Below are 55,713 nucleotides of genomic sequence, written 5' to 3'. Positions count from 1 at the left end.
TTCCCCGGTCTTGGCATCGCTTTCCGTCTCAAAGGCCTTTGCAGCCGGGGCAGAGGCCTTTTCTTCCACAGGCGCCTGGACCGGGGCTGCAGGCGCAGCCGGGGATTGGACCGGGGAGGACACAGCCTCCTGGACCGGCATGGTCCGGGGATGATCACGGGTCTCTCCTTCGGTTGAAGGCCGGACCATATCTTCGGTTATTTGATGGATATATTGATCGTTCAGATCAAACAGGGTTTCCGCCATATCATGTTCAATAATGGAGGCAAACAGAACCTGGAAGGGGATCCTTGTGGGGCCGGTGTCGTCGTCAAGGGTTCCCACGGAATTGAAATCAATTCTGGAGTCGACGATGATACCGGTCTTCTGGAGGTTGGCCAGAACATCCATGGGCTTTTTGCCCTTACGGTGAATGTCCTGGAGCAGGTCGTATTCCACCAGAAAGATGTTCTTGCCATCGGTGAGGTGTTGTTCCAGTTCATAATGGGAAATCTCTTCAAAAATCCTGCCGTCCTTGAGGGTGATATCCACCATCTCCTTTACCATGCCCTGTTTTTCCTCGGGCAGGGAGGACTTGGTAATGTTTTCCAATGCCTCAACATGTTCGCTGATGTCCACATCATTGCTGGCTTCAATGTTGTTCAGCAGGTTTTCAAGCTTGTCAAAACCCTTTAGCAGGACGCTGATTTTGTTGGAATCCGGAACCAGTTCACTGTTTCTGACCAGGCCCAGAACATTTTCCAGGTTGTGGGCAAGATCTTTGATGGTTGTCAGCCCCATGAAACCGGCCCCGCCTTTGACGGAGTGGGCAGCCCTGAATACATTGTTGACCAGATCAAGATCAATGTTTTCTCCAGCTTCTTCAATTGCCAATAGGTCACTTTCGATATCACCAAGATGGTCAAGGGATTCTTCAATATACATCTGTAGGGTTTCATCATCTTCAAACATCATAAATCTCCTGAAGGCGTTTGTCTTTGAAAAGGAAAAAATACCTAATAATAGAACAATTTACAAAAAAGGAAATGGAAAGTCAAACTAAGAATGGTTATCCAATTTTTCGTATAATATCATTGGCATTAAATTGGTGTTCCAGTTCCATTAGGGCTTTTGTGTTTGGCTGGCCATAATCTATTGGATTCATGTCGGAATCCGTCAAAGACAGGATGTCAGACTCACGGGCCGGTCCTTTGGCCGAAAGAATCATCACCCGGTCTTTTACTCCGATTTTGTTTCTGATTTCTACCAGGCAGCGTCTGTTTTCATGGGTTTCCAGAATTTTTCCGATGAAACTATGAATTTTCCCCTGGTGGGTGTTGTCATAGTTGGGTAAGACTTCCCCGGGGTCCCCAAAATAGAATCCGGTGCAGAAGGGCCGGTGAAAGGTCTGGGTCAGTTCTTTGATCCATTCCTCTTTAAGAACATAGGCCTGGGGATCTTTGGCGTAGGCATCCAGGGCGCTTCGATAGGCTTTGACCACTGAAGCCAGGTAGTTGATGCCCTTCATCCTGCCTTCGATTTTCAAAGAAGAGATATTGGCCCGTACCAGTTCGGGGATATGCTCTATCATGCAGAGGTCTTTTGAGTTGAAAATATACGACCCCCTCTCGTCCTGGGCAAGGGGGTGAAATTCATGGGGCCTTAGCTCTTCCACCACAGAGTATTTCCAGCGGCATGGATGGCTGCACAGTCCCCGGTTGCTGTCCCGATGACTCAGAAAACTGCTGAGAAGGCAGCGGCCCGAGTAGGAAATGCACATGGCGCCGTGGATAAAGGTTTCTGTTTCAATGCCGGTCTGGTCAATGATTTCCCGGATCTCTTCCAGGGAGAGCTCCCTGGCCAGGTTGACCCGCTTGACCCCGATACTCTTCCAGAATCTGACAGAATTAAAATTGGTGGTATTGGCCTGGGTGCTCAGGTGTATGTCGATCTGGGGAATGAGTTCCCGGGCCAGCATCACTATGCCCGGATCCGAGATAATCACCCCGTCCGGTCTTATCTTTCCGACTTTTTTAAGAAAATCTTTTATCTGATCCTGTTCTGGATTTCTCGAGTAGATATTGCAGGCCAGATATACCTTTACATTACTCTTGTGGGCCAGTTCTATGGCTTGGACCAGTTCTGCGTCGCTGAAGTTGCCCGAAAAATTTCTTAGACTGAAATCCTTGCCTGCCAGGTAGACGGCATCGGCGCCATAGTGGATGGCGATTTCCAGCTTTTCAAAATTACCGGCAGGTGCCAGGAGTTCGGGTTTTTTGATCATAATCTGGTACCCCCGGCAGGAATCGAACCTGCGCACAAGGATTAGGAATCCTATGCTCTATCCACTGAGCTACGGGGGCAGAATTTTGTCAATAAAGGGTTTCCGGCCTTTGACAAAGGCTGTCCAGCATCCCTGAAATCAAGATCCTTGAACAAATACGGCCAGTTTTTATACACCAATCCCCCGGAGAAGACAAGCATAAAGTTTTGATATTCAAGGTTGAGTCGGTCTTTTACTCAATAATCAATTTCTGGCCCGGGTAGATTTTGCTCCATTTGTCAAGACGGTTCAGGGCCAGCAATCGGTTCAGGCTCATATGGTGCCTCTTGGCGATTAAAAACGGGCTGTCGCCTGATTTCACCCGGTATGTTCCCGAGCCTTGCCGTGCAATGCTTTGACTCTTGGAATGAATCAAAAGGGTCTGACCGATCCTCAGGTTGGTGTTTGTTAAATTGTTGGCCGCCATGAGCTGTTTGGTATTTGTGGAGAATTTTCTGGCAATGATCCACAGATTGTCCCCCCGTTTCACCGTGTAGGTTGCGGGCTTAGCAGTTGTGAGAGCAGCAGGTACTGCCCCGGCCCGTCTTCTGTTGGGAATTTTTAATACCTTGCCGGCAACAATGGTGTGGGTTCTTCCGATATTGTTTGCAAGGGAAATGGCCCTTACCGATGTCTTATAGCGTCGGGCAAGGCCGGAAAGGGTGTCTCCTCTTCTGACCCGATGGTAGACAAAAACCGGAGGCGGTGAATAGGTGGATTTGATGGTATCCAGTTTTGCCATGAACTGGGCCGCCTTATCCTCTGGAATTCTCAGGGCATAGGTTTCCGGCGGCAGCAGAGAGTATCTGAGTTCGGGGTTCAGCTCTTTTAATGTCGAAAGCTTGACGCCTGAACCCCTGGCAACATCTTTCAACCGGAGCTGCTTATTGATTTCAACGCTTTTGTACGGGATGGGAGACAATGGATTGTCAATGGAGATGTTATATTTTTCAAGGTTGTTGACGATGTGGACCGTTGCCAGAAACCGGGGGACATACCGGGCCGTTTCCCTGGGCAGGTTCTGATAAAGATCCCAGAAATTGTCAAGATAGTTGATTTTCTGGCCGCGGATAATTCTCAGCACTCTTCCTTCTCCACAGTTGTATGCGGCCAGGGCAGTTGTCCAGTCCCCGAAAAGATTGTGCAGTTCTTTTAGATAGGTGATGGCGGCCCGGGTGGCTTTCTCCGGATCCATCCGTTCATCGATGTAATAATTGCGGGTCAATCCGAATTTATATCCGGTGGAGGGAATGAACTGCCACAGCCCCAGGGCCCGGGCAGAGGAGAGAGCCCTGAGTTTGAATCCGCTTTCGATAAGAGGAAGCCATGAGATCTCTTCCGGGAGACCTGATTTTTTTAATTCCTGGACGATCAGGGGACGATACCTTGAAGAACGCTCAAGGGCCCTGATAAAATATTTTCTTTCAGGCCCTGTCAGTCTCTTGATTTCCCGTTGAACATGGGAGTTCATGGTCACCGGGATCTCGTCATGGGGTCCCGTGGCCACAATCTGACGGGATGCATATATTTCCAGAATCCGTTTGGAAATTAAAAATCGGATATCTTCTTTTTGCTGGTAAAGCTCGGGTGAAACCTCCGAATCCAACTCCAGAATCAGATAATAGGCATTGTCCAGATTTGAAATGGCCTCTTCCAGTTTCCCCTGTTCCCACATTTTTTGAGCATGGTTGCACAGGTCCAGGGCCTGGTCAATTTTTTCCTGGTCCGGGTTGCTTTGATCCTCTGAAACGGAAGCGACTGAGTCCTCAGTCGGGGGAGTATTGCCGTTTCCGGTTAAGGCCGGTGAAGCATTCTCATTGCCTTCCATGTCGGATATTGACGAAGATGTCCCGCCGGGTTGGCCTGAATCTGTATTGTCCAGGCAGGTCTGGGTAGTCCCGGGCTCGGTCTGGCTCAAAGGGGGAGGGGTGCATTTCACCGGGCGGGCATTTTGGGTATGGGTTTGCTGGCAACTGGAGGTTAGTAATAGTATGAGTGTAATAATGGCCAGATTCTTTGATATCATTGCTTCTCCTCAAAGCTAAATAAGCGTATTTTTAGGCATAATTAGTAAATTGGATTGAAATTGTCAATGATATTAAGAAAATTTTATGGGAAAAGAGATCTATGGAGAGCTTTGATTATGGATTTTGCGCCGTATTGAATTCTGGTGACTACAGGGGTGAAAATCATAAATCATGTCTTTCAGGGCCAAGACCTTTTCAAGATTTGCTTTATTGCTTGTAAAGAGAAACAAGATCATATATATAAGGTTTGGTTTGCGGGTTCGGGTTGGCTCGGAGGCGGTGGCCGAGGCCAAGGCCGTATCGGGTAAAGCCGAAAGAAATTAAGATTATCAGAGGAAACCCCAGGTTTTTTGATGTTTTATTCTGCCTATTACCGGTGGCGATCGAATCTGATCAAAAATAATGGTTGCTAAACATGGATTCTTCTGATATTATCTTCCGGTCTTTTTGCCGTGAAAAAAAGTTGCGGTGAAAGATGGGCCGATATAGCTCAGTTGGTAGAGCATCTCACTTGTAATGAGAATGTCCTCCGTTCGATTCGGGGTATCGGCTCCAAGAGATAGTTTTGGTGGGGTTCCCGAGTGGTCAAAGGGATCAGACTGTAAATCTGACGGCTCAGCCTTCGGAGGTTCAAATCCTCCCCCCACCACCAAATGTGTAGGAGATCTTAACACTGGTCGGTACTACAGGGCCGCTTTGATCGGTCGGCAAGAAAGTGTATGCGGGAGTAGCTCAGTTGGTAGAGCTTCAGCCTTCCAAGCTGAATGTCGCGAGTTCGAACCTCGTCTCCCGCTCCAGCCGAAAAGATTTCTATACTAGATAAGTTTTGGAAGTTAAGTTATCATTAATTTGGATTGCCTTTCGAAGCCCATGTAGCTCAGCCGGTAGAGCGCTTCCTTGGTAAGGAAGAGGTTCACCAGTTCGATTCTGGTCATGGGCTCCACAATAACGGCAGGAGGATTAAGAAAATGGCTAAGGAGAAATTCGAGCGGACCAAACCGCATGTAAACATCGGTACGATTGGTCATATTGATCATGGGAAGACGACGCTTACCGCAGCAATCACCAAGCTTGCCGGACTGAAGGGGAATGCCGAGTTTGTTCCCTTTGACGAGATTGACAAGGCTCCTGAGGAAAGAGAGCGCGGTATTACCATTGCAACGGCCCATGTGGAGTACGAGACGGAAAACCGTCACTACGCCCATGTGGACTGCCCGGGCCATGCCGACTATATCAAGAACATGATCACGGGAGCGGCTCAGATGGACGGAGCGGTTCTGGTGGTCAGTGCAGATGACGGTCCCATGCCCCAGACCCGGGAGCATATTCTCCTTGCCCGTCAGGTGGGTGTGCCCAAGATCGTCGTGTTTTTAAACAAATGTGACATGGTGGATGATGAAGAGCTCATCGAGCTGGTGGAAATGGAGCTCCAGGAACTTCTGGATACCTATGAGTTCCCCGGCGACGAGACACCAATCATCCGGGGTTCCGCCCTCAAGGCCCTTGAGAGTGATGACGTGGACAGCGATGAGGCCAAGCCGATTTTTGAGCTTCTGGACATCCTGGACAGCTACGTTCCGGAACCTGAAAGGGACACGGCCAAGCCTTTCCTCATGCCCATAGAGGATGTATTCTCCATTTCCGGCCGGGGCACGGTAGTCACCGGCAGGATTGAGAGGGGGATCATCAAAACCGGCGAGGAGATCGAGATTGTCGGGATCCGGGAGACGTCCAAGACCGTATGTACCGGAGTGGAGATGTTCAGAAAACTTCTTGACGAAGGTCAGGCCGGAGACAACGTAGGTCTTCTGCTCAGGGGAACCAAAAGGGATCAGGTGGAAAGAGGGCAGGTTGTATCCAAGCCCGGCACCATCACCCCCCATACCAAGTTCAAGGCGGAAATGTACGCCCTGAGCAAGGAAGAAGGCGGACGTCATACCCCGTTCTTTTCCGGATACCGGCCCCAGTTCTTTTTCAGGACTACGGATATTACAGGGGTGCTTACCCTTGAAGAGGGCGTTGAGATGATCATGCCCGGTGATAACGCAACCATCAATGTTGAGCTGATCAACCCCATTGCCATGGAAAAAGAACTCCGCTTCGCCATCAGAGAAGGCGGACGGACCGTTGGCGCCGGTGTTATCGGTGAAATTGTTGAATAGGCTCCAAGGAGTTTACAGTGGATAGAGTTCTTATTGCTCTTGCCTGCACAGAGTGCAAGAGAAGAAATTATACAACTACGAAGAACAAGCGGAAAACTCCGGATAAAATCGAGTTTAAGAAGTACTGCAAATTCTGTAATAAACATGTAGTTCATAAAGAGACGAAGATAAAATAGTTCAGTCCCTGCAGGTCAGTAGCTCCAATTGGTAGAGCTCCGGACTCCAAATCCGGCTGTTGGGGGTTCGACTCCCTCCTGACCTGCCATATTTTTAGTTGTCGGTTTCGGTTTTTTGATCGAAACCGACAACGAATCTGGGAGTTATATGTCACGAATACAGAAAAAAAAGTCTGTAAAAGACAAGAAAAAAAGGAATGCTGATCCTGAAAAAGTAGGGGATGCCGGTCTTTCAGGTCCAAAGCCGGCGGCTTCCTCGGTTTCTTCCGCGCCAAGGACGGATAAGGCAGCGGTGGAGGCAAGACCGGGTGAACCCAATTTTTTTCAAAGGGGAATGGAGTTTTTAAGGGAAGTAAAGGTTGAGCTGAAAAAGGTAACCTGGCCCACACGCAAACAGACCACCGGTACAACAATCGTTGTAATTATTTTTGTATTTGTTGTTGCAGCCTTTCTTGGGCTTTTTGATTACAGCCTTTCAAAGCTTGTTCAGGTTGTCCTTACATAGAATAAGGATGGTAACATGTCTCTAAAATGGTACGTGGTTCACGTTTATTCTGGCCATGAACAGAAGGTGAAAACAGCGCTTGAAGAAAAGATAGGCGGATCAAAACATCCGGAAAAATTCGGAGAGATCCTGATTCCCACGGAAAATGTCGTCGAGCTGGTGGGCGGAAAGAAGCGTGAGTCATCCAGAAAGTTTTATCCAGGTTATATCCTGGTCAGAATGTATCTGGACAACGAGACATGGCATATTGTCAGTTCCACCCCAAAGGTAACGGGATTCCTTGGGGGAAAGAACAAGCCCGCGCCCATCAGTGACAGAGAAGCCCAGGTCATTGTAGATAAAATGCAGGTAGGGAAAAACAAACCCCAGCCCAAGTATTTTTTCGAGCCGGGTGACGAGGTCAGGGTAATTGACGGGCCCTTTTCAAATTTTAACGGTACGGTAGAAGAGGTATCCCCGGATAAGGAAAAGATCAAAGTTCTGGTCAGTATTTTCGGACGTGCAACCCCGGTGGAGCTGAATTTTATTCAGGTCAGCAAGATTTAAATCCAAAAAACGGTTTAATATAGAGTTTCAGGAGTATTTTAAAATGGCAAAAAAAGTAATGACGCAAATAAAGCTTCAGGTTGAGGCAGGAAAAGCCAACCCTTCGCCACCCATTGGCCCGGCTCTGGGACAGCACGGGGTCAATATCATGGATTTCTGCAAGGCTTTTAATGCTAAAACCTCCAACGACGCAGGATCGATCATTCCAGTTGTCATCACCGTCTACCAGGACAGATCCTTCAGCTTTATTACCAAGACACCCCCGGCATCCAGGCTGCTGCTGGCCGCAGCCAAAATCTCAAAGGGCTCCGGAGAGCCCAACCGGGATAAGGTCGGTAAGGTGACCCGGGATCAGCTTGTCCAGATTGCTGAAACCAAAAAAGAAGATCTTAATGCCTCAGATATTGATGCGGCAGTGAAAATAATCGCCGGTACCGCAAGAAGTATGGGGATAGAAGTTGTTTAACTTTAAGTAGAAGAGTGATGAAAAATGCCTAAGCGGAGTAAAAAACATACAGAAGCACTGAATAAGGTAGACAGGACTGTGCAATACGATCCAAAGGAGGCTATGGATCTGACAGTTTCCTCAAGTTACGTAAAATTCGATGAAACCGTTGATGTGGCCGTAAGGCTGGGTGTTGATCCGCGGCATGCCGATCAGATGGTTCGCGGCACGGTTATTCTGCCCAACGGGCTTGGCAAGGAAGTCAAGATTCTGGTTTTTGCCAAAGGCGAAAAGGAAACGGAAGCCCTGGACGCCGGGGCAGACTTCATTGCCAATGATGAGATCATTGAAAAGATCAAGGACGGCTGGTTCGGATTTGACAAGGCCATTGCCACACCCGATATGATGGGTGCCGTGGGGAAACTGGGAAGAGTCCTGGGACCACGGGGGCTCATGCCCAATGCCAAAACCGGAACCGTCACCTTTGAACTGGGAAAGGCCATCAACGAGCTGAAAGCGGGTAAAATTGATTTCAGGGTGGAGAAAGCGGGAATTGTTCACGTTCCCGTTGGCAAGGTTTCCTTTGGGGCAGAAAAACTGACCGAGAATGTCAAGGCCTTTCTTGACAAGCTGGTTGCCCTGAAACCCGCCTCCAGTAAGGGAACTTACCTGAAAAACATCAGCATTTCGTCTACCATGGGGCCCGGCATTAAAGTCGATCCCCTGTTGATAAAATAGGTAGAAAATCTGTCCTAGACAGTAGGTGCACCCATGGGTGCATAATCGGATTTGCCGGCCTGCCGAGACACAAAAATATAAAATTTTGTTTTGGTTTAAGTTGGCACCTTCGTACAAGATTCAATAATGAAAGGAGGTGTGAATAAATTGCTAAATATTTCCCAGAAAAAAGAACTGGTTGAAAGACTGGCCAAACAGCTTGGTGAAGCAGAGATCTCAATCGTCATCGATTACATGGGACTTGACGTTTCCAAGATGACAGAGCTTCGCAGCAAGCTGCGCGAGGTCGGAGTTCAGATCGAGGTTGTTAAGAATACCCTTTTGAACCTGGCTTCAAAAGAAACCGACACAGCCCTGATGTCTGATTTTTTCAAAGGCCCCACCGCCATTGTTACATCTGTGGATGATCCGGTGTCTCCGGCAAAGGTTCTGGTTGACTTTGCCAAAGAGAATGAAAAACTGGAGATCAAGGCGGCCACCCTCGGCGGAAATCTTCTTGATTCCGAACAGATCAAGCAACTGGCCAAAATGCCCTCAAAAGAAGAATTGCTTACCAAGCTCGTCTATACCCTTAATGCGGTTCCGACTTCCTTGGTCAATGTTCTTTCAGGTGTGCCAAGATCTTTTGTCAACGTGCTCAGCGCCGTCAAAGATCAAAAAGAAGCAGCTTAAAACAATAGATTATACCAATTTAAAAAATAAATTTAGTACTTTAGGAGATAAAAAATGGCTGATATCACAAAAGATGATGTTATTGAATTCATATCGAGCATGAGCGTTCTTGAGCTCTCTGAACTGGTTAAGGAACTTGAAGAGAAATTTGGCGTCAGCGCCGCTGCCCCGGTTGCTTTTGCCGGAGGCCCCATGCCCGGTGCCGGTGACGCAGGCGGAGCCGCCGAAGAGGAAAAAACCGAGTTTGATGTTGTTCTTGAAGCCATTGGTGACAAGAAGATCAACGTAATTAAGGAAGTCAGAGCCATCACCGGCCTTGGCCTCAAGGAAGCCAAAGCCCTGGTTGAGGAAGCCCCCAAGGCGGTCAAGGAAGGCATCCCCAAGGAAGAAGCCGAGAAGATCAAGGAACAGCTTGAGGGAGCGGGCGCTCAGGTTTCTGTAAAATAGTTTTGCAGTGCTGAAATAGTTTTCGGCCAGATGCATAAAACTTTATGCGGGGGCAAGGCAATGGGCCATGTCTCCGCTTTTACGGTTGGAAAAACTCACATTGGGAGATATCATGACCGGAAGTCTTTTGACGAATAGGCGTTTCAGAAAAGAGTTTGGCAGTAAAAGAAAAATTATTGATATTCCCGACCTCATCGGGATGCAGCGGAATTCTTTTGAAAGTTTTCTTCAGATGGATGTGGAGCCCCAGCACAGGGAAGACAAGGGGCTGCATTCTGTTTTTAAATCCGTTTTTCCCATCAAGGATTTTACCGATACATCCTCCCTTGAGTATGTCTCCTATTCCTTCGGGGAGACCAAGCATTCTGTAAATGAATGCATCAGTAGGGGGATGACCTATGATATCCCGGTGAATATCCGGGTCCGCCTGGTGGTCTATGATCAGGATAAGGAAACCGAGACATCCACAATCAGGGACATCAAAGAACAGGAGATTTATTTCGGGACCATCCCCTTGATGACCCGGCAGGGAACTTTCATCATCAACGGAACCGAACGGGCTGTGGTCAGTCAGCTGCACAGGTCTTCGGGCGTGTTCTTCGACCATGACAAGGGAAAGAACTACTCCACCGGGAAAATTATCTACAACGCCAGGATCATCCCGGTACGCGGTTCCTGGATCGACATGGAAATCGATGCCAAGGATATTGTTAATATCCGTATCGACAGAAGAAGAAAATTTCCCGTGTCCATCCTTTTCAAGGCCTTTGGGTATAACAGCGAAGATATCCTGGATTTTTTCTATAGAAGAGAGCACATCATTAAAAAACAAGGCTCGTTTTTTAAAGAGTTTATTCCTGAAAATCTGATCCGGCAGAGGGCCGGTTTTGACGTAAAATCTCCTGAAACAGGGGAGGTGGTCGTAAAGCAGGGAAGAATTTTTACAAAACGAGCTTTAAAACAGCTCAAGGATGAAGGCCTGAACTATATCCCCATCACGGATACTGAACTCATCGGCAAGGCATTCTCCCACAATTGTTATGATAGAGAGACCGGCGAAATTCTGTATAAGGCCGGTGATCTGATTGCCGAAGACAGCTTTGAACAGATGGAGGAAAAAAATCTGAATGATTTTCATATCCTCTATGTAGATACCAGGAGCTCCGACTCCATGCGCAAGACCCTGGTATCGGACAAGACGGAAACCAAGGAAGAGGCCCTGATGGATATCTACCGGCGTCTTCGTCCGGGGAATCCCGCCACCATTGAGGTGGCCCAGGATTTCATCGACCATCTTTTCTTTAGACAGGCCTATTACGATCTGTCCAAGGTGGGCCGTCTGAAGATGAATCACAGGCTGGGAGTGAATACCAAGATAGACGTAAAAACCCTTCGCAAGGAAGACGTCCTTTTAACGGCCTCCACCCTCATTGAGTTAAAAGATACCCAGGGTCAGGTGGATGACATCGACCATCTGGGCAACAGGAGAGTAAGAGCGGTTGGAGAACTTTTGGAGAACCATTACCGGATCGGCCTGGTCAGAATGGAGCGTGCCATCAAGGAAAAGATGAGCATGCAGGAAGTGGATGCCATGATGCCCCACGACCTGATCAATCCCAAGCCGGTTTCTGCTGTTGTAAGGGAATTTTTCGGAACTTCCCAGCTTTCCCAGTTCATGGATCAGACCAATCCGTTGTCGGAAACCACTCACAAGAGAAGGCTTTCCGCATTGGGTCCCGGCGGCCTGACCCGGGAAAGAGCCGGGTTTGAGGTCAGGGACGTGCATCCCTCCCATTACGGGAGGATCTGTCCCATTGAAACCCCTGAAGGTCCCAATATCGGACTTATCGTCTCCCTTTGCACCTATGCCCGGGTCAATGATTTCGGGTTTATCGAGACGCCCTTCAGAATTGCAGATGAAGGGAATGCATCCAAGGAGATTATCCATCTGAGTGCTTTTGAGGAGAAATCCCATCCCATTGCCCAGGCAAATGCGCCCCTGGATTCCTCCGGCAACTTCATCAACCCCCTGGTTTCATCCCGGGTGGAAGGTGAATTTGAGATGATCGAGAACAAAGATGTCAAGTTCATGGACGTCTCTCCCAACCAGCTGGTTTCGGTTTCTGCGGCTCTGATTCCCTTTCTGGAGAACGATGATGCCAACCGGGCCCTCATGGGCTCCAACATGCAGCGCCAGGCGGTTCCCCTGATCAGGAGCGAAGCACCCCTTGTCGGAACCGGTATGGAAAGTGTGGTGGCCAGGGACTCCGGGGTTACCATCGTTGCAGACTATGACGGAGTCGTGGTGGATGTGGATTCAAAGCGTATTGTTGTCCGCAACGATGAAAAGGAAGACGGCACTTTTGAAAAAGCGGTCTCTATTTATAATTGCACCAAATTCGTCAGATCAAACCAGAACACCTGTTTTAACCACAGGCCCATTGTTGAGAGGGGGGACCGGGTTACAAAGGGTGAGGTGATTGCCGACGGACCGTCCACTGAAATGGGCGAACTGGCATTGGGGAAAAATGTCACCGTGGCCTTTATGCCCTGGGACGGATACAACTACGAGGACTCCATCCTTGTCAGCGAGCGGCTGGTAAAGGACGGGGTCTACACCTCGGTTCACGTGGAAGAGTTCGAAGTTCTGGCCCGGGATACCAAGCTGGGCAAGGAAGAGATTACCAGGGACATTCCCAATGTGGGGGAAGAGGCCCTGAAAAATCTGGATGACAGCGGGATCATCCGCCTGGGCGCCGAGGTCAATCCCGGTGATATCCTGGTGGGCAAGATTACGCCCAAGGGTGAAACCCAGCTCTCTCCGGAAGAGAAGCTTCTCCGGGCCATTTTCGGTGAAAAAGCCGGTGATGTAAAAGATACCTCCCTGTGCGTACCCCCGGGGGTTAAAGGCAAGGTGATTGATGCCAAAGTCTTCTCCAGAAGGGGATTGACCAAGGATGACCGGACCCGGCAGATCGAGGACGAGGAAATTGAACGCCTCGAAAAGGACAGGGACGATGAAATTAAAATCATCTCCCAGGTGGCCCGTGAAAAGGTGGAGAGTATTCTGGACGGCCAGGAAGTAGTGGCCGACCTGGAAAAAAATGGTAAGGCCGTTCTGACGAAGGGGGCCAAGATCCAACCGGCCGGCCTGGAAAATATTCCCGTCTCTGTACTGGTGGACATTGCAGTAAAAGATCCAATGGCCACGGAAAAGGCCCAGATCATTCTGGAACAGGCCCAGGATCAGATTAAAAAAGCCCGGGAACATTTTAACCGGCAGGTATCCCGCTTTGAAAAGGGGGACGACCTTCCGCCCGGTGTTCTCAAATTAATCAAGATCAGCGTGGCCATGGAAAGGGTTCTTTCCGTGGGGGATAAGATGGCCGGGCGCCATGGTAACAAGGGTGTTGTATCAAGGATTCTTAGGACGGAAGATCTGCCCTATTTTGCCGACGGCCGGCCCGTGGATATGGTACTCAACCCCCTGGGAGTTCCCTCCCGTATGAACGTGGGGCAGATTCTGGAGATCCATCTGGGCTCTGCAGCCTTTGGTCTGGGTCAGCAGATCGATGAACTGCTCTCGGAGATGAAGACGGATAAACTCAGGGAAAAAATGAAAAATATCTTCACCCTGACCCAAAAACAGAAGGCAGACGGCATCGAGGACACCCTTGGCCAGGCCATAGACAAGATGACCGAAGAGGAACTTATTGACTTTTCTTCCCTTTACAAGAGGGGGGTCCATACGGCCACCCCGGTATTTGACGGGGCCACGGAAGAGGAGATCAAGGATCTGATTGAAGAGTCGGGATATGACCGCTCCGGACAGTCCGTTCTTTTTGACGGAAGAACCGGTGAGCCCTTTGACATGCCCGTGACCGTGGGAACCATGTACATGCTTAAACTTCACCACCTGGTGGATGACAAGCTCCATGCCCGTTCCATCGGGCCCTATTCCCTGGTCACCCAGCAGCCCCTGGGCGGTAAGGCCCAGTTCGGCGGCCAGAGACTGGGAGAGATGGAGGTCTGGGCCATGGAGGCCTATGGCGCAGCCCATGCACTCCAGGAGTTTCTCACCGTAAAATCCGATGATATGACCGGAAGAACACGGATGTATGAAAAAATAGTCAAAGGCCAGAATGTTCTGGAACCTGGGATGCCTGAGTCATTCAGAGTACTGATGAAAGAGCTCAACAGTCTGGGCCTGGATATGAATCTTATTGAAGGCAGCAAATAAGGAGAAGACATTGGACAATATTTACGATTTCTTCGCAAAACCAAAAGATCCCAAGATTTATCAGGGGGTTCAGATCAGCCTCGCATCTTCAGACCAGATCCGGGAGTGGTCCCATGGCGAGATTAAAAAACCTGAAACCATAAATTACAGAACCTTTAAGCCGGAACGGGACGGCCTGTTTTGCGCAAAGGTGTTCGGCCCCACCAAAGATTATGAGTGCAACTGCGGGAAATACAAGCGCATGAAGCACCGGGGTGTGGTGTGTGAAAAGTGCGGGGTTGAGGTCATCCAGTCTAAAGTGAGAAGGGAGAGAATGGCCCATATCGAGCTGGCTTCTCCGGTATCCCATATCTGGTTTCTCAAGAGTCTTCCCTCCAAGATCGGAAACGTTCTCGATCTGACCCTGAAGAATCTTGAAAAAGTTCTTTATTTTGATTCCTATATCGTCATTGATCCCAAGGACACGGGGCTGAAAAAGATGCAGCTTCTGTCCGACGATCAATACTATGAAGCATTGGAGAGCTTTGGTGAGGAGGCCTTTGATGTGGGCATCGGAGCCGAAGCCATCTTAACCCTGCTCAATGAGATCAAACTCCAGGAAGTCCACGACGAGCTTAAAGAGGAAATCGGCATGACCAAATCTGTTGCCAAGCAGCAGAAAATGGCCAAGCGCCTCAAGGTCATCGATGCCTTTCTTAACTCTGGAATCGAACCGTCCCGGATGATTCTTACGGCCTGCCCCATTCTGCCGCCGGATTTAAGACCCCTGGTGCCCCTGGAGGGAGGCCGGTTTGCCACCTCGGATCTTAACGACCTCTACCGGAGGGTGCTCAACCGGAACAACCGCCTTAAACGGCTGGTGGATCTGGATGCCCCGGACATCATCGTCAGAAATGAAAAGAGGATGCTCCAGGAGTCCGTGGACGTCCTTTTCGATAACGGCCGTCACGGCCGGGTGGTCACAGGCACCAACAAACGGCCTTTGAAATCCCTCAGTGACACCCTCAAGGGAAAACAGGGAAGATTCCGCCAGAACCTTCTGGGAAAACGTGTGGATTATTCCGGCCGTACGGTTATTACGGTGGGATCGGAATTGAGACTCCACCAGTGCGGGATCCCCAAGAAAATGGCCTTGGAATTGTTCAAACCCTTTATTTACAACTATCTTGAGCAGAAAGGCCTGGTGTCAACGGTAAAATCCGCCAAAAAGATGGTGGAACGGGAAGAGACCGAGGTCTGGGATGCACTGGAGTATGTGGTCAAGGAGTATCCGGTCATGCTTAACCGGGCTCCCACCCTTCATCGTCTCGGGTTCCAGGCCTTTGAGCCGGTTCTCATCGAAGGAAAGGCCATCCAGCTTCATCCTCTGGTCTGTCCGGCCTTTAATGCCGATTTTGACGGTGACCAGATGGCGGTCCATGTTCCCCTTTCCCTGGAGTCCCAGCTGGAAGCCCGGATCATGATGCTGTCCACCAACAATATCCTCTCCCCTGCCAATGGTCAGCCCATTATTGTTCCCACCCAGGACATTGTCCTGGGGATCTACTATATGACCCGGGCGGTAGCCGGTCAGAGGGGGGAGGGAATTTCCTTTTCCAGCATTGAAGAGGTCAGATACGCCTTTGATGCAGGAGAGCTTGACCTCCATGCCAGGATCAAGGTCAGGATCGATGATGAGATCTATGAAACCACCACGGGCCGGATCCTTCTCTGGGAATCCATCCCCGGTGACACTCTTCTTTCCCTGAGCCGGATCCGGACCGAAACCCTTGAAGAGTGCGAGGAGGCCCTGGAGGAACTCAAGGCAGGCAAGGACTTTGAGGCGGTTTTGAAGAAATACTCTGATTCGGAGATCAAGAAGAGCCGGGGAGAAACCGGAATCCTGACCCGGAAAGAGTTTAAGAATATCTTTCAATTGTCAGATGTCGTGGTGGAACAGCTCTTCAGCCTCAAAGAAGACCAGTTCACCGACGTCAGGGCGGTGGGAGACAAGTTTACCATTTTCAAGGTGGATGAACGAAAGACAACTCTGCCGTTCACACTGGTCAACAAACTCATGGATAAATCCTCAACGGTCAAACTCATTGACTATGCCTATCGGAACATCGGACTCAAAGAGACCGTGATCCTGTCCGACCGGCTCAAGGATATCGGGTACAAGCACTCCACCCTGGGCGGGCTTTCCATTTGCGTGGATGACATGATCATTCCGGACCAGAAATGGGATCTGATCGCCAAGGCGGAAACAAACATTGAGGATATTAAAACCCAATACTCCGAAGGTCTGATCACCCAGGGTGAGAAGTACAACAAGGTGGTGGACATCTGGGCCCAGGCAACCGACGATATTGCCAATGCCATGATGGAAGTCATGAAAAATCCCATGGGTGTGGAAGATGCTGAATCTGCCGAGCAGATGAATGCCGTTTATGTTATGGCCGACTCCGGTGCCCGTGGATCCAAGGATCAGATGCGCCAGCTGGCCGGTATGCGGGGACTCATGGCCAAACCCTCGGGGGAGATTATCGAGAATCCCATTACCGCCTGTTTTCGTGAGGGATTGTCGGTTCTTCAGTACTTCATCTCCACCCATGGCGCCCGTAAAGGTCTTGCCGATACGGCCCTGAAGACCGCCAACTCAGGATACCTGACCCGGCGTCTGGCCGATGTGGGCCAGGACTGCACCATTATCGAGCACGATTGCGGCACCATTAACGGGATAGAGGTGGAAGCCCTGTATGAAGGGGGTGAAATCATCCAGACCCTGGGAGAGAGAATTTTGGGCAGGGTGACCCAGGAAGATATCAGGGATCCCTATTCAGACGAATTTATCGTCGCCTCAGACACCGAACTCAATGAAAGCCATGTGGCCGAAATCGAACGGGCCGGTGTTCAGAAGGTGAAGATCCGGTCCGTGTTGACCTGCAACTCAAAACATGGGGTCTGCTCCAGGTGCTACGGCCGCGACCTGGCCCACGGGGTGACCGTGGAGATCGGCCAGGCCATCGGAATCGTGGCGGCCCAGTCCATTGGTGAGCCGGGAACCCAGCTGACCATGAGAACCTTCCATATCGGCGGTACTGCCTCCCGGAAAGTAGAGGTTGCCGAGATCAAAGCCCGGGTTGGAGGGATTCTCAAGTACAACCAAGATATCCAGACCGTTACCTCCGCGGAAAATGAGGTCATCGTCATGAACCGTAAGGGCGGCGGCGTCACCATTGTCGGTGAAGAAGGCCGGGAAAGGTCCAAGGAGACCGTTATCTACGGTGCCACTCTCCATGTGCGTGACGGTCAGAATATAGACCCCGGAGACACCATTGCCACCTGGGATCCCTTTACCACCCCGATCATCACGGAGGTATCCGGCCGGGTGAAACTGGCCGACATTGAGGTGGGCAACACGGTTCAGGAGAAGATTGACCCGGTTACGGGCAAGGTCAGCCGTACCATCATCGAAGGAAAAGATACGGAAATCCGCCCCCGGGTTACATTGAGGGATAAAGAAGGAAAAGCCGTCAAGCTTCCGGGATCCAAAAATAATGCCCAGTACTTTCTCCCCGTGAATGCCATTCTCACAGTTGAGGAGGATGATGCCATCATGGCGGGGGATGTCGTTGCCAAGCTGCCCAGGGCCACCACCAAGACCAAGGATATCACCGGGGGTCTGCCCAGGGTTGCAGAGCTTTTTGAAGTCAGAAAGCCCAAGGACCCGGGCATGCTCACTGAAATTGACGGGTATATTTCCGTGGCAAAGGGGACCAAGGGGCGTCAGAAGGTCACGGTGACTCCCACGGATGTGGGGGACAAAAAAGAGTACTCTGTTCCAAAGGGCTCCCATGTTACCGTGTACGACGGAGATTACGTCAAGGCAGGAGATCCTCTTATTGCCGGCAGTGCCAATCCCCAGGATATTATGAATATCAAGGGAGAGGTGGCCCTGGCCAAGTATCTGGTGGATGAGGTGCAGGAAGTCTACCGCCTCCAGGGGGTCCGTATCAATGACAAGCACATCGAAGTGGTGATCCGCCAGATGATGCGGCGGGTTAAAGTCACCACTCCCGGGGATACCAATTTTATTCCGGACGAACAGGTTGACCGGGTGATGTTTGAAGAGAAAAACCGGGAAGTGGCCATGAGCGGCGGCGAGCCTGCCAAGGGTGAGCCTCTGATTCTTGGAATCACCAAGGCCTCCCTGTCCACGGACAGTTTTTTGTCTGCCGCGTCCTTCCAGGAGACCACCAAGGTCCTGACCCTGGCCGCCATTGAAGGCAAGTACGACAGCCTCAAAGGATTAAAGGAGAATGTGGTTATGGGCAGGCTGATTCCGGCGGGAACCGGATTCCCGGGATACCATAATGTTGAGGTGGCTGTCGGAGAGGTGGCAGAGGTATAAAATCAAAAAAAGCTTGACTTTGCGAAAAAGCGAGCGTAAAATTAAATATTTTGTCGTATATGACATTGTTTTATTTTGATAAGGAGCGTTGGGAAGATTATGCCGACCATAAATCAGTTGGTTCGAAAAGGTAGAAAAAAAGCAGAAAAAAAGGTTGGTACGCCTGCTTTGAAGGGTGGTCCCCAGAAACGGGGAGTCTGTACCCGGGTGTATACATCAACTCCGAAAAAACCGAACTCTGCTTTGAGAAAAGTGGCAAGGGTTCGTTTGACAACCGGTATGGAAGTCGCTGCATATATCCCCGGTATGGGACACAATCTTCAGGAGCACTCTGTTGTTCTGGTGAGGGGCGGAAGGGTAAAGGACCTTCCCGGTGTCCGCTATCACATTGTCAGAGGGGCTCTGGATACGCTGGGCGTTGACGACAGAAGGCAGGGACGTTCCAAATACGGAGCCAAGAGACCTAAATAAGGTAAAGATATATAATTCATACTATTTGGTGGACATGACAGATGGCAGATAAAGAGATCGTAATTGAAAATTTTACGCAGGACGCAAGCCCGCAGCAGAAGTTGGCTGCAAAGTTTATCAACTGTGTAATGAAAGACGGCAAGAAAAACGCAGCCCGTAAAGTTGTCACCAATGCCTTGTCGATGGCTGAAAGCAAAATCGGAGAGCCTGCTCTGGATGTTTTTAAAAAGGCGGTTGACAACATCCGACCCTCGGTGGAGGTGAAGTCCAGGAGAATCGGGGGGTCCACTTACCAGGTGCCGACGGATATCAAGCCGGCCCGGCAGACAGCCCTGGCCTTCAGGTGGTTGATCAGCTACAGCCGGGGTCGTTCCGAAAAAGGCTATGCCAACAAGCTTGCCGCAGAGTTGATGGACGCATACAACAACCGGGGCGGAGCCATAAAGAAAAAAGAGGATACACACAAAATGGCAGAGGCCAACAAGGCATTTGCCCATTTCAGGTGGTAAAATTTTTCAATATTGAGATTAAGATTCCACGGGAGGAATAATAGAAAATGGCTAAGGAGAAATTCGAGCGGACCAAACCGCATGTAAACATCGGTACGATTGGGCATATTGACCATGGGAAGACGACGCTTACCGCAGCAATCACCAAGCTTGCCGGACTGAAGGGGAATGCCGAGTTTGTTCCCTTTGACGAGATTGACAAGGCTCCTGAGGAAAGAGAGCGCGGTATCACCATTGCAACGGCCCATGTGGAGTACGAGACGGAAAACCGTCACTACGCCCATGTGGACTGCCCGGGCCATGCCGACTATATCAAGAACATGATCACGGGAGCGGCTCAGATGGACGGAGCGGTTCTGGTGGTCAGTGCAGATGACGGTCCCATGCCCCAGACCCGGGAGCATATTCTCCTTGCCCGTCAGGTGGGTGTGCCCAAGATCGTCGTGTTTTTAAACAAATGTGACATGGTGGATGATGAAGAGCTCATCGAGCTGGTGGAAATGGAGCTCCAGGAACTTCTGGATACCTATGAGTTCCCCGGCGACGAGACACCGATCATCCGGGGTTCCGCCCTCAAGGCCCTTGAGAGTGATGACGTAGACAGCGATGAGGCCAAGCCGATTTTTGAGCTTCTGGACATCCTGGACAGCTACGTTCCGGAACCTGAAAGGGACACGGCCAAGCCTTTCCTCATGCCCATAGAGGATGTATTCTCCATTTCCGGCCGGGGCACGGTAGTCACCGGCAGGATTGAGAGGGGGATCATCAAAACCGGCGAGGAGATCGAGATTGTCGGGATCCGGGAGACGTCCAAGACCGTATGTACCGGAGTGGAGATGTTCAGAAAACTTCTTGACGAAGGTCAGGCCGGAGACAACGTAGGTCTTCTGCTCAGGGGAACCAAAAGGGATCAGGTGGAAAGAGGGCAGGTTGTATCCAAGCCCGGCACCATCACCCCCCATACCAAATTCAAGGCGGAAATGTACGCCCTGAGCAAGGAAGAAGGCGGACGTCATACCCCGTTCTTTTCCGGATACCGGCCCCAGTTCTTTTTCAGGACTACGGATATTACAGGGGTGCTTACCCTTGAAGAGGGCGTTGAGATGATCATGCCCGGTGATAACGCAACCATCAATGTTGAGCTGATCAACCCCATTGCCATGGAAAAAGAACTCCGCTTCGCCATCAGAGAAGGCGGACGGACCGTTGGCGCCGGTGTTATCGGTGAAATTGTTGAATAAGGTCTTTTAGGAAAGAACAATATCATGTTGAAAACAAAAATTCGAATCAGGCTCAAGGCATACGATCACAAGCTGCTTGATCAGTCTTCAGTAGATATTGTTGATACGGCAAGGAAAACCGGCGCCAGAATCGTGGGGCCGGTTCCCCTTCCCACCCGTATCAATAAATTTACCGTGCTGCGGTCTCCCCATGTGAATAAAAAATCAAGGGAACAGTTCGAGATCCGGACCCATAAGAGAATGATGGACATTCTGGAGCCGACTCAGCAGACGGTTGATGCACTGATGAAGCTGGATCTTTCACCGGGCGTTGATGTGGAAATAAAATTATAGGTTGCGACAGGAACAGATTATGAGTGCAATACTTGGAAAAAAAATCGGGATGACCAACGTGTTTTCCCCGGACGGAAGACTCGTTCCTGTTACCGTTGTGCAGGTAGGGCCCTGTGTGGTCACCCAGGTGAAAACCATGGAAACCGACGGATATACAGCTCTCCAGCTCGGGTTTGACGAACGCCCGATGGAAAAACTGAACAAGCCCATTGCAGGCCATCTGAAAAAGGCCGGTGACAAGGGGTTCAGGGTTTTAAGGGAGTTCCGGACAGAGAATGTTGAAGAGATCGAGCCCGGCGCCGAAGTCAATATCGACATGTTCACCGTGGGCGAAAAAGTCACCGTATCCGGGATCAGCAAGGGACGGGGTTTCCAGGGAACCATAAAACGGCACGGTTTTAGCCGGGGTCCAGAAACCCATGGTAACAGGAACCATAGAAAGCCTGGATCCATCGGGAACAGCGCCTGGCCGGCAAAGGTCATCAAGGGGAAAAAACTTCCCGGGCACATGGGAACCGATCGAAAAACAACCAAAAATTTGACCATTGTGGATATAAAACCCGAGGAAAACCTGATTCTTTTAAAGGGTGCCGTTCCAGGACCCAAGACGGGAATTCTTGAGGTATATAAGACCAAGGGTAAATAGAGTATCACAACTGCTTCGTTCCCAGGGAACGAAGATGCAAAATAGATTAAACGCGGCTATGGGTATTGCACCAGCGTTCGCAGTGATGCATAGCTGATCAAAATTAAGAGGAAGAATATGGCTGCTGTCGATGTATTAAACAGTGCAGGTGAAAAAGTATCTGAAGCACAACTGCCTGAAGAAATATTCAGCATACCGGTTAAGACAAGTGTTCTTCATGAAGTGGTTCGATCCCAACTCGTGTCCAAACGAGGTGGGACTGCTGCGTCTAAGACAAGGGGTATGGTTACAGGTAGTACGAAAAAACTGTTCAGGCAAAAGGGAACCGGTAATGCACGTGCCGGTAGTGTTAAATCTCCGTTGCGAAAAGGAGGCGGGGTCATCTTTGGGCCTTCTCCCAGGTCTTTTGCCTATAAGGTGCCCAAAAAGGTGCGCCGGCTGGCATTGAAAATGGCCCTGAGCAGCAAGTTCGAGGACAAGAACTTATTTGTCATTGACGACTTGAAGCTGGAGGAAATCAAGACAAAGGTTCTTGCCCAGATTCTCACGACCCTGGATCTGAACGATCTGCTGATCGTGTCCGACGCTGAAGATATGAACCTTGCACTGTCTTCAAGAAATATTCCGGACGTAAAAGTGATCAAAACCGCAGGCCTGAATGTCTACGATATTTTGAAGTTCAAAAACCTTCTGCTGGTCGAATCGACCATTAAGAGTATCGAGGGGAGGTTAAGTTAAATGAGAGAGTACGATATCATCAGGGGACCTGTTGTTACAGAAAAAACAACCCTTCAAAAAGAATTAAACAACCAGGTGACCTTTAAGGTGGACAAACGGGCCAACCGGGTTGAGATTAAGGATGCTGTTGAAAAGGCTTTCAACGCCAAAGTCAAAGAGGTCAGAACTGTCCAGGTCAAGGGCAAGGTCAAACAGCGCGGTAGAATTGTCGGCAAAAGAAATGACTGGAAAAAAGCCATTGTCACACTGATGCCGGGACAACGAATCGATTTTTTTGAAGGTGTTTAAAGAGGTATATATATGTCAACGATAATCAAGGCTAAACCGACATCTCCCGGAAGACGAGCTCAGGAATACCTTTCTTTTGAAGAAATTACCAAGACCAAGCCTGAACGGCGCCTTACCAAGAAATTGAATAAAAAGGCCGGCCGGAATTCCTACGGAAGAATAACCAGCATGCACCGGGGTGGCGGAGCAAAGAAGAAATACCGGATCATTGATTTTAAACGGGATAAGGACGGGATTCCTGCCAAGGTCTCCGCCATTGAATACGATCCCAACAGAAGCGCCAGGATCGCCCTCCTGGTATATGCCGATGGTGAAAAAAGATATATTTTGGCTCCATTGGACGTGAAGGTGGGTGACATCCTTGAAACCGGTCCGGATGCAGATATCAAGCCGGGCAATTGCATGCCCCTTGAGAACATTCCCACGGGTACCCGAATTCATAACATCGAACTGAAGCAGAACAAGGGCGGCCAGATCGTCAGAAGCGCAGGCGCCTATGCCCGGCTCATGGCCAAGGAGGGCAACTATGCCCAGATCCTTCTGCCTTCCGGGGAGGTGCGTATGATTCATTTGAAGTGCAAGGCTACCGTGGGCAGGGTCGGGAATGAGAAGCACGGTGATGTCAGTATCGGAAAGGCCGGCCGGACAAGATGGATGGGTAGAAGGCCCTCTGTCCGTGGTGTTGCCATGAACCCGGTAGACCATCCCATGGGTGGTGGAGAAGGTCGTTCGTCAGGCGGGCGCCAGCCCTGTACCCCCTGGGGGGTTCCCACCAAGGGGAAGAGAACCCGGAAAAATGCCAGGACAGATCAGTATATCGTAAAAAGAAGAGCTAAGAGAAGGTAATAGGTGACTAAATCATGCCAAGATCATTAAAAAAGGGACCATATATCGCGCCCGAGCTTTTGAAAAAAGTTTTAGCGGCAAGTCAGTCCAGCAGCAACAAGGTTATCAAGACCTGGTCAAGAAGATCGACCATCTTTCCTGAAATGGTGGGAATCACCCTTGCCGTTCATAACGGTAAAAAGTTCATTCCCGTTTTTGTAACGGAAAACATGGTCGGTCATAAGCTTGGTGAATTTTCACCCACAAGAACCTTTTGGGGTCATGCCGGGGATAAAAGGGCCAAACGCTAATCTCATAGGCAAAAGGAAATTTTGATATGGAAGTTAAAGCAACTACAAGATATGCAAGGATTTCTCCTTTCAAGCTCAGGCTGCCCATCAGCGAAGTAAAGGGGAAAAATGCGGAACAGGCTCTGGCGCTGCTGAAGTTCATGCCCCTCAAAGCTGCCGGGATAATTCATAAAGCCCTCCAGTCAGCAGTTGCCAATGCCGAGCACAATAACGAGCTGGATGTGGACAAGCTGATTGTGAAAAACATCATCGTCGATCATGGCCCGTCCATGAAGCGGTTCCGGCCAAGGGCAAGGGGCAGGGCAACCAGGATAATAAAACGAACCAGTCATTTAACAGTAATAGTCGAGCAAGTCGACTAAATAGGAGGAGCTAGCTTGGGCCAGAAAGTACATCCTACTGGATTAAGATTAGGCATCATCAGGACATGGGACTCCAGATGGTATGCAGACAAAGACTATGCCGGTTTTGTTGAAGAAGATTTTAAAGTCCGGAAGTTTTTGAAAAAGAAACTCTACCATGCAGGCATTTCAAAGATTGAGATCGAACGGTTTTCAAAGCAGATCCGTCTCAGGGTTTTTGCTGCCAGACCCGGGATCATTATCGGGAAAAAAGGGTCGGAAATTGCTCTGCTGAAAAAAGAACTGGAAAAACTGCTTAACCCTGATGTCCTCATCGACATTAAAGAGGTCAGACGTCCGGAAATTGACGCGCAGTTGGTTGCTGAGAATATTGCCCAGCAGCTGGAAAGAAGAATCGCCTTTAGACGGGCCATGAAAAGAAGCGTCTCGTCTGCCATGAGGTTCGGGGCCAAGGGGATTAAGATTATCTGCTCCGGTCGTCTGGGCGGCGCTGAAATGGCCAGAACCGAGTGGTATAAAGAGGGAAGGATCCCTCTGCATACCCTGAGGGCGGATGTGGACTACGGCTTTATCGAAGCGAAAACAACATACGGAACCATCGGCATTAAGACCTTTATTTTCAAAGGTGAGGTATTAAGCCCGGGTGAACAGGCCCTGGCGTCAAAATAAGGTCGTCAAAGTAGAGGCAATGAGGAGAAAAGCAAATGCTTAGTCCAAAAAATGTAAAATTCCGCAAGCAGTTCCGGGGAAGAACCAAAGGAACTCCGACCAGGGGCAACACCCTGAGTTTCGGTGATTTTGGGCTCCAGGCGGTTGAATGCGGTTATATAAATGCAAGACAGATTGAAGCAGCAAGGGTCGCGCTGACCAGACACGCAAAAAGGGCAGGAAAAAGCTGGATCCGTTTTTTTCCGGACAAGCCCGTCACCAAAAAACCCGCGGAAGTCAGGATGGGTAAAGGTAAAGGTGCAACCGATGCCTGGGTAGCCCGGGTTAAACCTGGGAAAATTCTTTACGAGATGGAAGGAATCCCAAGGGAAGTAGCCAAAGAGGCGCTTCGACTTGCCGCGAGAAAACTTTCCGTGAAAACCCGTTTTGTGGAAAGGAGTTAAGTCATGTTAAAGGCAAGCGAAATCAGGGAAATGGGTGAAGACCAGGTCAAGGAAAAACTGGTTGAACTGAAAAAAGAACTTTTTAATCTTCGTTTCCAGAATGATGTTGGACAGCTTGAGAATACTTCAACACTTTCAAATGTCAGAAAAGATATTGCCAGGCTCTATACAATATCCCGAGAAAAGGATTTTAACATTAGCTAAGAGTTATAGATATGGAAACTATTAGAAAAAAGAAAAGAGAGCTGATCGGACTGATCGTATCCGATAAAATGGATAAATCAGTGGTAGTCCGGGTTGAAAGATTTGTGCAGCACAAGGTGTATAAGAAATTTATCAAACGGTACAAAAAATACCACGCCCATGATGCCACCAACGAGTGTCGGCTCGGTGATGAGGTTAAAATCATCGAAACCAGACCCTTGAGCAAGCTGAAACGGTTCAGAGTGGCACAAATCCTTAAAAAGGCCGTTTAATTAAAGGAGTTACAAATGATTCAGAGCGAAACGAGACTGACGGTCGCAGACAACTCCGGGGCAAAGGAACTTTATTGTATCAAGGTTTTGGGCGGTTCCAAAAGAAGATACGCAGGTATCGGCGATATCATTATTACATCCGTAAAGGAAGCCATTCCCAATTCCAAGGTCAGCAAAGGAGATATTGTGCCTGCTGTCATCGTCCGGACCAAAAAAGAGATTTCCAGACCGGATGGATCGTCCATCAGATTTGATGACAACTCAGCCGTGGTTTTGACCAAAAACAATGAACCTGTGGGGACCCGTATTTTCGGTCCGGTGGCCAGGGAGTTAAGGGCGAAAAGATTCATGAAAATAATCTCTCTGGCCCCTGACGTATTATAACAGCCGGGGTATTGGAGAAAATTCAAATGCAAGCTTTAAAATTGAAAATCAAAAAAGATGACAAGGTAAAGGTACTCACCGGTAAGGATAAAGGTAAGATCGGTAAGGTATTAAAGGTCGTTAAAAAGACCAACCGGGTCGTTGTGGAAAATATTAACGTTGTCAAGGTTCATCAGAGACCCACCCAGGCAAATCCCCAGGGCGGAATCGTTGAAAAATCAATGCCCATTGATATTTCCAATCTGATGATCATGTGCAACTCCTGTGTAAAGCCGACCCGGGTCGGCATGAAACAGCTGGAAGGCGGAAAGCGAGTCAGAGTCTGTAAAAAATGCAACGAGCAGATTGATTCCTAAGGATCTTCAGGCGGAGAAAATAGATGACCACTCTTAAAGAAAAATACAATAACGAAGTTGTCCCCAAGCTTAAGGAAACCTATAACTATGCCAATGAGTTTCAGGTGCCCAAGTTTGAAAAGATCGTATTGAACATGGGATTGGGTGAAGCGGTCAGGAATCCGAAAATAATCGAATCAGCCGCTCAGGAGCTGGCGCTTATCGCCGGACAGAAACCCGTTGTTACAAGAGCCAAAAAACCCATTGCAAATTTTAAACTGCGCGAGGACCTTCCCATAGGATGCAAGGTTACCCTGCGCCGTGAAAAGATGTATGAGTTTTTTGAACGGCTTGTAAACATTGCCCTGCCTCGTGTCAGGGACTTCAGAGGTGTTTCCGGGAAGGGCTTTGACGGCCGTGGCAATTACTCCATGGGCATTACAGAGCATATTATTTTTCCTGAAATCGATTATGACAAGACCGACAGTATCAAAGGTCTGAATATCACGGTTGTGACCACAGCCAAAACGGATGAAGAAGGTAAAACTTTCCTGAAACACATGGGAATGCCCTTCAAAAACTAAGGATCTTAAGGAGGAAAGCTTGGCTAGAAAAGCTTTAATCGCGAAGGCCAATAGAAAACCTAAGTTTTCTGTACGTTCGTACAACAGGTGCCCTTTATGCGGTAGACCAAGAGGATTTATACGAAAGGCTGGTATTTGCAGAATCTGTTTCCGGACCCTTGCTTCCGAAGGCAAGCTTCCCGGCGTTACCAAATCTAGTTGGTAATCCAAGACACTTGAGCAATAATTTAATATCAGCGGAGTTTAAGGAGAATTAAAATGGCAGCTAGTGATCCAATTGCAGACATGCTGACAATCATAAGAAATGGTGGGAAAGCAGGGTTTGCCAAAGTGGATATCCCCGGATCAAAGATCAAGTTGGAAATGGTGCGGGTGCTTAAAGAACAAGGGTATATCAAGGATTATAAATTCCTTGAAGATGAAACCCAGGGTCTGATTCGCGTTTATATAAAATATGTCAAACACGGCCAGCCCACGATCTTCGGTATCAAGAGGGTAAGCAAACCCTCATGCCGGGTGTACAGCAAATCCAAACAGATTAAGCCGGTACTGAACGGTCTGGGGATTTCCATCGTATCCACCTCAAAGGGGCTTATGACGGATAAACAGGCCAGGGAAGCGAACGTCGGCGGTGAAATTCTTTGTAACGTATGGTAGGACAGGAGTAAAATATGTCAAGAATAGGAAAAAAGCCGGTTCAGCTTCCAGATAAGGTCCAGGTGACGATTGACGGGGACATGATCAAGGTCAAAGGACCCAAGGGCAATCTTGAACGAAAGCTTCACCCAGCCGTCGAGCTTGAGATTACCGACGATATGCTGGAAGTGAAAACCGACTTATCAAACAAGAAAAAAGTAGCACTCCAGGGATTGTTCAGATCCTTGATCGCAAACATGGTAACCGGAGTAACAGACGGCTATGAAAAACAACTGCTCCTTTCAGGAATCGGATACCGGGCAGAGACCAAGGGCAACACCCTGGTCTTGAACGTGGGATATTCCAACCCGGTTGATTTTTCCCTTCCCGAAGGAATTAAGGCTTCGGTTGATGCCAATACCAAGATCATCCTCAGCGGAATTGACAAGGAAGTCCTTGGACAGGCAGCAGCAAATATCAGAGATATCAGGCCTCCCGAGCCCTATAAGGGCAAAGGCATCATGTATGCGGATGAAAGAATCATTAGAAAAGCAGGTAAGACTGCTGGTAAAGACTAGAACGGGAGTGTAAGGATCATGGGAAATACATCACCAAGATTTGTATCCAGGCTTAAGAGAAAAAAAAGAATCAGAAAAAATATATTTGGCAGTCAGGACCGGCCAAGACTGAGTGTGTTCAGAAGTTCAAACCACATCTACGCCCAGATCATCGATGACACCAAAGGCCAGACCCTGGTTTCCGCCTCTACCCTTGACGGGGAATACAAGGAAAACCCGGTGGAGGGCAAAAAAAGAGAAATTGCCAAGGCAGTTGGCCAGCTTGTGGGCAAACGGGCGGTTGAAAAAGGAATTACAAAGGTGGTTCTGGACAGGAATGGCTTTTTATATCATGGTCGCGTTAAAGCGCTTTCAGACGGAGCCCGCGAGGCCGGTCTGAAATTCTAATTAAGGAGGAACACCCTTGGCAAGACAGCAGACAAGACAACAGATGGAAGATAGTGGTTTAATCGATAAAGTCGTCAGGATCAACCGGGTCGCAAAGGTGGTCAAAGGCGGCAGGAATTTCAGTTTTTCAGCCCTTGTCGTTGTAGGGGATGGAGAAGGCAGTGTGGGGTACGGCCTGGGAAAAGCCACTGAGGTGCCTGAAGCCATTCGAAAAGGCATGGAAAAGGCAAAACGGAACATGGTTAAAGTAGCCCTCCTTAACGGAACGGTCCCCTTTGAGGTTGTGGGCAGGGCCGGCGCCGGACAGGTGCTGCTGAAACCCGCCTCTCCGGGTACCGGACTGATTGCGGGCGGAGGCATCCGCGCGGTCCTCGAGGCTGCCGGAGTCACCGATATCCTGACAAAGTGCATCGGCACCCATAACACCCAGAACATCGTCAGGGCGACAATGGCCGGACTTACCTCCCTGTGCACCAGGGAAGAAGTGGCCAAACGCCGGGGCCTGAGACCTGAAGACATATAAAGAGGCTTACAATGGCAGATACTTTGAAAATCACACAGATAAAAAGCACCATCGGCCGTCCGGCCAAACATGGACGGATTGTCAGATCCCTGGGGATTAAACGGATGCATCATACCGTTGAACATAAGAAGGATCCCGTGATCCTGGGACAGATAAAAAAGATTTCACACCTGTTGAAAGTAGAGGAGGTCTAATGCAGCTTCACGATTTGGCACCTGCTCCCGGCAGCAGAAAAAATAGAAAAAGAGTAGGACGGGGTCCGGGATCAGGCATGGGGAAAACCTCCACCCGGGGCCATAAAGGATTGAAAGCAAGATCGGGCGGAAACGTCAGACCCGGTTTCGAAGGCGGTCAGATGCCCATTTACAGACGGCTGCCCAAAAGGGGATTCACCAATATCTTTAAAACCAACAATGCTGTATTGAACATCCAGGATCTTGACCGGTTTGATGACGGAACCGAGATTGATCTGGAAATGCTCAGACAGGCCGGCCTGGTAAAGGGAAAGGTTGACGGGGTTAAGATCCTCGGCAACGGTGAAACCAGTAAAAAACTTACCCTGAAAAATGTTCTGGTTTCCAAGACAGCCAGGGAAAAGATAGAAGCCGCCGGCGGAAGCGTCCAGGTCAAGGAAGATGTACAAAGCTTGGAAGAGACCAAAGATCCGGCAGACTCAACCCAAGAATAGAACAGACGGATACGGGAGGATCAAACCCAACCGGGTCCGAGTGATCTAAGGATATAATCAATGATAGAAAACAGTTACCAGAATTTGTTCAAGCTACCCGAGCTTAAACGGAAGATCATCGTCACCCTTGCCCTTTTATTTGTCTACCGTATCGGTATACATGTGCCTACACCGGGGATCAACGGGGCGGCCCTGGCTTCCTTTTTCGACTCTGCATCGGGAACTCTGTTTTCCATGTTTAATATGTTCTCGGGCGGGGCCCTGCAAAGACTTTCCATCTTTGCACTGGGGATCATGCCCTATATCTCCGCCTCCATTATTCTGGAGCTGATGACGGTGGTGGTCCCCCATCTTGAGCAGTTGAAAAAAGAAGGGGATGCCGGGCGAAAGAAAAAGACCCAGTACACCCGGTACGGTACGGTTGTCCTCAGCATCATCCAGGGGCTGGGCATTTCCGTGGGACTTGAAGCCATGACCTCTCCGGCCGGGGTTCCCATTGTGCCCTATACGGGCTGGGGGTTCAGACTGGTTACCATCATCACCCTGACGGCGGGAACCTCATTTATCATGTGGCTGGGTGAGCAGATCACGGAAAGGGGAATCGGAAACGGGATCTCCCTGATCATCTTTGCCGGTATCGTGGCCAATATGCCTTCGGCTGTGGGCAACACTGTCCGGCTCATGAGCACGGGGGAGATGGGGCTTTTTGCCATCCTGATTCTCCTGGTTCTCATGGTTGGGGTGGTGGCCTGCATCGTCTATATGGAACAGGCCCAGAGGAGAATACCCGTCCATTACGCCAAACGGGTGGTGGGCCGGAAAATGTACGGCGGACAGACCTCGCATCTGCCCTTAAAGATCAATACAGCCGGGGTTATCCCGCCGATATTTGCATCTTCCATCATCATGTTTCCCACAACCCTGGCCCAGTTTATCAACCTGCCGGTGATGCAGTCCATTGCCGCCATGTTCAGTCCGGGCACGGTCTGGTACTACCTGCTGTACGTGGGTTTTATCATCTTCTTCTGTTTCTTCTACACGGCGGTGCAGTTTAATCCCGACGACGTGGCGGACAACATGAAGAAAAACGGAGGGTATATCCCGGGGATCCGACCGGGGAAAAGAACATCAGAGTATATTGATAAGGTGCTGACAAGAATTACCCTGGGAGGAGCGCTTTATGTTTCTGCCGTCTGCGTGCTGCCTACCATGCTCATGAACAAGTTCAACGTGCCCTTTTATTTCGGCGGTACGGCATTGCTCATCGTCGTGGGGGTGTCCATTGATACCATATCCCAGATTGAGTCCCATCTGATCACGGGCAATTATGACGGATTCCTGGGCAGGGGCGGAGCCAAGCGAATTAAAGGCAGATCCTAGGTATAACATTCCAAATTCTAAAGGAGAGCAATTCGATTATGGCAAAAGAAGAACCCATCAAAGTTGACGGGAAAGTACTTGAAACCCTGCCCAATGCCATGTTCAGAGTCGAGCTGGAAAACGGACACGTACTTCTGGCTCACATTTCCGGGAAAATGAGGATGCATTTTATTAAAATTCTGCCCGGAGACAGGGTGACCGTCGAAATTTCACCCTATGATCTAAGCCGGGGCAGGATCACATACCGATATAAATAGAAGATTTAATTCAAGCTTAGGAGTAGCAATAGATGAAAGTTAGAGCATCTGTTAAAAAAATATGCAGAGATTGCAAAGTAATTAAAAGACGTGGTGTCATCAGAGTTATTTGTATTAATAAACGCCATAAACAGAGGCAGGGATAGGGGGAAGAAGATTGGCACGTATCGCAGGAGTAGATCTACCAAGAGATAAGCATGCATGGATCGCCTTGACCTATATCTATGGTATAGGGCGCAGCAGATCACAACACATTCTCGACAAAACCGGAATCGACCCGACCACAAAGGCGAATGATCTGACAGAAGAGCAGGTGAACGACATCAGAAAGGTGATTGATGCCGAATACAAGGTTGAGGGTGAACTCAGATCAGAAGTATCCATGAATATTAAACGTTTGATGGATCTCGGCTGTTACAGGGGGCTTCGCCACAGAAAAGGCCTTCCTTGCCACGGTCAGAGGACCAGTACCAATGCCAGGACCCGAAAAGGTCCCAAGAGAACTGCAGTCAAAAAGAAAAAATAGGACAAACTAAAAAGGTTTTAATATTATGGCGAAAAAAGCTAAAAAGACCATATCCAAAAAACGGGTCAGAAAGAATATTTCCACGGGCATTGTCCATATTCAATCCACGTTTAATAATACCATTGTCACCATTGCCGATGAAAACGGAAATACCATCTCATGGTCCAGCGCCGGAATGCAGGGATTCAAGGGCTCCAGAAAGAGCACTCCCTTTGCCGCCAAACTGGTTGCAGAGGATGCCGGGACAAAGGCAATGGAGCATGGTATGAAGAATGTAGGCGTTTATGTTAAAGGACCTGGGCCCGGCCGGGAGTCTGCCCTACGGGCGCTCCACGCCCTTGGACTCAATATTTCCATGATTAAGGATGTTACCCCGGTTCCCCACAATGGATGCCGTCCGCCCAAAAGAAGAAGAGTATAAGTTCATCGGATTGATAAAGGAGAAAAACGTTGTCACGATATAGAGGATCAGTTTGCCGTCAGTGCAGGCGAGAAAATATGAAGCTTTTTCTGAAAGGCGACCGGTGTTTTTCAGATAAATGCAGTTTTGACAGAAGAGGCTATCCCCCTGGAGAGCATGGTCAGAAACGAGGAAAACAATCAGACTACGGGATCCAGCTCAGAGAAAAGCAGAAAGTTCGCCGGATTTACGGGATTTCTGAAAAACAATTCAGGATTTCCTTTAAAAGGGCAGACCGGCAAAAGGGAATTACCGGTACAAATCTGCTCAGTATTTTAGAGACCCGACTGGACAACGCGGTTTTCAGAATGGGATTTGTAAATTCCAGAAACCAGGGACGACATTTTGTTCGTCATAATCATTTTGTCGTTAACGGCAAAAAAGTGAACATTCCCTCCTACCAGGTTAAAAAAGGGGATGTGGTTGAACTTCGTGAAAAGAGCAGGAAGATTCAAGCCATCTCCGAATCCCTGGATGCAATTGTCAGGAGAGGCATTCCCCAGTGGCTTGAAATTGATAAGGACAAGTTCAAAGGCCAGGTGGTTGGAACTCCGGTACGCGAGGATATTACCCTGCCCATCCAGGAACAATTGATCGTAGAGCTGTATTCAAAATAGTAAGATCTAATTTGTCTATGGCTGATCCAAATATTTATTCAGGAGATTTAAATGTCATCTGAAAAACTTGCATATTTAAACTGGCGAGAGATGATCAAGCCGGAAAAGCTTGAAGTTACCACGACGTCTACCTATGGTGAATTTGTCTGTGAACCCCTTGAAAGGGGATACGGCATCACCATCGGCAACTCATTGAGGAGGATTATTCTCTCATCCATATACGGTGCTGCCATCGTATCTGTGAAATTTGAAGATGCCCTTCATGAGTACAGTGTCATATCTGATGTCAGGGAAGATGTCTCCGAGATCATTCTTAATCTGAAAGAGTTGAAACTCAGGGTTGAAAATGCCGATGACAAGATCCTGACCCTGAACGTCAAGGGTGAAACCGAAGTCACCGGGGCGGACATTGTCAGCCCGGACGGCAAGGTGGAAGTTCTGAATCCGGAACAGCATATCGCCACCCTGTCCAAAAACGGGGCATTAAACATGGTGATGGTGGTGAAAACCGGCAAAGGATACGCCCTGGCTTCCTCCAATAAGGACGATGACGCGCCCATCGGCACCATTCCCATTGATTCGGTCTTTTCTCCCATCAAACGGGTGAAATACGTTGTGGGAACTTCCAGAATCGGTCAGAAAACCGACTATGATAAACTGACCCTGGAAGTCTGGACCGACGGAAGCGTGAAACCCGAGGATTCCGTGGCCTACGGAGCCAAAATCTTAAAAGAGCAGATGAATCCGTTCATCAACTTTGATGAGGAAATGGAGCCGGACCATCTTGAGGAAGGTTCAGAGGATGCTGACAGGGGATTCAACGAGAACATATACCGGTCGGTTGATGAATTGGAGCTGTCGGTAAGAAGTTCCAATTGTCTTAAAAACGCCAGAATTCATACCATTTATCAACTGGTTCAAAAAACAGACAGTGAAATGCTGAAAACCAAAAATTTCGGCAGAAAGTCATTGAATGAGATCAAGGAAGTCCTCTCTTCCATGGATCTTTCACTGGGGATGGATCTGGAAGGATTTGAACCGCCGGAAGAAGAGATTATTGAGGAAGGAGAGTAAATTCCATGAAACATAGAAAATCCGTAATAAAACTGAACAGAACATCCAGTCATCGAAAGGCTATGTTCAGAAACATGGTAACGTCTCTGTTCAAGCACAGCAGCATTAAAACCACGGAAGCCAAGGCAAAGGGCTTAAGAAAGATTGCAGACAAGATGATTACCCTGGCCAAGCGGGGAGACCTGCATGCCAGAAGGCAGGCTTTGTCCTTTATCCGGGAAAAAGAAGTGGTGCATACTCTTTTTAATGAAGTGTCAGAGAAGTATGACTCCAGGCAGGGCGGATATACAAGAATTACCAAACTGGGCCCCAGAAAAGGGGATGTAGCCCCCATGGTTCAAATTGAATTGATATCCGACTAGATCTTTTTGTTCAAGAAGATAAGATCCCCTGCAGGAGAGGTTTTCTGCAGGGGATTTTTATATTTGGGCCTTGTCTTCGGATCCGATATCGTCCAGAATTTTTCTGATCTGAAAAAGCAGTTCATTGTTCTCAATGGGTTTGAGGAGAAATTTATCGATGCCCATGTCAAGGGCCTTGGCCTCTGAGATGCTCTCATTGTAGCCCGTACAGAGAATGATGGGGATATCCTTTCTGATCCGGTTCAGTTCCCTGGCTAGATCATCTCCGGTCATTCTGGGCATGGTCATGTCCGTGATGACCAGATCAAAGAGTTCAGGTGATTTTTCAAAGGCAGCCAGGGCCTCCTCTCCGTTAGTAAAGGTAAAGACCCGGTAACCGAAATCTTCAAGAAGTTCCCGACTCAACTGCCGGATCGCCTCTTCATCATCCACCACCATGACGGTTTCCGTCCCGTTTTCGGGTAAAGGGTTTTTCCGGGGCAGGCTGGGGCGTTCTTCGGCCTGGACCGTGGGGAGAAAAATTATGAAGCAGGATCCCTTTCCCGGAACGCTTTCCGCATGGATCAGGCCTTCATGCTCTTCCACAATTGCCTGGACCAGGGTCAGACCGAAACCGGTACCCTTGCCGACCTCCTTGGTCGTAAAATAGGGGTCAAAGGCTTTTTCCAGGGTGGCCTTGTCCATGCCGTGGCCGGTGTCTTTGATTGACATTTCCAGATAGTCCCCGGGAAAAAGGGTTTTCACACCGATGGATACGGGCTGGCTTATCTTTTTCTCCTGCAAGGCCACGGACAAAATTCCTCCGGTATCCACCATTGACTGGTAGGCATTGGTACACAGGTTCATGATGACCTGGTGCATCTTGGTGGCGTCGGCCAGGACCATGGCCTTGGATGAAATATCCACCTCAATGTCAATGGTGGTGGGAATGGAGGACCGGAGCAGTTTTAAGGCCTCCTTCAGGATGAGATGAATTTTAAGGGGCTGTTTCTTGAAATCGGTCTGTCGGCTGAAGGTCAGGATCTGCTGGACCAGGGATGCGGCTCTCTGGGCTCCGTTTACGATCTGGGCGATATGCTTTTTTGCCGCTTCCGGGTTGGAGAGATTCATTTCTGCCAGTTGGGAATAGCCGAAAATGCTGGAAAGAATATTGTTGAAATCGTGGGCGATCCCGCCGGCCAGGGTTCCGATGGCTTCCATCTTCTGTGCCTTTTCCAGCTGGACAGCCATCTGCCTTCTCTCCTGCTCGGTCAGTTTCAGGGCGCTGATGTCCCGGCCTTCCAGGATCATGAATTCAATCTGCCCCGAGTTATTAAACACGGGTTTAATGGAAATATCGCAATGGCTTTCTTCTCCTTCCCCCAGGGGCACGGAGATTTCCAGCCGGGCCAGGCTGCCTTCCATGGCCCTGTGGACGGCTTTTTTCATTTTTTCCCGGGCCTGGGCATGATCCGCCCACCACAGGGTTTCCCAGGCCGGTTTATACAGGACATCGGTATTTTCGGTCCCCGCAAAATCAAGGGCACTTTGGTTGATCTCCTCCAGGATGCCGTTGGGAGAGAGGATTCCGGTGTACTGGAAAGACTGGTTGAACAGGCCCCTGAGTTTCAGGTCATTCTCCACCAGGGCTTCCTGGGCTTTCCTGGTTTTGTTGATCTCGTTGTTGAGCCGGTCATGGTAGGTCTGCAGTCTGTCCATGAACCGGTCAAAGTGGGTGGATAATTTGCCCAGTTCATCCGGGGCATCATAGTTCATGCGGACGGAAAAGTCTCCCTGGGAATCGCCTTCGAGTTTTTTGATCAAGGTTTCCAGGGGCCGGGTTACCGATCGGCTGACAGAATAGGTCAGAAAGATACTGATCCCCAGCACCAGGGCCACAGCGGCAAAAAACTGGATGGTAAACGTGTTCAGGGGGGAGTAGATCTCTTCTATGTAGCTGGAGGAGCAGATGATCCACTGATACTCGGGCAGATGCTTGAAAAAGACGATTTTCTCCCGGGGGGAGCTTTCTCCCGGGTTTTGCCATGTATATTTCAGCTTTCCGTTTTTCTGGGAAATGATCTTTTGAACAAACTCATAGGGCTGCCCGCCGTAAGCCAGCAGATCGGTGCCCTGGATCTGGGGAACGGGATGGATCAGGGCGTTTCCCTCCTCGTCCAGGAAATAGGAATATCCGGATGCGCCGGTTTTAAAGGAAAGGACGATATCCCTGAAATCTTCAATGTCCACCAGGTGTTTAAAATCTTCTTTGTAGGCGGAAACCGAGATAATCCAGTCCAGAGGCTTGTAATAGATCATATAAAGAACCTTAGGCCGTTCATCGCTTTCATCCGGGTTTTTCCATTCATATTCAATATATCCGTCCTTGATTTCAATTTGTCTTTTTACAAATTCATAATCTGAGACATTGGTGCCTTTGACCTTATCATTGGGGTGGATGATGACATCCCCTTTGGAGTTAAGACAATAGATATAGCCGCTGATGCCGATGTGCTGGTTTAAAAATATCTCCTCAATGGTTTGCACGGCCTCCTCCAGGGTCATCAGTCCGGAGCGGTGTTTGCTGTAATAGTACTCGGCAATGGAAAAATTTTTTTCCGCTATGGCTGACAAGCGGTTTTTAATGGAGGTGTGTGCCGTGGTTTTTATGATGCTGTAAAGGGAAGAAATGGTGGCATTGAGTTCGTTTTCTATGTTGGCTTGAAGAAATTGTTTGATCTGGTAAAAACCAATGGATCCCGCCAGGACAATGATTGGGACAAACACGATCAAAAAGGAGATGATAAGTTTGTTTCTGAATTTGAATTTTTTAAGTATCATATATGCGGTTACGATTACAGCCCGGGGTCATTTCCAGTCCGTCATCCTGGCTTCACAGGAAGACCCGTCCTTTGAGAATACTATATCCTTGTTGAATATTAAAGCCTTTTTCTTATACTCCGCTCTTCTTGGGACTCTTGTTTTTTTTGGCGTTGTAGAGTTTTTTATCGGCTTCCTTTAAAAGGGATTTTGATGATTGAACACTCTTGTTCGGTACAGAGGAAATTCCGTGGCTCAGCCTGACATGAATCGGGGAAGGATCTGCTGATTCCCGGGAGAGGGGGGAGGTGGCAAGGGTCTGTTTGACCCTGTTGATATAGTACTCTGCCTGGATCTCCGTCGTGGACGGGAGAATCACCACAAATTCGTCCCCGGCAAACCGGGCCACAATATCTGAGTCTCTTTTCAGGCGGGTCAGGCAGTCGGCCACGTGGCAAAGGGCCCTGTCTCCCGTGTCATGGCCGTAGGTGTCATTGATGGATTTGAAATCATCCAGGTCGAGAAAAAGGAGACTTAGATCCATGCCGTACCGTTTGGCCCTCTGGAATTCTCTTTCCAGGATCCTCTCCATGACCCCTCTGTTCAGCAGGCCGGTTAAAGGATCATGAAAGGCCAGAAATTTTAACTGCTCATGGGCCGTGACATTGGAAAGACATAGGGATACTTTCAGGGCGAGCTGTTCCAGAAGAGAGGTGTCAATCCCCGGTTCAAACCGGTGTCTGTCCGAATCCGCCTGGTTGATGCTGCCCACGATTTCTCCGTCCAGGGTGATGGGAGCAATGGAAATGGAGCCAATGGACCTGCCAAAGGATTCAGGTATCAGGTCCTTGAATTTTTCAAGATCCGTGTTGGCCAGAAGGGGAGAAACACGGTTTCGGGTCATCCTGGAAAAGCTCTGCCTGGAAACAAAAGCCGTGGACGATTTCAAAAGTGTTGAGTTCTGAATATCAATGAGCTGATCGGCAATGCTGCTCTCCCGGATAATGGAAATCCAGGTATGGGGGACATTGAATTTTTCACTGATCTCCCGTAAGAGTTTTTCAAGAAAATCCTGGAAATTGAGGATGCTCAGGATACTGGCTTCAATTTCATAGAATTTTTTGGCGATTTTTTCGTTTTGTTTTAGCCGCTCCAGAAGGGGCTGGGGGAGATCCATTGATATATCCTCTGATGGGTTAGAACGGTCCGACTTTCGGAAGAACATCTTTAAAAACAACACCGTAGATATCCCAGATTGTTACGAACAGGGCCGCAACAATGGGGCCGATGATAAACCCGATGATGCCGAACATGGAGATTCCGCCCAGGGTGGAAAACAGGATCAGCAGATCGTGCATCTGGGTATCTTTGCCCACAAGCCTGGGCCGAAGGAAATTATCCACACTGCCCACCATCAGGCCGCAGAACAGGACCAGGAGAAAGGCTTTGATCCAGGCTCCCTGGGATGCCAGCCAGAATGCGGCGGGCACCCATATCAGGGCGGTTCCGATACCCGGAATAATGGAGAGAACAGTCATCACGGCTCCCCAGAAGACCGCACTGGGAATACCCGCCACGGCAAAGGCAATTCCCGAGGCCCCGCCCTGGATGATCCCGATGATGGCAGTCCCTTTAATCGTGGCCCTTGCTACAGATGTGAATCTTTTCAGCAGTCTCTGCTCGTCATTATCTTTGAGGGGCATGTAAAACAGAATTTTTTCCAGCAGTCCGTGTCCGTCCATGAGAAAAAAGAACATGGTATACAGAAGAATGGAAACCGTGAATATAAAGTTCATGGTACCCATGGTCGCCGCCTGGAGACCGTTCACAAAAAAAGTGCTTGCCGCCCCGGCCAGCTCCCCGGCTTTCTGGAAAATCGTCTCCTGAAATGGCTCCATGGTTTCATAAAAGGGCAGATGCTCCAGCCAACTGGAAAACAGGGCCGGAGAAGACAATTGTCCCTGCACCCATGGGGTTGCCGATTGTCCGACCTTTACGGCCTGGGCCGTGACGATTCCCAACAGCCCGCTCAGGGGAAGCAGAACAATCAAGGTGATGACCAGTACGGTGGCGGCCGAGGCCAATGTCTTCCGGCCGCCCATCCAGCGGTTCACCCTCCGGTAGAAAGGATGGGCCAGGGCCGAGAAAATACCGGCCAGGAAAATGGCCATGAGAAAGGCTTTTATCATCATGAGAAAGAGCGCGGAGATAAAAAACACAAGCACCAGCAAAAAGGAGGGCTGGATCAGGTCACGGTTCATGCAGGGGGATACTCCTATTTTGATTCCGCCACTATGGCCACCAGGATATTTTCGATGCCCATGCCCGGTTCAAGGCCGAAGAGCAGTACCAACGTCGTTATTGAATCCACTATGATGACTTCCTTTGCCCCAGTCTATTCAACACATCTATCCTGAAAATCAGGTTGCCACCACAGGCTGAGTCCATCTGGAAAATCACCGGTACGGGATCCATGGATAATGAAGACCGGCCCATGAGGCATTAAAGCTGAGGAACAGGGTAACACCAAGGCGCCTGGAAATCAATTTAGATTTAAATAAGAAATAAAGTCCGGTTTTATCCCATCCCCCATTGGCTCCATGCCCGGACAGGAAACCCTGACCGGATTCTTCTGGAAAGTCCATTACAGAAAATCAGAGGCAGGAGTAGAAACCTGCCCCGGTGAAGCTGCCCCGGCGGTGGTGGTCTCCAAAACAGCCTGGGTTTGGAGGGGACACTTATTCCCCCCACGCCGGTATCTACGAGGGAAGAGGGACTCTCTCCCACCCGGATATTCTGAGTCGCTTGCATTATGGTTGAACCATGTTATATGGTTGAAATCATAAACGGCAAATTTTTGATGGTAAAAGGATTCCAGCAAGAAACTCACAAAGATTTGATTAATGATAGAAAAAAATAAAATCCGCTTTAGAATTTATTCAGCAGCGATTGCTGTTCTGTTATCCGTCGGCATCATCGGCTTTATGTTCATCGAAAATATGTCGCTGACGGATGCGATCTATTTTTCGATTGTAACCATGGCCACTGTAGGTTACGGCGATCTTCATCCCCAAACCGATATCGGAAAAATTCTGACTCTGATTATTATTATCTGCGGGGTTGGGACTTTTCTGGGTGTGATAGCCAGTATCACAGATCTGTTTGTCAATCGGCGGGAAGAGTCACTCCGGCGACAAAAGCTGGATATGGTAACCGGCCTGTTTTTCAGTGAAATGGGTAGTGAACTCCTGAAACGTTTTACACGAATTACCCCTGAAGCTGAGACTTTGCATGCTGTTCTCAGGGTTTCGGACGAATGGAAAGATAAAGATTTTGATACGGCATACAAGGTATTAAAAAAAAGTCGTTTTACGATAGATTCTCGTGGTGCAGATATTACTGAACTGTCGGAATACCTTCAGAACAGGGCGGATTTGCTTTTGCGGCTCATTGAAAATCCGATCATCCAGGAGCATGAAAATTTTTCCGAGCTGCTCCTGGCCGTATTTCATCTTCGGGATGAATTGCTGAATCGTTCCGATATATCGAAATTGCCTGATTCCGACCGTATTCATCTCGAAGGAGACATGGTTCGGGTATACCGCCTCTTGATCTTTGAATGGTTGCGGTACATCCGTTATTTAAAAGAAAGCTACGGATACCTTTTTTCTTTGGCAATGCGTGTGAACCCTTTTGATCCCGAGGCGGATGCTGTTGTGAAAAATTCCTGAAATCCGGATCTGAATAGCTTTAAAGAATAAATGAATCGGATGTATCTCTTATGGACGAAAAGAACCTTTTCATGAATGGACAATTTGTATCAAGATATGATGATCTTATCCAGGATCAGAATTGGTATGGTCCTGAAATTCTATTTGGAATGATCTTTGAGTACATCAATTCCGGAGAGAAGATATTGGATGTCGGAATCGGGACGGGGTTAAGTGCAACTGCTTTTCATACGTCCGGATTAGAGGTGTTTGGACTCGATTTTTCTTTTGAAATGTTGAAAGTTTGTGAACGAAAAGAGATTGCAGTTGATTTGAAGCAATTTGATATAAATGAGTCGCCATTGCCATATCCAGATCATTTTTTTGATCATATTAGTGCGAATGCCGTTATCTATTTCATTTCAAATTTGGAGGATCTTTTTAAAGAGATATCAAGGATTATCAAAAAAAAGGGAATCTGGGCATTTATTGTGGAGTCACAAAATGATTTGTCCAGAGGCCCGATTGTAGAAAAATCACCTGGAAAAAATGGCCTAATCACCTTCCGGCACAGTCGGCAGTATATATTGGATATTTTGGAGGCTAATAAATTTACCCTATTGAAGGAGCTTGAATTTATCTCAAAAAATTTTCAAATGGAAGGGAAACCGCTTCCTTTTACTTTATATGTCACGGAGGCCTAACCGGTTTCGGTTTCTATCTACCTCATTGATCCGGAGATGTTGAGTAAAAGGACCCCGTTCTTGTTTTTCGGGCCGCCGATGGTGATGCTCTTGTTATTCTTCAGGGCCACCCGGGTCTGGAAGACGGATTTGTTTTTTTTGTTGATCCGGATGCGGTAGGTGATCCGGGAACCTTCCATGCCCGAAGGGGTGAGAATCAGGTTCCGGTCTCCCGGGAGTCTGACCCGGCCGTCCTGGTTTTTCTTAAGATCCATGTCCTGGGTCTTGATCAGCCGGTAGGAGGTGTATTTAAAAACGGATTCCAGCTCACGGATCAGGTCCCCCAGGCCCGGATCCACATGGGCCGGCCCTGTAGCTGCCTGAATCACCCTGACCCGGGTCTTGAAAAGGGGCTTGGCCTGGGCAGTTCCCAGAAGAAACAATCCCAGTCCTGCTGTTAAAAGTATGATTTTTACGGGTCTGATCATGGAATCCCTTTTATGCCTCACTGAACCAGATAATGGTATGTTTTCCGATTTCGGTTTCAAGTATCATAACCGATGATGATTCTGTGTCAACTGTTTTTACGATAGCGCTTGGTGCGGCACTGGGAGCTATGCCTGGCAGGGCGATCGGTCCCATGTCCGGACCCGGGGATTTGTCTGTGTTCATTTGAAAGAGGGCCAGGCTGATAATCAGAGCCGCAGCCGTAATCGAGGCCAGTCTCAGTGCCGTGGGATTTTTCAATATTCCGAACAGGGTCTGGAAGCGGTCTTTAAAAGAGGAGGGAGCCAATCTGTCCATGGAGATCTGCACGGGCCGGGTTCGGTCGGTGCGGTCCTGGGCGTAAAGATCAAAGGCCCGGTCCATGCCCCGGAAACGGTCTACCCGGTCCGCGCACAGGGGGCAGGACTGAATATGGAGCGACAGGGTCTGGGTCTCTTCTTCTGAAAGTTCATTGTCCGCAAAAAGGCTCAGGGTTTTAAGGGAATATGCCGAACATGTTTTTTTTATGCCGCCACCTTCTTTTGGGTCTGTCATTTTTCCATGGCCTCCATAATCTGTTTTCTGGCATGGTATAATCTAGAGCTTACGGTTCCCCGGCTGATGTTCAGGCTCCGGCCGATCTCCTCATAGGACAGGTCTTCAAAAGCCTTGAGAACAAAGACCACTCTAAGGGGTTGGGAAAGTCGGGCCACGGCTTTCATCAGCCGGTCCTGGGCCTGTTTTTCCCTGAGAGAGGATTCCGGATCGGGCCGGGTTCCTGATTCATCCGGAAATCCGGATTCCTGGTCCGGTTCCAGGGATCTGTGGTGCCATCGGAACCGCCTTTTCCAACGCCTTTTCCAGTTCAGGCATTCGTTGACGGCAATTTTTCGTATCCAGCCCCAGAGTCTGGATTCCTGCCTGAATCCCCGGATATTCCGGATGGCTTTTACAAATACGTCCTGGACGATTTCCCGGCTGTCTTCCATGTCCAGAGTGATCCCGTAGACAAGTTTCAAGAGCCGGCCCTGGTACTCCTTTACCAGTTGATTGCAGGCCGCTTGCCTGCCTTTTTTCAGCCCTTCCACCAGGCCGGTTTCTGGGTTTCCGGGGCCGGGGGCCGGGCCTTCCTGATCCTCTCCGGCGGTTCCACCGGAGAGAGGCCGGGACCCGGATTTCACGGGGTATTCATCCGAATAACGATTAGTGCCTTACCCATACTCTTTTTTCCTGCCAGTATCCCTCTTGTACAATAAATTTTTCATTTCGTCCGGAAACCCATCTTCCCCTGGGGGTATAATGGCCCGGGTTCCATCTGACTTGGTATACCGGTTCAATCCAGATCCTTCCGGTTTCCCAGTGTCCCCGGTTATGGCCGGGACCTTTGCGGCAGCTGCGATAGGGAGCGTGTCTGTGATGACGCCGGGAATTCCAGGCGGCCCTCTCGGGCTCCCGGTTCATTCCCTTGTAGATGATGGTTCCCAGAATGGCGGCTCCGGTTCCCAGCATAAAACCCTCAATGGTATGTCGCCTTGCTGCTCCTGCATGGGCTGCAGAACCCCATACCAGGGAGATGATCACCAATGCTATGGTCATGATCGTGAATTTTTTCATTTTTTCCTCCATCTATCCTGTCCTGGTTCATAAAAGGAGTTTTCCCTTTTATAAATAGTTGACACCGGAAAAATGAAAATGCTCAAAAAAAAATAAAAAAAATTATCCGCCGATGGAGGTCATGTGGCTGACGGGAATCTCATCCGGTTTTCCAGCCTCCAGATGATGGTCCTTGGGTTTTTTCACCAGGGCTGCCCGGATGATCTCTGCCAGGTCTGTGTCGGATGCGCCGGCCCGCAGGGGGCCCAGGATATCTTTTTCATAGTCGTTGAGCAGGCAGGGTCTCAGGGTCCCCCGGGAGGTGAGACGCAGCCGGTTGCATTCACTGCAGAAATGGGAAGAGATGGGGGTGATGAATCCCACCACCCCGGGTGCACCTTCCAGCTGGAATTTTTTGGCCGGTCCGTCATCGGCATCCCGGGGCACGGGCATGAGCCTGCCGTGTGCGGATTCTATCTTTTCCCGGATTTCATCGGTGAGAATCTGGTGCCCGTTCTCCACATCGGACTTTCCCATGGGCATGTATTCAATGAAACGGACATGAAAGGGGTATTTCAGGGTCAGGCCTGCCAGTTTGGGAATTTCGCCATCGTTGATTCCCCTGAGGGCCACGGCATTGATCTTGATGGGCTCCATTCCCGCTTCATGGGCCGCCAGAACAGCGTTCCATACATTGTTAAACCGGTCCCGGCCGGTGATCCGTTTGAATCCGGCCGGATCCAGGGTATCCAGGCTGAAGTTGAGGCGGGTGATTCCCATCTCCCTGAGGGTCTGGATTCTTTGCGGGTTGAGCTGGGACCCGTTGGTGGTGATGGAAATATCCCGGAGGCCATCAATGGTGCAGAGCCGTTCCAGGAAGGAGAAGATCCCCTTTCTTACAAAGGGCTCCCCCCCGGTGATCCTGACCTTGGTGATGCCCATGTCACTGGCCAGGCGGGCGATCCTCAGGATCTCCTCATACCTGGCAATCCGGTCATGGGCAATGACGGAGAATTTTTTGCTGGGAACACAGTAGAGACACCTGAAGTTACACCGGTCCGTAACCGATATCCTCAGGTAGTTGATGGGGCGGCCGCCGGCGATCATGGCTTTTCCCGGTAATGATCCAGAAGTGCGTCCACAAGCCCCGGGATGGTATATGGATCTGCTTCTATATCCGGTTCAAGGCCAAGGGATCTGGCCGTGTCCGATGTAATGGGGCCGATGCTGGCAATACTCACATCCTTAAGCAGCCCGGGGCCGTCTTCTTTTGTAAGCAGGGACATGAAATTGGATACCGTGGATGAGCTGGTAAAGGTCACGGCATGAATCTCCTTATCTTTAAGCATGGTGATCAGGGGTTCCCTGCCGCTGTCGTCCAGGAGGGTCTCATAGGCCGTCACCTCATCCACCAGTGCGCCCATTTTTGCCAGTTCTTCGGGAAGAACGGTTCTGGCCAGCCTGGCCCGGGGCAGAAGGACCTTTTTCCCTTTGATGTCCTGGCCGGTAAAGGCCTCCACCACAGACTCGGCCCGAAAGGTTTCCGGCAGGATATCGCTGATGATACCGAAATCGGCCAGGCGTTCCTTGGTTACCGGTCCGATGCAGGCGAATTTGAGATGGCCCAGGGTGCGGACATCTTTTCCCATGGCAAAGAGGGTGTCAAAGAAGAACTTTACCCCGTTGACGCTGGTAAAGACCAGCCATTGATAGTCCTTTATCCGGGCGATGGCCTCTTCCATGGGGGAGATATCTTCCGGGGTCTGGATTTGGATGGTGGGGATCTCAATGCAGTGGGCACCCAGGCGGTTCAGCCGGGAGACCAGGTCCGATGCCTGGGCACGGGCCCTTGTGATGACGATCCTTTTTCCGAACAGGGGCTTTCTGTCAAACCAGGCCAGTTCGTCCCGGAGGCTGACCACATGGCCCACCACGATGATGGCAGGCGATTTGAGTCCGGCTTTTCTGACCCGGTCCACAATGGTCTCAAGGGTTCCGGTAACGGTCTGCTGCCGGGAGGTGGTGCCCCACCGGACCAGGGCTACGGGTGTGTCTGCCGGCTTGCCGTTTTCCATGAGCCGGTTTGCGATGTTTTCGAGATTTTTCACCCCCATGAGAAAGACCAGGGTGGCATTGGATCTGGCAAAGAGGTCCCACTGCATGGAAGAGGTCTCTTTTGTCGGGTCTTCGTGGCCGGTGATAAAGGATACAAAAGAAGTATGGTCCCGGTGGGTCACGGGAATCCCGGCATAGGCCGGGGCCGATATGGCCGAGGTCACCCCGGGAACGACTTCATAGGAGACACCGTGGGACAGGAGTTCCTGGGCCTCTTCTCCTCCCCGGCCGAATACAAAGGGGTCCCCCCCCTTGAGCCGGGCCACGGAAAGGCCCTGTTTGGCCTTGTCCACCAGGAGCTGGTTGATCTTGTCCTGGGTCAGGGTATGGTCCCCGCCCTTTTTTCCCACATAGATGACCTGGGCGTCCCGGGCCGCATATTCCAAGAGAAAAGGGGATGCCAGATAGTCATAGACCACCACATCGGCTTCTTCGATGCACTCCTTGGCCTTGATGGTCAGGAGCCCTGGGTCGCCTGGGCCGGCGCCGATGAGATATACCTTGCCTGGTTTATTTGTCATTTAGATTCAATGTCTCCAATATCTTTCTTCCGCCCCGGTCAAGGACCTGGTTGGCCAGTTGTTGGCCGAATTCCTCCACGTCCCCGGCAGGGGAGAGGATCTCTTCCCGGACCAGGGTGGTGCCGTCTTCCGAGGCCACCACGGCCGTGAGCCTGACCTCCTCATCTTTTATTTTCCCGAAGCAGGCCACCGGGATATGGCAGGATCCTTCGATCTGTCTGAGAAAGGCCCTCTCCCCGGTGACACAGGTCCGGGTGGGGCCATGGTCCAGACCCTCCATCACCTCGCCAATTTTCCTGTCATCCTCCCGGGTTTCAATACAGAGCGCCCCCTGGCCCACGGCCGGAACCATTGTGACCTCATCCAGGTACTCGGTGATTTCACCTGCCTGGCCCAGGCGGATCAGGCCTGCAGCAGCCAGGACAATGGCGTCGTATTCCCCGGATTTCAGTTTTTTGAGCCGGGTGTCCAGGTTGCCCCGGATGGAGGCAATCTCAAGATCCGGCCGGACATGTTTGAGCTGGGAGGCCCGTCTCAGGCTGGATGTACCCACCCTGGCGCCGGCAGGATAGTCGGCAAGCGCGGTGTTGTCTTTAGAAACCAGAACATCAAAGGGATTTTCCCGTTCCGGAATGGCACCGATGATCAGGCCTTCGGGCAGATCCCCGGGCATGTCTTTCATGCTGTGGACAGCCAGGTCGATCTTCTTCTCCATGAGGGCGGCTTCGATTTCCTTGACAAAGAGCCCCTTCCCGCCCACCATGGCCAGGGGCCGGTCCGTGATCCGGTCTCCGGTAGTCTTGATGATCATGATCTCCACCCGGGTTTCGGGAGACAGGTCTTCAATGCGGTCTTTTATGTAATTGGCCTGCCACAGGGCCAACTGGCTGCCCCGGGTGCCGATGCGGATCTTTTCCATGGCCTATCCCACGCCGCAGGAAGAACAATTGGTGGATGCACAGCCTGCACAGCCCGATGAAGCGGACGAAGCCGTTGTCTGGGGTTCCCCTCCTGGTCCTGCAGATTTGGTAACAAATCCGCATTTGGACATGAGTCTGGACAGGTCCTGGCTGTCGCATTCCGGGCATTCCGGTGTAAAACTTCCCATGACAAGGGTCTCAAAATCCTTGCCGCAATTGTTGCATTTATATTCGTAAATCGGCATCTTGCTCTCTCCGTTTGCTTTGTATTAAGAAACAAAACAATATAAGGGTTTTATCGGAGATTTTCAAGGGAAAGGGCGGTTTTTTCGGGCTGATCCTCTATCCTTTGATTGATTCTGCTTCCACCAAAGCGAAAACAGAAACCAACCCCGCCTTTGCACAGTGGCTGACTTTCACGGGAAACCCCTTTGGCGGGTTTGATTCGATCCGTTCGGCAGGTATAATCCGGGCTGTTTTTCAAGAGAGAAATGGCTTGACTTTTGATGCTTTGTTATATAGGACACAACAAAAAAGACGGCTGGAGCCGTTTCGTGCCTTACTCCTCGGTTTCTGTTCTAAAGATGAGAAGGGGAACACGGGTCGCGGGTTACCCGCACTGGTATTAGAGTACAGCAAAAATAATTTATCTGTTCTGCCGCCCTTTAAGGTGGACAGACGATCAATAAAGGCCATGAAGGTCCAGAGAATCCTTAACCGGGGATGGACATTCATGGCTTTTTCTGTATGCCTTCCCCTTTACATCCACGTTGAGTTGAAGATTGAAAAAGGAGAAGAGGAAAATGAAAAGAAGTTATTGGCCGCGATGGGTAGGTGCTGTGCTGCTTGGCTCTCTATGTCTGGTTCCCCCGGCATTGGCGGAACAAAGCGGGAACGAGGTTCTGGATATGGAAGAAATTACGGTAACCGCAACAAAAACAAGCGTGGCCCAGGAGTTGTCTCCGGTCACAGCTTACAGCGTGAGCCGTGAGGATCTGGATTGCCAGCCTTCCTATTATATGAATAACTTTGGTGAATTTATCCGGGATCTTCCCGGTGTGAGCGTAGGCCAGTACTATCCCTGGGGTCCTCCCTGGGTTCAGTTAAGGGGAACCGGTCACTTTCTCCAGCGGACCGCCTACCTCATTGACGGGATCCCGGTTCATGCTTTTTTGTCGCCGGCGATCAATCCCAAGGATATTGAGCAGGTGGATGTGGTACTGGGACCTTCCTCCGCCCTTTACGGTCCCAGTGCGGCAGGCGGGGCCGTTAATATTCTCACCCGCAGCGGACAGGCAAAAGAAGGCATCAGCGCCCAGGTGGCCTATGGAGAAAATAATACCTTCAAGCCCAGCCTTTCCATGGGAGATAAAAAGGATAATTTCTCCTACCGGTTTTCCTACTCCGGAGAGATATCCGACGGGTACCAGATGAAACCTCCGGCTGAAATGGTAAAATTGTACAATTTGGGCAAAGAAAATTATGTTGCCGGGGCCTCTGTTGAGGACAATGATTACAGCTACCAGTGGCTCAGCGGAAAAATGGATTGGGATAATCATAGAGACACCACCGTCTCCCTGGCGGTCAACTACATGGACCGGTATCTCTACGGCGGCCAGACCAATGCCATCACCAATGATCACGGGGATACGGTGGTATCCAACCTGAGACTGAGCCACAAATTCACCGATCAGGTGAAATTGACCGCGACCACAGGGTATCAGTACCAGTCCATTCCCTCCCAGGCCAATGGGGGCGCAAGCCTTGTGGGCGGGGTGGTTGTGGTGGATGATACCATCACTGAAATCGAAGACTGGGACCGCAAGCGGATTCCATTTGAACTTCAGGGGGATTTCACTGTCCTGCCCAACAACGTGCTCACGGCCGGTATCTATTTTGCCCGTGAAGAAGAAACCCTGTACGACTATGATCCCGACGGAACCCGGACCTACCGCTATGAACTGACCACAGACCAGTCTGCCGTGTATCTGCAGGACCAGATGTTTTTCATGGATGACCGGTTAAGTCTTTTGGGCGGGGTCCGGTATGACAAGTGGGAATATACGGACATTTATGATTCCGGTTCCTCCAACAGCACCCCGGATGACGTGGAAAAAGATACAATTACCTACAGGGGCGGTGTCAAGTTCAGGGTCAACAACATGCTGGCACTGCATACCTCTGCCGGTACTGCCTTCTGGCCCGGCAACCCAAAATGGCTTTTCCAGAATAAAAACACCGGCTCCGACTGGCGGGAGGCCAATCCGGATCTGGAACCTGAAGAAACCTGGATGGTGGATCTGGGGGCAGACATCACCCTTCCCGACTGGAATACCCTGATCAAGGTCACGGCATACCACGGCGTTATTGAAAATATCATGGCCTATACCTATGAGGATAACATGCCTCTCTCCACCACCCTGATCAAAACCCGGAATATCGGAGAGGCGGAAATCAACGGAGTTGAACTTTACCTGAAACAGCCCATTACACGGCATTTGGCCTTTACCGGATCACTGACCCTGAACGATTCGGAGATCACCAAGGACGACACCAACCCGGCCAATGTGGGCAATGAATTGAGAAACTCCCCGGATTATTTTGGCAGCCTGGGACTGCGGTACCAGAATCCCGAGCTGTTTAACTGGGAGGTTCTGTTCCGATTTTCAGATGACCGGTACTACGATGATAACAATGAAGATCTGCCCTATTTTCACATGGAGGCCTATGAAACACTGGATATCAAAGTCTGGAAGGACTGGGCCCTGTCTGAAAAAACCACCCTGCATACCCAGGTTTCCGCTGTCAATCTTCTGGACGAGGAGTATGCCACAGAGATTGTCTATGTCAATCCCGGCCGGTATGTGGAATGCATGATGGGGGTCAGATACGCGTTTTGAGGTCTGCATCCCCTTTACCCCTCTGGAGTCGGTGCCTGATTTTTCTGGCACCGGCCATGATCTGGATGGCCCTGGCATTGGATTTTTCCGGTGCCGGGGCTCTCCCGGAAGATACCCTGATTATCGGGGTTGGCCGGGATTTCCTGGACGGGCCGGCCAGCCGGACCTACCTGCACGGGTCCACCCATACCTGGGAGGCCTTGACCTATCTGGATGAGAATCTGAACGCCTGCCCCTGGCTGGCCCGGTCCTGGGAGATTCAAGACCAGGCCCGGACCTGGATCTTTCATCTAAGGGAAAATGTCCGGTTCCATGACAACACGCCTTTAACCGCAGACCTTGCCAAACAGTCGATTCTGCGCATTGCATCAAGCCCCAGGTATGATCCTTCCGGTGTTTTCAAGGATCTTGAAACCCTGGAAGCCCGGGGGGAGCTGGATCTTGTTTTTCATCTTAAAAAGCCGTGCCCTGTCTTTGCCAACCGGGTTTCCTATTACCAGAGCCCTGTGCTCCATCCCAGGGATTTTGAACCGGACGGACGGCTGAAAAGCGTGACCGGCACCGGTCCCTTTTATCTCAAACAGGCCGTTCCCGGAGACCGGATCATTCTGGAAGCCTTTGAGGGATACTGGGGCATCAAACCCCATTTTACCCGGGTGGTTTTCAGAAATTTGGCCGATGCCCAGACCCGGGCCATGGCGTTGATGGCCCGGGAGGTGGATGCGGTTGCTGATGTGGGGGCGATTCTTCCCCAGCAGGTGGAAACCCTTAAACATGTATCCGGGCTGGTTCTGGATCATGTGGAAGTGGCCACCACCCATTACCTGGTGATCAACTGCGCCAAACCCCCTTTTATGGAAAATTCCCACCGCCAATGGCTGGCTTCGGTCATTGACCGGGAAGCCATCGTGGACGCCCTGGTTGCCGGATGCGGCCGCGTGGCAAAGGATCCCTTTACCCCTCTGGCAAAAGAGTGGTGTTTCGGATATCTTGACGGCAGCTGGAACCCGGTGAAGATGCCTCTACCCGTGGCCGTGGACATCCTTCTTCACGCCGCCACCCTGGAGCGCTGGCCTTACCTGGATATTGCCCAGTTTATCCAGATGCAGCTGGGCCGGTATGGATTTAAGGCCTCCATTCATATCCGGGAGCCGGGGGCCTATTACAAGGAGATGAAAGAGGGCAGATTCAGCCTGGCCCTCCAGCCGAATACGCTGATGACCGGGGAACCTGATTTTTTCTACGCCTATTATCTGGCTTCCGACGGCCCGAGAAGCTATGGGTGTGGCTGCGCCCGGACCGATGAACTCATTGCCCGGGGACGGCACAGCTCAACCCGGGCGGAACAGAAACCAGTTTACCGTCAATTGTCCAGGCAGTTTTCCCGGGATCTTCCCCTGCTACCCCTGTACCACGATATTTCATTTTTTGCCTATACCGACCGGCTGGGATTCTTTGGCATGGACCATAATTTCAGACCCCTGCTGGTTCAGGCAAAGTCTGCCGGCGGCAGTCGGAAACGGGCGGCAGAATCGAATGAATTAAAGAGCCTGGGTCAGTCCCCAGATAAAATCAAGACCTTCCGGGTTGGATTCTTACCAGACAGGAACCCTGTGCAATGACTGCGGAGACTTGCGCCCATGACTCTGGTGATGTGGACTGGGCAAGGCGCTGGGAAAATTTTGGGCAAAATTCTTTTTTAAAGAAAAGCCAGACAGAACATCCTGAAAAATGGCAAAATTTTTATGACCGGGTATCGGATGTCTGGGACCGGATGGCCGGAATCTCTTTGGCTTCAGGCCAGGAAATGGCCCGGGTTCTGTTCAGCCAGGGGGTCCTTTCTGCCCAAAATTCCATCCTTGAGCTGGGGTGCGGCCCGGGAAATCTTTCCATGGCCCTGGCCGGATACGGCTGCCGGGTCACGGCCGTTGATCTTTCCCATGGCATGATCCGGGCATTGGAAAATAAAATCCAGACCCGGGGCATCACCGGGATTCAGCCTCTGGCAGCCGACTGGAACACCCTTGATTCCGCACCGGGGCATGACCTGGTCATGGCCGCCTTTTTTCCTGAGGCCTGCCATCCCCAGGGGATTTCCCGCATGGAGACACTGGCAGAACAGACCTGTGTGCTGGTACTGGGAAACGGAACCCAGGCCTTTCCCCTGTACCGGGAAATATGGACCCGGGTCATGGATCTGCCCTGTCCCCAATCCTGGGGTCATCTGACCTGTGCTGAAAATTTTTTAAGGCAGACCGGCAGGCATCCGGATCTGTATACACTGAGGATCCCGGCAGTCCTGGATATTGAATATCACCGGGCCCGGGAATATTTCAGAGCCTATTTTGCCATGTTCGGCTGTTCAGGACTCCATCTCGATAAGACGATAGATGGGGTGCTTGCCCATTATATAAAAAATGATCACATTTTTCTTGAGGGGGAATCCGGGGTTTCCATGGTTTGCTGGGCGGTTCCGTCCGGTTCTTCGAACGGGGGTATCAAGTGACTATCCTTCCCCACTGGATAAAACACCTGGCCTATACGGGTTTTGTACTCTGGGGCGTCAGCCTTTGTACCTTTATCCTGTTTGCCCTGAGTCCCGGAGACCCGGCGGAAATTATTCTGTCTGCCCAGAGCCAGGCCCCGGGCCGGGAACAGATTGAGGCTTTGCGGCATTCCCTGGCCCTGGACCGGCACTGGACAATTCAATACCTGTCCTGGATGGGCAGAATCTGCTCCGGCGATTTCGGGCAAAGCTGGCAGACGGGGCGGCCGGTGTTTCAGGAGATCTCACTCTGTCTTACACCCACCCTGGAACTGGCCCTGGCTGCATTTTTGATGGTTGTTCTGTTGTCCGGGGCCGGCGGCATGCTTTCCGCTGTATTCCGTCACCGGTCTGTGGATCACCTGATTGCTGTCCTAACGGTGGTCTCATCTGCCATGCCCCCTTTCTGGCTCGGGATCATGCTTGTCTGGATCGTATCCCTTCAATGGGGGCTTTTGCCCGTGGGCGGACAGGGGTCTGTAGCCCATGTGATCCTGCCTGCCTTTTCACTGGCCCTGGGCCTTGGTCTGCTCCAGGGCAGCATGCTGCGCTCGGCCCTGATCCGAACCATGGAAGCCGATTTCATCGGTTTCGCCCGGACCCGGGGGCTTGGCGCCGTGAAAATATTTTTCCGGCACATCCTTCCCCATGCCCTGGTGCCCATGATTTCCCTGTGGGGCGTTTGCCTGGGCCAGCTTCTGGGCGGTGCCATGATCGTGGAATCTGTCTTTGCCCGGCCGGGTTTAGGAAGGCTCATGGTTCAGGCGGTCATGGCCAGGGATATTCCCATGGTCCAGGCACTTGTACTGCTCATCTGCCTGATTTTCGTGTCTGTCAACCGACTGGCGGATTTTATCCACTGGCGCCTGGATCCTCAAATGGGAGCCGGTCTGTGAAAAACATATCGCGTTTCATCTTCAGCCGAGCGGGTGTAAGCCTCCTCTTCTGCCTGATGATCGGGCTTGCCGCCCTGCTGGCGCCATGGCTTTCGCCCAGAGATCCCCTGGCGGCGGATCTTTCCTGCCGGCTGGCCGCCCCCTGTCCAGAGTTCCCCCTGGGAACTGATCAGCTGGGAAGATGTGTCCTCTCCCGTATTCTCTGGGGGCTGCGCCTCTCTTTGGGAGGGGCTTTGGCCGCATCCGGGCTGGCCGTGGGGGCAGGGACCCTGCTGGGTATCGGGGCGGCCCTGGCAAAAGGCTGGGTCGGCATCCTTTTCAGAGCCGCCATTGACATGGGCCTGGCCATACCGGGCCTGATCCTGGCCATTGTCTTTGCCGGCCTTGCCCCGGGGACCATGCAGGGGCTGATCATTGGACTGGCTGCGGCCAACTGGCCCTGGTGGGCCCGCCTGATACGGGGGCTTGCCCTGTCCTCTGTGCAAAAGGAATTTGTCCTTGCCGGACGGGCCGCAGGACTGAAATCGTCAAGAATCGTTTTGGCCTATATCCTGCCCCAGTTTAAGAATCCCGTGCTCGCCGGCGCCTCTCTGAAAACCGGAAGAATCATCCTTGCCTTTGCCGGACTGAGTTACCTGGGCCTAGGCCCCCCACCTCCGGTACCGGAACTGGGCCGGATGCTCCAGGAGGCAGGAATTTACATGGCCCGTGCCCCCTGGCTGGTTTTTGGGCCCGGGATTTCCATTACCCTGGCGGTCGCGGCTTTGAACCTTGCCGGAAAAACATTTCAAAGGGAATTTCATGATGTCTGATCCTGATCTTTTATCTGTACAGGATCTTTGTATCGGCATCCCCGGCAAGGATGCCGGCCCCGCCCTGGTGGAAAATGTGGGTTTTTGCCTGAACAGAGGAGAAATCCTGGGGATAACCGGCCAAAGCGGTTCCGGTAAAACCCTGACCGCCATGGCCCTGGCAGGCATCCTGCCCAGACCATTGGCTGTTCGCAGCGGAAAGATCTGGTTTCAGGGATCTCCGGTTCTGCCGGAAAAAGGGAGGGGGAATTTCCTTGTCCCCGGCAGGGACATTCTGATGCTGTTTCAAAGTCCGTCCAGGGCCCTGGATCCCTGGGTGAGGATCGGGGTTCATCTCACCGACGCTGTGAAGGCGGCCAGAAAGGCTTCCGGCATAACCCGGTATGAAAAACCCAAGGAAGTGGCTGTCCGTGCCCTGGAAAAGACCGGGCTGGATGCGGAAGTTTATGACCGGTATCCTTTTGAACTCAGCGGGGGGCAGCGCCAGCGCTGTTTGATGGCTCTGGCCCTGGCTGTCAAACCTCGCATCCTGATTGCCGACGAACCCGCCACCGGCCAGGATGATATCCATAAATCCCTTGTCATTAAAAGTATCCGGGAACTGGCGGAAAATGAGGGCACGGCCGTTATTCTTATTTCCCATGATTTAAGGGGGCTGCAGGGCCTGGTCCGGAACCTGGCGGTCATTTACAGGGGCAGGCAGATAGAGGCCGGACCTGCCCGGGATATGATTCAAACTCCCGGCCATGCCCACACCCGGGAACTGGTCAGGGCCATGAGGTTCATGGAAGGCGGCGGCAGATGAACTCTTATCTTCTCTATATGGATCGTGTCAGCAAGACCTATGCAGGCCAAAGGACTAAAACCGCACCTGTCCTGTCCGGGTTCTGCCTTGGTCTCCGCCCTGGGGAAGCCCTGGGTCTTTCAGGCCCCAGCGGCAGCGGGAAAAGCACCATTGCAAAAATTATTCTGGGGGT

At 50.5% G+C, this 55,713-nt stretch carries 66 protein-coding genes and 6 tRNA genes (2 of these 72 cut by a window edge); 57 read left to right on the top strand and 15 right to left on the bottom strand.

Annotated elements, in window-relative coordinates; translation table 11 throughout:
- The 4 genes from F608_RS0105550 to F608_RS0105535 form a co-directional block, all read right to left on the bottom strand.
- A protein-coding gene (locus tag F608_RS0105550; RefSeq protein WP_022664622.1) for a hybrid sensor histidine kinase/response regulator crosses the window boundary here: on the bottom strand, positions 1-951 show its 5' end (the start). The gene continues 2,241 nt to the left of window position 1, outside the view; 951 of the gene's 3,192 nt are visible here — the first part of the coding sequence; its start codon is at positions 949-951; its stop codon lies beyond the left edge, outside the window.
- A 97-nt stretch (positions 952-1,048) separates the two neighbouring features.
- Positions 1,049-2,263, bottom strand: a complete 1,215-nt coding sequence (locus F608_RS0105545) for a peptidase U32 family protein (protein ID WP_022664621.1) — start codon at positions 2,261-2,263, stop codon at positions 1,049-1,051.
- Positions 2,264-2,267: 4 nt separating this feature from the next.
- A tRNA-Arg gene (locus F608_RS0105540) sits at positions 2,268-2,342 on the bottom strand.
- A 153-nt stretch (positions 2,343-2,495) separates the two neighbouring features.
- Complete coding sequence (locus F608_RS0105535; RefSeq protein WP_022664620.1) at positions 2,496-4,328, bottom strand: lytic transglycosylase; 1,833 nt, start codon at positions 4,326-4,328, stop codon at positions 2,496-2,498.
- Positions 4,329-4,808: 480 nt separating this feature from the next.
- On the opposite strand from F608_RS0105535, the gene F608_RS0105525 reads away from it, so the two are divergent.
- From F608_RS0105525 to rplQ, 47 genes are all read left to right on the top strand, one after another.
- Positions 4,809-4,884: transfer RNA gene (locus F608_RS0105525), tRNA-Thr, on the top strand.
- Positions 4,885-4,896: 12 nt separating this feature from the next.
- Positions 4,897-4,981 (top strand) — tRNA-Tyr (locus tag F608_RS0105520).
- A gap of 69 nt (positions 4,982-5,050) precedes the next feature.
- Positions 5,051-5,126 (top strand) — tRNA-Gly (locus F608_RS0105515).
- A 69-nt stretch (positions 5,127-5,195) separates the two neighbouring features.
- Positions 5,196-5,272 (top strand) — tRNA-Thr (locus F608_RS0105510).
- Between the two features lie 25 nt (positions 5,273-5,297).
- Entirely contained in the window at positions 5,298-6,491 is a 1,194-nt protein-coding gene (gene tuf / locus F608_RS0105505) for an elongation factor Tu (RefSeq protein WP_022664607.1), read from the top strand.
- 17 nt (positions 6,492-6,508) lie between these two features.
- Entirely contained in the window at positions 6,509-6,667 is a 159-nt protein-coding gene (gene rpmG, locus F608_RS35610; protein WP_022664618.1) for a 50S ribosomal protein L33, read from the top strand.
- A gap of 12 nt (positions 6,668-6,679) precedes the next feature.
- Positions 6,680-6,756, top strand: a tRNA-Trp gene (locus F608_RS0105500).
- 26 nt (positions 6,757-6,782) lie between these two features.
- A complete protein-coding gene (gene secE / locus F608_RS0105495; protein ID WP_244154243.1) occupies positions 6,783-7,172 on the top strand; it encodes a preprotein translocase subunit SecE in 390 nt (129 codons plus the stop codon).
- A gap of 15 nt (positions 7,173-7,187) precedes the next feature.
- Positions 7,188-7,718, top strand: coding sequence for a transcription termination/antitermination protein NusG (gene nusG, locus F608_RS0105490; protein WP_022664616.1), 531 nt, complete (start codon positions 7,188-7,190; stop codon positions 7,716-7,718).
- Between the two features lie 43 nt (positions 7,719-7,761).
- On the top strand, positions 7,762-8,184 hold the full coding sequence (rplK, locus tag F608_RS0105485; RefSeq protein ID WP_022664615.1) for a 50S ribosomal protein L11: 423 nt from the start codon (positions 7,762-7,764) through the stop codon (positions 8,182-8,184).
- Positions 8,185-8,208: 24 nt separating this feature from the next.
- Positions 8,209-8,901: a 50S ribosomal protein L1 gene (gene rplA / locus F608_RS0105480; RefSeq protein WP_022664614.1), complete on the top strand. Its 693-nt coding sequence runs from the start codon at positions 8,209-8,211 to the stop codon at positions 8,899-8,901.
- Between the two features lie 138 nt (positions 8,902-9,039).
- Positions 9,040-9,573, top strand: coding sequence for a 50S ribosomal protein L10 (rplJ, locus tag F608_RS0105475; RefSeq protein WP_244154242.1), 534 nt, complete (start codon positions 9,040-9,042; stop codon positions 9,571-9,573).
- A gap of 54 nt (positions 9,574-9,627) precedes the next feature.
- Positions 9,628-10,020, top strand: a complete 393-nt coding sequence (rplL, locus tag F608_RS0105470; protein WP_022664612.1) for a 50S ribosomal protein L7/L12 — start codon at positions 9,628-9,630, stop codon at positions 10,018-10,020.
- 112 nt (positions 10,021-10,132) lie between these two features.
- Positions 10,133-14,260, top strand: a complete 4,128-nt coding sequence (rpoB, locus tag F608_RS0105465) for a DNA-directed RNA polymerase subunit beta (protein ID WP_027362505.1) — start codon at positions 10,133-10,135, stop codon at positions 14,258-14,260.
- Between the two features lie 10 nt (positions 14,261-14,270).
- Positions 14,271-18,653 carry a DNA-directed RNA polymerase subunit beta' gene (rpoC, locus tag F608_RS0105460; protein ID WP_022664610.1) on the top strand — a complete coding sequence of 1,461 codons (4,383 nt, stop codon included), beginning with the start codon at positions 14,271-14,273 and terminating at the stop codon, positions 18,651-18,653.
- A gap of 99 nt (positions 18,654-18,752) precedes the next feature.
- Entirely contained in the window at positions 18,753-19,124 is a 372-nt protein-coding gene (rpsL, locus tag F608_RS0105455; protein WP_022664609.1) for a 30S ribosomal protein S12, read from the top strand.
- Positions 19,125-19,165: 41 nt separating this feature from the next.
- A complete protein-coding gene (gene rpsG, locus F608_RS0105450) occupies positions 19,166-19,633 on the top strand; it encodes a 30S ribosomal protein S7 (protein ID WP_022664608.1) in 468 nt (155 codons plus the stop codon).
- 47 nt (positions 19,634-19,680) lie between these two features.
- On the top strand, positions 19,681-20,874 hold the full coding sequence (gene tuf, locus F608_RS0105445) for an elongation factor Tu (protein ID WP_022664607.1): 1,194 nt from the start codon (positions 19,681-19,683) through the stop codon (positions 20,872-20,874).
- A gap of 24 nt (positions 20,875-20,898) precedes the next feature.
- Positions 20,899-21,207: a 30S ribosomal protein S10 gene (gene rpsJ / locus F608_RS0105440; protein ID WP_004073804.1), complete on the top strand. Its 309-nt coding sequence runs from the start codon at positions 20,899-20,901 to the stop codon at positions 21,205-21,207.
- Positions 21,208-21,226: 19 nt separating this feature from the next.
- Positions 21,227-21,853: a 50S ribosomal protein L3 gene (gene rplC, locus F608_RS0105435; protein ID WP_022664606.1), complete on the top strand. Its 627-nt coding sequence runs from the start codon at positions 21,227-21,229 to the stop codon at positions 21,851-21,853.
- A 117-nt stretch (positions 21,854-21,970) separates the two neighbouring features.
- Positions 21,971-22,591 carry a 50S ribosomal protein L4 gene (rplD, locus tag F608_RS0105430; RefSeq protein ID WP_022664605.1) on the top strand — a complete coding sequence of 207 codons (621 nt, stop codon included), beginning with the start codon at positions 21,971-21,973 and terminating at the stop codon, positions 22,589-22,591.
- On the top strand, positions 22,592-22,879 hold the full coding sequence (gene rplW, locus F608_RS0105425; RefSeq protein WP_022664604.1) for a 50S ribosomal protein L23: 288 nt from the start codon (positions 22,592-22,594) through the stop codon (positions 22,877-22,879).
- A 12-nt stretch (positions 22,880-22,891) separates the two neighbouring features.
- Complete coding sequence (rplB, locus tag F608_RS0105420; protein WP_022664603.1) at positions 22,892-23,725, top strand: 50S ribosomal protein L2; 834 nt, start codon at positions 22,892-22,894, stop codon at positions 23,723-23,725.
- A gap of 14 nt (positions 23,726-23,739) precedes the next feature.
- Positions 23,740-24,015 (top strand): 30S ribosomal protein S19, encoded by a 276-nt coding sequence (gene rpsS, locus F608_RS0105415; RefSeq protein ID WP_022664602.1) that lies wholly within the window; start codon positions 23,740-23,742, stop codon positions 24,013-24,015.
- Positions 24,016-24,041: 26 nt separating this feature from the next.
- Positions 24,042-24,377, top strand: coding sequence for a 50S ribosomal protein L22 (gene rplV / locus F608_RS0105410; protein ID WP_022664601.1), 336 nt, complete (start codon positions 24,042-24,044; stop codon positions 24,375-24,377).
- 15 nt (positions 24,378-24,392) lie between these two features.
- Positions 24,393-25,046, top strand: a complete 654-nt coding sequence (rpsC, locus tag F608_RS0105405) for a 30S ribosomal protein S3 (RefSeq protein WP_022664600.1) — start codon at positions 24,393-24,395, stop codon at positions 25,044-25,046.
- 35 nt (positions 25,047-25,081) lie between these two features.
- Positions 25,082-25,489: a 50S ribosomal protein L16 gene (rplP, locus tag F608_RS0105400; protein WP_022664599.1), complete on the top strand. Its 408-nt coding sequence runs from the start codon at positions 25,082-25,084 to the stop codon at positions 25,487-25,489.
- 3 nt (positions 25,490-25,492) lie between these two features.
- Complete coding sequence (gene rpmC / locus F608_RS0105395) at positions 25,493-25,693, top strand: 50S ribosomal protein L29 (protein WP_022664598.1); 201 nt, start codon at positions 25,493-25,495, stop codon at positions 25,691-25,693.
- Positions 25,694-25,704: 11 nt separating this feature from the next.
- Positions 25,705-25,965, top strand: a complete 261-nt coding sequence (rpsQ, locus tag F608_RS0105390; RefSeq protein ID WP_022664597.1) for a 30S ribosomal protein S17 — start codon at positions 25,705-25,707, stop codon at positions 25,963-25,965.
- A 15-nt stretch (positions 25,966-25,980) separates the two neighbouring features.
- Positions 25,981-26,349 (top strand): 50S ribosomal protein L14, encoded by a 369-nt coding sequence (gene rplN / locus F608_RS0105385; protein WP_022664596.1) that lies wholly within the window; start codon positions 25,981-25,983, stop codon positions 26,347-26,349.
- Positions 26,350-26,375: 26 nt separating this feature from the next.
- The gene (gene rplX, locus F608_RS0105380; protein WP_022664595.1) at positions 26,376-26,705 is read left to right on the top strand and encodes a 50S ribosomal protein L24; all 330 of its coding nucleotides are present in this window, start codon (positions 26,376-26,378) and stop codon (positions 26,703-26,705) included.
- A 23-nt stretch (positions 26,706-26,728) separates the two neighbouring features.
- The gene (rplE, locus tag F608_RS0105375; RefSeq protein ID WP_022664594.1) at positions 26,729-27,268 is read left to right on the top strand and encodes a 50S ribosomal protein L5; all 540 of its coding nucleotides are present in this window, start codon (positions 26,729-26,731) and stop codon (positions 27,266-27,268) included.
- 19 nt (positions 27,269-27,287) lie between these two features.
- On the top strand, positions 27,288-27,473 hold the full coding sequence (locus F608_RS35605) for a type Z 30S ribosomal protein S14 (protein ID WP_084680989.1): 186 nt from the start codon (positions 27,288-27,290) through the stop codon (positions 27,471-27,473).
- A gap of 53 nt (positions 27,474-27,526) precedes the next feature.
- On the top strand, positions 27,527-27,925 hold the full coding sequence (gene rpsH / locus F608_RS0105370) for a 30S ribosomal protein S8 (RefSeq protein ID WP_022664593.1): 399 nt from the start codon (positions 27,527-27,529) through the stop codon (positions 27,923-27,925).
- A 14-nt stretch (positions 27,926-27,939) separates the two neighbouring features.
- Positions 27,940-28,482 (top strand): 50S ribosomal protein L6, encoded by a 543-nt coding sequence (rplF, locus tag F608_RS0105365; protein WP_022664592.1) that lies wholly within the window; start codon positions 27,940-27,942, stop codon positions 28,480-28,482.
- An 18-nt stretch (positions 28,483-28,500) separates the two neighbouring features.
- Positions 28,501-28,869, top strand: a complete 369-nt coding sequence (gene rplR / locus F608_RS0105360; RefSeq protein ID WP_022664591.1) for a 50S ribosomal protein L18 — start codon at positions 28,501-28,503, stop codon at positions 28,867-28,869.
- Between the two features lie 16 nt (positions 28,870-28,885).
- A complete protein-coding gene (gene rpsE / locus F608_RS0105355; RefSeq protein WP_022664590.1) occupies positions 28,886-29,392 on the top strand; it encodes a 30S ribosomal protein S5 in 507 nt (168 codons plus the stop codon).
- 11 nt (positions 29,393-29,403) lie between these two features.
- Entirely contained in the window at positions 29,404-29,586 is a 183-nt protein-coding gene (gene rpmD, locus F608_RS0105350) for a 50S ribosomal protein L30 (protein ID WP_022664589.1), read from the top strand.
- A complete protein-coding gene (gene rplO / locus F608_RS30800) occupies positions 29,586-30,080 on the top strand; it encodes a 50S ribosomal protein L15 (RefSeq protein WP_022664588.1) in 495 nt (164 codons plus the stop codon). Before rpmD ends, rplO begins: the two co-directional genes overlap by 1 nt.
- A 60-nt stretch (positions 30,081-30,140) precedes the next feature.
- Positions 30,141-31,460, top strand: coding sequence for a preprotein translocase subunit SecY (gene secY / locus F608_RS0105340; protein ID WP_022664587.1), 1,320 nt, complete (start codon positions 30,141-30,143; stop codon positions 31,458-31,460).
- A 38-nt stretch (positions 31,461-31,498) separates the two neighbouring features.
- A complete protein-coding gene (infA, locus tag F608_RS0105335) occupies positions 31,499-31,717 on the top strand; it encodes a translation initiation factor IF-1 (protein WP_022664586.1) in 219 nt (72 codons plus the stop codon).
- 32 nt (positions 31,718-31,749) lie between these two features.
- Complete coding sequence (rpmJ, locus tag F608_RS35600; RefSeq protein ID WP_041279618.1) at positions 31,750-31,863, top strand: 50S ribosomal protein L36; 114 nt, start codon at positions 31,750-31,752, stop codon at positions 31,861-31,863.
- 11 nt (positions 31,864-31,874) lie between these two features.
- A complete protein-coding gene (rpsM, locus tag F608_RS0105330; protein ID WP_022664585.1) occupies positions 31,875-32,243 on the top strand; it encodes a 30S ribosomal protein S13 in 369 nt (122 codons plus the stop codon).
- Positions 32,244-32,268: 25 nt separating this feature from the next.
- Positions 32,269-32,664, top strand: a complete 396-nt coding sequence (gene rpsK / locus F608_RS0105325) for a 30S ribosomal protein S11 (protein ID WP_022664584.1) — start codon at positions 32,269-32,271, stop codon at positions 32,662-32,664.
- 29 nt (positions 32,665-32,693) lie between these two features.
- Positions 32,694-33,320 (top strand): 30S ribosomal protein S4, encoded by a 627-nt coding sequence (gene rpsD, locus F608_RS0105320; protein WP_027362504.1) that lies wholly within the window; start codon positions 32,694-32,696, stop codon positions 33,318-33,320.
- A gap of 51 nt (positions 33,321-33,371) precedes the next feature.
- Positions 33,372-34,394 carry a DNA-directed RNA polymerase subunit alpha gene (locus tag F608_RS0105315; protein WP_022664582.1) on the top strand — a complete coding sequence of 341 codons (1,023 nt, stop codon included), beginning with the start codon at positions 33,372-33,374 and terminating at the stop codon, positions 34,392-34,394.
- A 5-nt stretch (positions 34,395-34,399) separates the two neighbouring features.
- Positions 34,400-34,756 carry a 50S ribosomal protein L17 gene (gene rplQ, locus F608_RS0105310; protein WP_022664581.1) on the top strand — a complete coding sequence of 119 codons (357 nt, stop codon included), beginning with the start codon at positions 34,400-34,402 and terminating at the stop codon, positions 34,754-34,756.
- A gap of 57 nt (positions 34,757-34,813) precedes the next feature.
- On the opposite strand, the gene F608_RS34410 is transcribed toward rplQ, so the two are convergent.
- The 3 genes from F608_RS34410 to F608_RS0105290 form a co-directional block, all read right to left on the bottom strand.
- Positions 34,814-37,576 (bottom strand): cache domain-containing protein, encoded by a 2,763-nt coding sequence (locus F608_RS34410; protein WP_051148496.1) that lies wholly within the window; start codon positions 37,574-37,576, stop codon positions 34,814-34,816.
- Between the two features lie 112 nt (positions 37,577-37,688).
- The gene (locus F608_RS0105295; RefSeq protein ID WP_022664580.1) at positions 37,689-38,732 is read right to left on the bottom strand and encodes a diguanylate cyclase; all 1,044 of its coding nucleotides are present in this window, start codon (positions 38,730-38,732) and stop codon (positions 37,689-37,691) included.
- A 19-nt stretch (positions 38,733-38,751) separates the two neighbouring features.
- Positions 38,752-39,816: an AI-2E family transporter gene (locus tag F608_RS0105290; protein WP_022664579.1), complete on the bottom strand. Its 1,065-nt coding sequence runs from the start codon at positions 39,814-39,816 to the stop codon at positions 38,752-38,754.
- Positions 39,817-40,458: 642 nt separating this feature from the next.
- Between F608_RS0105290 and F608_RS0105280 the strand changes: the two genes are divergently transcribed.
- Both F608_RS0105280 and F608_RS30785 read left to right on the top strand, forming a co-directional pair.
- On the top strand, positions 40,459-41,286 hold the full coding sequence (locus F608_RS0105280; RefSeq protein ID WP_022664576.1) for a potassium channel family protein: 828 nt from the start codon (positions 40,459-40,461) through the stop codon (positions 41,284-41,286).
- A gap of 50 nt (positions 41,287-41,336) precedes the next feature.
- A complete protein-coding gene (locus F608_RS30785) occupies positions 41,337-41,969 on the top strand; it encodes a class I SAM-dependent DNA methyltransferase (protein WP_022664575.1) in 633 nt (210 codons plus the stop codon).
- Between the two features lie 17 nt (positions 41,970-41,986).
- On the opposite strand, the gene F608_RS0105270 is transcribed toward F608_RS30785, so the two are convergent.
- The 8 genes from F608_RS0105270 to F608_RS0105235 all read right to left on the bottom strand — a co-directional run bounded on the left by F608_RS0105270 (position 41,987) and on the right by F608_RS0105235 (position 47,828).
- Positions 41,987-42,436: a hypothetical protein gene (locus tag F608_RS0105270; protein WP_022664574.1), complete on the bottom strand. Its 450-nt coding sequence runs from the start codon at positions 42,434-42,436 to the stop codon at positions 41,987-41,989.
- Between the two features lie 10 nt (positions 42,437-42,446).
- Complete coding sequence (locus F608_RS0105265) at positions 42,447-42,989, bottom strand: anti-sigma factor family protein (RefSeq protein ID WP_022664573.1); 543 nt, start codon at positions 42,987-42,989, stop codon at positions 42,447-42,449.
- Positions 42,986-43,615, bottom strand: coding sequence for an RNA polymerase sigma factor (locus tag F608_RS30780; protein ID WP_022664572.1), 630 nt, complete (start codon positions 43,613-43,615; stop codon positions 42,986-42,988). Before F608_RS30780 ends, F608_RS0105265 begins: the two co-directional genes overlap by 4 nt.
- Before the next feature lie 22 nt (positions 43,616-43,637).
- Positions 43,638-44,048 carry a hypothetical protein gene (locus F608_RS0105255; RefSeq protein WP_153307449.1) on the bottom strand — a complete coding sequence of 137 codons (411 nt, stop codon included), beginning with the start codon at positions 44,046-44,048 and terminating at the stop codon, positions 43,638-43,640.
- Positions 44,049-44,150: 102 nt separating this feature from the next.
- On the bottom strand, positions 44,151-45,134 hold the full coding sequence (gene moaA, locus F608_RS0105250; protein WP_022664570.1) for a GTP 3',8-cyclase MoaA: 984 nt from the start codon (positions 45,132-45,134) through the stop codon (positions 44,151-44,153).
- Positions 45,131-46,663 (bottom strand): uroporphyrinogen-III C-methyltransferase, encoded by a 1,533-nt coding sequence (gene cobA, locus F608_RS0105245; RefSeq protein ID WP_022664569.1) that lies wholly within the window; start codon positions 46,661-46,663, stop codon positions 45,131-45,133. The genes moaA and cobA overlap by 4 nt, the downstream gene beginning before the upstream one ends.
- The gene (gene hemC / locus F608_RS0105240; RefSeq protein WP_022664568.1) at positions 46,653-47,582 is read right to left on the bottom strand and encodes a hydroxymethylbilane synthase; all 930 of its coding nucleotides are present in this window, start codon (positions 47,580-47,582) and stop codon (positions 46,653-46,655) included. Before hemC ends, cobA begins: the two co-directional genes overlap by 11 nt.
- Positions 47,583-47,585: 3 nt before the next feature.
- Complete coding sequence (locus F608_RS0105235) at positions 47,586-47,828, bottom strand: FmdB family zinc ribbon protein (RefSeq protein ID WP_022664567.1); 243 nt, start codon at positions 47,826-47,828, stop codon at positions 47,586-47,588.
- A 14-nt stretch (positions 47,829-47,842) separates the two neighbouring features.
- Here F608_RS0105235 and F608_RS36460 point away from each other — a divergent pair, with 14 nt between their 5' ends.
- The 8 genes in view from F608_RS36460 to F608_RS30775 are tightly spaced (at most 56 nt apart) and all read left to right on the top strand, a layout consistent with a single transcriptional unit that may run on beyond the window.
- Positions 47,843-48,574 carry a hypothetical protein gene (locus tag F608_RS36460; RefSeq protein ID WP_027362502.1) on the top strand — a complete coding sequence of 244 codons (732 nt, stop codon included), beginning with the start codon at positions 47,843-47,845 and terminating at the stop codon, positions 48,572-48,574.
- On the top strand, positions 48,492-50,483 hold the full coding sequence (locus F608_RS0105225; protein WP_161626820.1) for a TonB-dependent receptor: 1,992 nt from the start codon (positions 48,492-48,494) through the stop codon (positions 50,481-50,483). Before F608_RS36460 ends, F608_RS0105225 begins: the two co-directional genes overlap by 83 nt.
- A 56-nt stretch (positions 50,484-50,539) precedes the next feature.
- Positions 50,540-52,105 carry an ABC transporter substrate-binding protein gene (locus F608_RS0105220; protein ID WP_022664564.1) on the top strand — a complete coding sequence of 522 codons (1,566 nt, stop codon included), beginning with the start codon at positions 50,540-50,542 and terminating at the stop codon, positions 52,103-52,105.
- A complete protein-coding gene (locus tag F608_RS0105215; RefSeq protein WP_022664563.1) occupies positions 52,102-52,989 on the top strand; it encodes a class I SAM-dependent methyltransferase in 888 nt (295 codons plus the stop codon). The genes F608_RS0105220 and F608_RS0105215 overlap by 4 nt, the downstream gene beginning before the upstream one ends.
- A complete protein-coding gene (locus F608_RS0105210; RefSeq protein WP_022664562.1) occupies positions 52,986-53,924 on the top strand; it encodes an ABC transporter permease in 939 nt (312 codons plus the stop codon). The genes F608_RS0105215 and F608_RS0105210 overlap by 4 nt, the downstream gene beginning before the upstream one ends.
- On the top strand, positions 53,921-54,736 hold the full coding sequence (locus tag F608_RS0105205; protein WP_022664561.1) for an ABC transporter permease: 816 nt from the start codon (positions 53,921-53,923) through the stop codon (positions 54,734-54,736). The genes F608_RS0105210 and F608_RS0105205 overlap by 4 nt, the downstream gene beginning before the upstream one ends.
- Positions 54,726-55,541, top strand: coding sequence for an ATP-binding cassette domain-containing protein (locus tag F608_RS0105200; protein WP_084680985.1), 816 nt, complete (start codon positions 54,726-54,728; stop codon positions 55,539-55,541). Before F608_RS0105205 ends, F608_RS0105200 begins: the two co-directional genes overlap by 11 nt.
- Positions 55,538-55,713: the 5' end (the start) of an ABC transporter ATP-binding protein gene (locus tag F608_RS30775; RefSeq protein ID WP_051148495.1), read on the top strand. 517 nt of this gene lie beyond the right edge of the window; only the first 176 of its 693 coding nucleotides appear in the window; its start codon is at positions 55,538-55,540; its stop codon lies beyond the right edge, outside the window. Before F608_RS0105200 ends, F608_RS30775 begins: the two co-directional genes overlap by 4 nt.

The sequence above is a fragment of the Desulfospira joergensenii DSM 10085 genome, from assembly GCF_000420085.1.
In the GTDB taxonomy this organism is placed as follows: domain Bacteria; phylum Desulfobacterota; class Desulfobacteria; order Desulfobacterales; family Desulfobacteraceae; genus Desulfospira; species Desulfospira joergensenii.
Note: the sequence above shows the minus strand (reverse complement) of the source record. Positions and strands in the feature narration are given on the sequence as shown.

What these genes read in the sequence shown, in the direction of transcription:
- F608_RS0105545 (WP_022664621.1), bottom strand. Translation starts at nt 2,263, where the DNA reads ATGATCAAAAAACCCGAACTCCTGGCACCTGCCGGTAATTTTGAAAAG.
- F608_RS0105535 (WP_022664620.1), bottom strand. Translation starts at nt 4,328, where the DNA reads ATGATATCAAAGAATCTGGCCATTATTACACTCATACTATTACTAACC.
- tuf (WP_022664607.1), top strand. Translation starts at nt 5,298, where the DNA reads ATGGCTAAGGAGAAATTCGAGCGGACCAAACCGCATGTAAACATCGGT.
- nusG (WP_022664616.1), top strand. Translation starts at nt 7,188, where the DNA reads ATGTCTCTAAAATGGTACGTGGTTCACGTTTATTCTGGCCATGAACAG.
- rplK (WP_022664615.1), top strand. Translation starts at nt 7,762, where the DNA reads ATGGCAAAAAAAGTAATGACGCAAATAAAGCTTCAGGTTGAGGCAGGA.
- rplA (WP_022664614.1), top strand. Translation starts at nt 8,209, where the DNA reads ATGCCTAAGCGGAGTAAAAAACATACAGAAGCACTGAATAAGGTAGAC.
- rplL (WP_022664612.1), top strand. Translation starts at nt 9,628, where the DNA reads ATGGCTGATATCACAAAAGATGATGTTATTGAATTCATATCGAGCATG.
- rpoB (WP_027362505.1), top strand. Translation starts at nt 10,133, where the DNA reads ATGACCGGAAGTCTTTTGACGAATAGGCGTTTCAGAAAAGAGTTTGGC.
- rpsL (WP_022664609.1), top strand. Translation starts at nt 18,753, where the DNA reads ATGCCGACCATAAATCAGTTGGTTCGAAAAGGTAGAAAAAAAGCAGAA.
- rpsG (WP_022664608.1), top strand. Translation starts at nt 19,166, where the DNA reads ATGGCAGATAAAGAGATCGTAATTGAAAATTTTACGCAGGACGCAAGC.
- tuf (WP_022664607.1), top strand. Translation starts at nt 19,681, where the DNA reads ATGGCTAAGGAGAAATTCGAGCGGACCAAACCGCATGTAAACATCGGT.
- rpsJ (WP_004073804.1), top strand. Translation starts at nt 20,899, where the DNA reads ATGTTGAAAACAAAAATTCGAATCAGGCTCAAGGCATACGATCACAAG.
- rplC (WP_022664606.1), top strand. Translation starts at nt 21,227, where the DNA reads ATGAGTGCAATACTTGGAAAAAAAATCGGGATGACCAACGTGTTTTCC.
- rplD (WP_022664605.1), top strand. Translation starts at nt 21,971, where the DNA reads ATGGCTGCTGTCGATGTATTAAACAGTGCAGGTGAAAAAGTATCTGAA.
- rplW (WP_022664604.1), top strand. Translation starts at nt 22,592, where the DNA reads ATGAGAGAGTACGATATCATCAGGGGACCTGTTGTTACAGAAAAAACA.
- rplB (WP_022664603.1), top strand. Translation starts at nt 22,892, where the DNA reads ATGTCAACGATAATCAAGGCTAAACCGACATCTCCCGGAAGACGAGCT.
- rpsS (WP_022664602.1), top strand. Translation starts at nt 23,740, where the DNA reads ATGCCAAGATCATTAAAAAAGGGACCATATATCGCGCCCGAGCTTTTG.
- rplV (WP_022664601.1), top strand. Translation starts at nt 24,042, where the DNA reads ATGGAAGTTAAAGCAACTACAAGATATGCAAGGATTTCTCCTTTCAAG.
- rplP (WP_022664599.1), top strand. Translation starts at nt 25,082, where the DNA reads ATGCTTAGTCCAAAAAATGTAAAATTCCGCAAGCAGTTCCGGGGAAGA.
- rpmC (WP_022664598.1), top strand. Translation starts at nt 25,493, where the DNA reads ATGTTAAAGGCAAGCGAAATCAGGGAAATGGGTGAAGACCAGGTCAAG.
- rpsQ (WP_022664597.1), top strand. Translation starts at nt 25,705, where the DNA reads ATGGAAACTATTAGAAAAAAGAAAAGAGAGCTGATCGGACTGATCGTA.
- rplN (WP_022664596.1), top strand. Translation starts at nt 25,981, where the DNA reads ATGATTCAGAGCGAAACGAGACTGACGGTCGCAGACAACTCCGGGGCA.
- rplX (WP_022664595.1), top strand. Translation starts at nt 26,376, where the DNA reads ATGCAAGCTTTAAAATTGAAAATCAAAAAAGATGACAAGGTAAAGGTA.
- rplE (WP_022664594.1), top strand. Translation starts at nt 26,729, where the DNA reads ATGACCACTCTTAAAGAAAAATACAATAACGAAGTTGTCCCCAAGCTT.
- rpsH (WP_022664593.1), top strand. Translation starts at nt 27,527, where the DNA reads ATGGCAGCTAGTGATCCAATTGCAGACATGCTGACAATCATAAGAAAT.
- rplF (WP_022664592.1), top strand. Translation starts at nt 27,940, where the DNA reads ATGTCAAGAATAGGAAAAAAGCCGGTTCAGCTTCCAGATAAGGTCCAG.
- rplR (WP_022664591.1), top strand. Translation starts at nt 28,501, where the DNA reads ATGGGAAATACATCACCAAGATTTGTATCCAGGCTTAAGAGAAAAAAA.
- rpmD (WP_022664589.1), top strand. Translation starts at nt 29,404, where the DNA reads ATGGCAGATACTTTGAAAATCACACAGATAAAAAGCACCATCGGCCGT.
- rplO (WP_022664588.1), top strand. Translation starts at nt 29,586, where the DNA reads ATGCAGCTTCACGATTTGGCACCTGCTCCCGGCAGCAGAAAAAATAGA.
- secY (WP_022664587.1), top strand. Translation starts at nt 30,141, where the DNA reads ATGATAGAAAACAGTTACCAGAATTTGTTCAAGCTACCCGAGCTTAAA.
- infA (WP_022664586.1), top strand. Translation starts at nt 31,499, where the DNA reads ATGGCAAAAGAAGAACCCATCAAAGTTGACGGGAAAGTACTTGAAACC.
- rpmJ (WP_041279618.1), top strand. Translation starts at nt 31,750, where the DNA reads ATGAAAGTTAGAGCATCTGTTAAAAAAATATGCAGAGATTGCAAAGTA.
- rpsK (WP_022664584.1), top strand. Translation starts at nt 32,269, where the DNA reads ATGGCGAAAAAAGCTAAAAAGACCATATCCAAAAAACGGGTCAGAAAG.
- F608_RS0105315 (WP_022664582.1), top strand. Translation starts at nt 33,372, where the DNA reads ATGTCATCTGAAAAACTTGCATATTTAAACTGGCGAGAGATGATCAAG.
- rplQ (WP_022664581.1), top strand. Translation starts at nt 34,400, where the DNA reads ATGAAACATAGAAAATCCGTAATAAAACTGAACAGAACATCCAGTCAT.
- F608_RS34410 (WP_051148496.1), bottom strand. Translation starts at nt 37,576, where the DNA reads ATGATACTTAAAAAATTCAAATTCAGAAACAAACTTATCATCTCCTTT.
- F608_RS0105295 (WP_022664580.1), bottom strand. Translation starts at nt 38,732, where the DNA reads ATGGATCTCCCCCAGCCCCTTCTGGAGCGGCTAAAACAAAACGAAAAA.
- F608_RS0105290 (WP_022664579.1), bottom strand. Translation starts at nt 39,816, where the DNA reads ATGAACCGTGACCTGATCCAGCCCTCCTTTTTGCTGGTGCTTGTGTTT.
- F608_RS0105280 (WP_022664576.1), top strand. Translation starts at nt 40,459, where the DNA reads ATGATAGAAAAAAATAAAATCCGCTTTAGAATTTATTCAGCAGCGATT.
- F608_RS30785 (WP_022664575.1), top strand. Translation starts at nt 41,337, where the DNA reads ATGGACGAAAAGAACCTTTTCATGAATGGACAATTTGTATCAAGATAT.
- F608_RS0105270 (WP_022664574.1), bottom strand. Translation starts at nt 42,436, where the DNA reads ATGATCAGACCCGTAAAAATCATACTTTTAACAGCAGGACTGGGATTG.
- F608_RS0105265 (WP_022664573.1), bottom strand. Translation starts at nt 42,989, where the DNA reads ATGACAGACCCAAAAGAAGGTGGCGGCATAAAAAAAACATGTTCGGCA.
- F608_RS0105255 (WP_153307449.1), bottom strand. Translation starts at nt 44,048, where the DNA reads ATGAAAAAATTCACGATCATGACCATAGCATTGGTGATCATCTCCCTG.
- moaA (WP_022664570.1), bottom strand. Translation starts at nt 45,134, where the DNA reads ATGATCGCCGGCGGCCGCCCCATCAACTACCTGAGGATATCGGTTACG.
- cobA (WP_022664569.1), bottom strand. Translation starts at nt 46,663, where the DNA reads ATGACAAATAAACCAGGCAAGGTATATCTCATCGGCGCCGGCCCAGGC.
- hemC (WP_022664568.1), bottom strand. Translation starts at nt 47,582, where the DNA reads ATGGAAAAGATCCGCATCGGCACCCGGGGCAGCCAGTTGGCCCTGTGG.
- F608_RS0105235 (WP_022664567.1), bottom strand. Translation starts at nt 47,828, where the DNA reads ATGCCGATTTACGAATATAAATGCAACAATTGCGGCAAGGATTTTGAG.
- F608_RS0105225 (WP_161626820.1), top strand. Translation starts at nt 48,492, where the DNA reads ATGGAAGAAATTACGGTAACCGCAACAAAAACAAGCGTGGCCCAGGAG.
- F608_RS0105220 (WP_022664564.1), top strand. Translation starts at nt 50,540, where the DNA reads ATGATCTGGATGGCCCTGGCATTGGATTTTTCCGGTGCCGGGGCTCTC.
- F608_RS0105215 (WP_022664563.1), top strand. Translation starts at nt 52,102, where the DNA reads ATGACTGCGGAGACTTGCGCCCATGACTCTGGTGATGTGGACTGGGCA.
- F608_RS0105200 (WP_084680985.1), top strand. Translation starts at nt 54,726, where the DNA reads ATGATGTCTGATCCTGATCTTTTATCTGTACAGGATCTTTGTATCGGC.